Source organism: Acidobacteriota bacterium, from assembly GCA_009838525.1.
Lineage (GTDB): Bacteria > Acidobacteriota > Vicinamibacteria > Vicinamibacterales > UBA8438 > VXRJ01.
On sequence record VXRJ01000032.1, the window covers coordinates 56,179 to 113,849 of the forward strand.

At 66.6% G+C, this 57,671-nt stretch carries 45 protein-coding genes and 1 pseudogene (2 of these 46 only partly in view); 18 read left to right on the plus strand and 28 right to left on the minus strand.

The window, feature by feature from the left end; genetic code table 11:
* From F4Y45_13630 to F4Y45_13645, 4 genes are all read right to left on the minus strand, one after another.
* On the minus strand, positions 1-865 hold the 5' portion of the coding sequence (locus tag F4Y45_13630) for an ankyrin repeat domain-containing protein (GenBank protein ID MXY25542.1). 521 nt of this gene lie to the left of the window's left edge; 865 of the gene's 1,386 nt are visible here — the first part of the coding sequence; its start codon is at positions 863-865; its stop codon lies off the left edge, out of view.
* 11 nt (positions 866-876) lie between these two features.
* Positions 877-2,217: a DUF1552 domain-containing protein gene (locus F4Y45_13635; GenBank protein MXY25543.1), complete on the minus strand. Its 1,341-nt coding sequence runs from the start codon at positions 2,215-2,217 to the stop codon at positions 877-879.
* A 23-nt stretch (positions 2,218-2,240) separates the two neighbouring features.
* Positions 2,241-4,757, minus strand: coding sequence for a DUF1592 domain-containing protein (locus tag F4Y45_13640; GenBank protein ID MXY25544.1), 2,517 nt, complete (start codon positions 4,755-4,757; stop codon positions 2,241-2,243).
* A 65-nt stretch (positions 4,758-4,822) separates the two neighbouring features.
* Positions 4,823-5,830: a hypothetical protein gene (locus F4Y45_13645; protein ID MXY25545.1), complete on the minus strand. Its 1,008-nt coding sequence runs from the start codon at positions 5,828-5,830 to the stop codon at positions 4,823-4,825.
* Between the two features lie 200 nt (positions 5,831-6,030).
* Here F4Y45_13645 and F4Y45_13650 point away from each other — a divergent pair, with 200 nt between their 5' ends.
* Positions 6,031-6,372, plus strand: a complete 342-nt coding sequence (locus tag F4Y45_13650) for a hypothetical protein (protein ID MXY25546.1) — start codon at positions 6,031-6,033, stop codon at positions 6,370-6,372.
* 48 nt (positions 6,373-6,420) lie between these two features.
* Here F4Y45_13650 and F4Y45_13655 read toward each other — a convergent pair whose 3' ends face one another.
* Genes F4Y45_13655 through F4Y45_13675 form a run of 5 tightly spaced genes read right to left on the minus strand, consistent with a single transcriptional unit; the run spans position 6,421 to position 11,688 of the window.
* Positions 6,421-7,626 carry a hypothetical protein gene (locus F4Y45_13655; GenBank protein MXY25547.1) on the minus strand — a complete coding sequence of 402 codons (1,206 nt, stop codon included), beginning with the start codon at positions 7,624-7,626 and terminating at the stop codon, positions 6,421-6,423.
* A complete protein-coding gene (locus tag F4Y45_13660; protein ID MXY25548.1) occupies positions 7,623-8,327 on the minus strand; it encodes an ABC transporter ATP-binding protein in 705 nt (234 codons plus the stop codon). Before F4Y45_13660 ends, F4Y45_13655 begins: the two co-directional genes overlap by 4 nt.
* 33 nt (positions 8,328-8,360) lie before the next feature.
* The gene (locus F4Y45_13665; GenBank protein ID MXY25549.1) at positions 8,361-9,632 is read right to left on the minus strand and encodes an ABC transporter permease; all 1,272 of its coding nucleotides are present in this window, start codon (positions 9,630-9,632) and stop codon (positions 8,361-8,363) included.
* Positions 9,633-9,637: 5 nt separating this feature from the next.
* The gene (locus tag F4Y45_13670) at positions 9,638-10,906 is read right to left on the minus strand and encodes an ABC transporter permease (GenBank protein ID MXY25550.1); all 1,269 of its coding nucleotides are present in this window, start codon (positions 10,904-10,906) and stop codon (positions 9,638-9,640) included.
* A gap of 11 nt (positions 10,907-10,917) precedes the next feature.
* Entirely contained in the window at positions 10,918-11,688 is a 771-nt protein-coding gene (locus F4Y45_13675; protein MXY25551.1) for an outer membrane lipoprotein-sorting protein, read from the minus strand.
* A gap of 34 nt (positions 11,689-11,722) precedes the next feature.
* On the opposite strand from F4Y45_13675, the gene F4Y45_13680 reads away from it, so the two are divergent.
* Positions 11,723-11,956 (plus strand): hypothetical protein, encoded by a 234-nt coding sequence (locus F4Y45_13680; GenBank protein ID MXY25552.1) that lies wholly within the window; start codon positions 11,723-11,725, stop codon positions 11,954-11,956.
* 21 nt (positions 11,957-11,977) lie between these two features.
* Positions 11,978-12,877 (plus strand): peroxiredoxin family protein, encoded by a 900-nt coding sequence (locus tag F4Y45_13685; protein ID MXY25553.1) that lies wholly within the window; start codon positions 11,978-11,980, stop codon positions 12,875-12,877.
* Positions 12,878-12,896: 19 nt separating this feature from the next.
* Here the strand turns inward: F4Y45_13685 and F4Y45_13690 are convergent, their stop codons facing one another.
* The 4 genes and pseudogenes from F4Y45_13690 to F4Y45_13705 all read right to left on the minus strand — a co-directional run bounded on the left by F4Y45_13690 (position 12,897) and on the right by F4Y45_13705 (position 17,692).
* On the minus strand, positions 12,897-15,254 hold the full coding sequence (locus F4Y45_13690; GenBank protein ID MXY25554.1) for a carbohydrate binding family 9 domain-containing protein: 2,358 nt from the start codon (positions 15,252-15,254) through the stop codon (positions 12,897-12,899).
* Positions 15,255-15,314: 60 nt separating this feature from the next.
* On the minus strand, positions 15,315-16,013 hold the full coding sequence (locus tag F4Y45_13695; protein MXY25555.1) for a hypothetical protein: 699 nt from the start codon (positions 16,011-16,013) through the stop codon (positions 15,315-15,317).
* Complete coding sequence (locus tag F4Y45_13700) at positions 16,010-16,924, minus strand: PEGA domain-containing protein (GenBank protein ID MXY25556.1); 915 nt, start codon at positions 16,922-16,924, stop codon at positions 16,010-16,012. The genes F4Y45_13695 and F4Y45_13700 overlap by 4 nt, the downstream gene beginning before the upstream one ends.
* A gap of 624 nt (positions 16,925-17,548) precedes the next feature.
* A pseudogene (locus tag F4Y45_13705) lies at positions 17,549-17,692 on the minus strand (cold-shock protein).
* 257 nt (positions 17,693-17,949) lie between these two features.
* Between F4Y45_13705 and F4Y45_13710 the strand changes: the two are divergent.
* The 5 genes from F4Y45_13710 (at position 17,950) to F4Y45_13730 (ending at position 24,198) form a co-directional block, all read left to right on the plus strand.
* Complete coding sequence (locus F4Y45_13710) at positions 17,950-19,182, plus strand: sulfatase-like hydrolase/transferase (protein MXY25557.1); 1,233 nt, start codon at positions 17,950-17,952, stop codon at positions 19,180-19,182.
* A 79-nt stretch (positions 19,183-19,261) separates the two neighbouring features.
* Positions 19,262-21,319 carry a hypothetical protein gene (locus F4Y45_13715; GenBank protein MXY25558.1) on the plus strand — a complete coding sequence of 686 codons (2,058 nt, stop codon included), beginning with the start codon at positions 19,262-19,264 and terminating at the stop codon, positions 21,317-21,319.
* A 187-nt stretch (positions 21,320-21,506) separates the two neighbouring features.
* On the plus strand, positions 21,507-22,511 hold the full coding sequence (locus F4Y45_13720; protein MXY25559.1) for an amidohydrolase family protein: 1,005 nt from the start codon (positions 21,507-21,509) through the stop codon (positions 22,509-22,511).
* 4 nt (positions 22,512-22,515) lie between these two features.
* Positions 22,516-23,814 (plus strand): NCS2 family permease, encoded by a 1,299-nt coding sequence (locus F4Y45_13725; GenBank protein ID MXY25560.1) that lies wholly within the window; start codon positions 22,516-22,518, stop codon positions 23,812-23,814.
* A gap of 66 nt (positions 23,815-23,880) precedes the next feature.
* Positions 23,881-24,198 (plus strand): NHLP leader peptide family natural product precursor, encoded by a 318-nt coding sequence (locus F4Y45_13730; GenBank protein MXY25561.1) that lies wholly within the window; start codon positions 23,881-23,883, stop codon positions 24,196-24,198.
* Positions 24,199-24,311: 113 nt separating this feature from the next.
* On the opposite strand, the gene F4Y45_13735 is transcribed toward F4Y45_13730, so the two are convergent.
* The 6 genes from F4Y45_13735 to F4Y45_13760 are packed head-to-tail and all read right to left on the minus strand — an operon-like array spanning position 24,312 to position 34,842.
* Positions 24,312-25,430, minus strand: a complete 1,119-nt coding sequence (locus F4Y45_13735) for a hypothetical protein (protein ID MXY25562.1) — start codon at positions 25,428-25,430, stop codon at positions 24,312-24,314.
* A gap of 9 nt (positions 25,431-25,439) precedes the next feature.
* Complete coding sequence (locus tag F4Y45_13740; GenBank protein MXY25563.1) at positions 25,440-27,788, minus strand: TOMM precursor leader peptide-binding protein; 2,349 nt, start codon at positions 27,786-27,788, stop codon at positions 25,440-25,442.
* A complete protein-coding gene (locus F4Y45_13745) occupies positions 27,778-29,085 on the minus strand; it encodes a hypothetical protein (GenBank protein MXY25564.1) in 1,308 nt (435 codons plus the stop codon). Before F4Y45_13745 ends, F4Y45_13740 begins: the two co-directional genes overlap by 11 nt.
* Before the next feature lie 4 nt (positions 29,086-29,089).
* Complete coding sequence (locus F4Y45_13750) at positions 29,090-32,035, minus strand: ATP-binding cassette domain-containing protein (protein MXY25565.1); 2,946 nt, start codon at positions 32,033-32,035, stop codon at positions 29,090-29,092.
* A complete protein-coding gene (locus F4Y45_13755) occupies positions 32,035-34,245 on the minus strand; it encodes an ATP-binding cassette domain-containing protein (GenBank protein ID MXY25566.1) in 2,211 nt (736 codons plus the stop codon). The genes F4Y45_13750 and F4Y45_13755 overlap by 1 nt, the downstream gene beginning before the upstream one ends.
* Before the next feature lie 39 nt (positions 34,246-34,284).
* On the minus strand, positions 34,285-34,842 hold the full coding sequence (locus F4Y45_13760) for a hypothetical protein (protein ID MXY25567.1): 558 nt from the start codon (positions 34,840-34,842) through the stop codon (positions 34,285-34,287).
* Positions 34,843-35,260: 418 nt separating this feature from the next.
* Here F4Y45_13760 and F4Y45_13765 point away from each other — a divergent pair, with 418 nt between their 5' ends.
* On the plus strand, positions 35,261-36,469 hold the full coding sequence (locus F4Y45_13765) for a tryptophan 7-halogenase (GenBank protein ID MXY25568.1): 1,209 nt from the start codon (positions 35,261-35,263) through the stop codon (positions 36,467-36,469).
* Positions 36,470-36,521: 52 nt separating this feature from the next.
* On the opposite strand, the gene F4Y45_13770 is transcribed toward F4Y45_13765, so the two are convergent.
* Entirely contained in the window at positions 36,522-38,162 is a 1,641-nt protein-coding gene (locus F4Y45_13770; protein ID MXY25569.1) for a PQQ-dependent dehydrogenase, methanol/ethanol family, read from the minus strand.
* A gap of 16 nt (positions 38,163-38,178) precedes the next feature.
* Here F4Y45_13770 and F4Y45_13775 point away from each other — a divergent pair, with 16 nt between their 5' ends.
* Complete coding sequence (locus tag F4Y45_13775) at positions 38,179-39,231, plus strand: hypothetical protein (protein MXY25570.1); 1,053 nt, start codon at positions 38,179-38,181, stop codon at positions 39,229-39,231.
* A 69-nt stretch (positions 39,232-39,300) separates the two neighbouring features.
* On the opposite strand, the gene F4Y45_13780 is transcribed toward F4Y45_13775, so the two are convergent.
* On the minus strand, positions 39,301-40,860 hold the full coding sequence (locus F4Y45_13780) for an amidohydrolase family protein (GenBank protein ID MXY25571.1): 1,560 nt from the start codon (positions 40,858-40,860) through the stop codon (positions 39,301-39,303).
* On the opposite strand from F4Y45_13780, the gene galE reads away from it, so the two are divergent.
* Positions 40,750-41,730, plus strand: coding sequence for a UDP-glucose 4-epimerase GalE (galE, locus tag F4Y45_13785; protein MXY25572.1), 981 nt, complete (start codon positions 40,750-40,752; stop codon positions 41,728-41,730). The two genes, F4Y45_13780 and galE, sit on opposite strands and share 111 nt — an antisense overlap.
* Before the next feature lie 17 nt (positions 41,731-41,747).
* Here the strand turns inward: galE and F4Y45_13790 are convergent, their stop codons facing one another.
* From F4Y45_13790 to F4Y45_13805, 4 genes are all read right to left on the minus strand, one after another.
* Positions 41,748-42,887 (minus strand): amidase, encoded by a 1,140-nt coding sequence (locus F4Y45_13790; GenBank protein ID MXY25573.1) that lies wholly within the window; start codon positions 42,885-42,887, stop codon positions 41,748-41,750.
* Between the two features lie 5 nt (positions 42,888-42,892).
* A complete protein-coding gene (locus F4Y45_13795) occupies positions 42,893-44,566 on the minus strand; it encodes a PQQ-dependent dehydrogenase, methanol/ethanol family (protein ID MXY25574.1) in 1,674 nt (557 codons plus the stop codon).
* Positions 44,566-45,384 carry a c-type cytochrome gene (locus tag F4Y45_13800; protein MXY25575.1) on the minus strand — a complete coding sequence of 273 codons (819 nt, stop codon included), beginning with the start codon at positions 45,382-45,384 and terminating at the stop codon, positions 44,566-44,568. The genes F4Y45_13795 and F4Y45_13800 overlap by 1 nt, the downstream gene beginning before the upstream one ends.
* Before the next feature lie 128 nt (positions 45,385-45,512).
* Positions 45,513-46,193: a nuclease gene (locus tag F4Y45_13805; protein MXY25576.1), complete on the minus strand. Its 681-nt coding sequence runs from the start codon at positions 46,191-46,193 to the stop codon at positions 45,513-45,515.
* Positions 46,194-46,516: 323 nt separating this feature from the next.
* On the opposite strand from F4Y45_13805, the gene F4Y45_13810 reads away from it, so the two are divergent.
* Positions 46,517-48,196 (plus strand): hypothetical protein, encoded by a 1,680-nt coding sequence (locus F4Y45_13810; protein ID MXY25577.1) that lies wholly within the window; start codon positions 46,517-46,519, stop codon positions 48,194-48,196.
* Between the two features lie 5 nt (positions 48,197-48,201).
* A complete protein-coding gene (locus F4Y45_13815) occupies positions 48,202-48,981 on the plus strand; it encodes a hypothetical protein (protein ID MXY25578.1) in 780 nt (259 codons plus the stop codon).
* 14 nt (positions 48,982-48,995) lie between these two features.
* On the opposite strand, the gene F4Y45_13820 is transcribed toward F4Y45_13815, so the two are convergent.
* From F4Y45_13820 to F4Y45_13830, 3 genes are read right to left on the minus strand one after another with little or no spacing between them, the layout of a single operon-like run.
* Positions 48,996-51,098 (minus strand): hypothetical protein, encoded by a 2,103-nt coding sequence (locus tag F4Y45_13820; protein ID MXY25579.1) that lies wholly within the window; start codon positions 51,096-51,098, stop codon positions 48,996-48,998.
* Positions 51,092-51,811 carry a hypothetical protein gene (locus F4Y45_13825; GenBank protein ID MXY25580.1) on the minus strand — a complete coding sequence of 240 codons (720 nt, stop codon included), beginning with the start codon at positions 51,809-51,811 and terminating at the stop codon, positions 51,092-51,094. The genes F4Y45_13820 and F4Y45_13825 overlap by 7 nt, the downstream gene beginning before the upstream one ends.
* Before the next feature lie 21 nt (positions 51,812-51,832).
* The gene (locus F4Y45_13830; GenBank protein MXY25581.1) at positions 51,833-53,032 is read right to left on the minus strand and encodes an aminotransferase class V-fold PLP-dependent enzyme; all 1,200 of its coding nucleotides are present in this window, start codon (positions 53,030-53,032) and stop codon (positions 51,833-51,835) included.
* 262 nt (positions 53,033-53,294) lie between these two features.
* On the opposite strand from F4Y45_13830, the gene F4Y45_13835 reads away from it, so the two are divergent.
* From F4Y45_13835 to F4Y45_13855, 5 genes are all read left to right on the plus strand, one after another.
* Positions 53,295-53,603, plus strand: coding sequence for a hypothetical protein (locus F4Y45_13835; GenBank protein MXY25582.1), 309 nt, complete (start codon positions 53,295-53,297; stop codon positions 53,601-53,603).
* Positions 53,604-53,623: 20 nt separating this feature from the next.
* Positions 53,624-53,995 (plus strand): hypothetical protein, encoded by a 372-nt coding sequence (locus F4Y45_13840; protein MXY25583.1) that lies wholly within the window; start codon positions 53,624-53,626, stop codon positions 53,993-53,995.
* Positions 53,996-54,044: 49 nt separating this feature from the next.
* Positions 54,045-56,990: an FAD-binding protein gene (locus F4Y45_13845; protein ID MXY25584.1), complete on the plus strand. Its 2,946-nt coding sequence runs from the start codon at positions 54,045-54,047 to the stop codon at positions 56,988-56,990.
* 65 nt (positions 56,991-57,055) lie between these two features.
* Positions 57,056-57,304 carry a zinc ribbon domain-containing protein gene (locus tag F4Y45_13850; GenBank protein ID MXY25585.1) on the plus strand — a complete coding sequence of 83 codons (249 nt, stop codon included), beginning with the start codon at positions 57,056-57,058 and terminating at the stop codon, positions 57,302-57,304.
* Between the two features lie 82 nt (positions 57,305-57,386).
* Positions 57,387-57,671, plus strand: the 5' end (the start) of a protein-coding gene (locus tag F4Y45_13855; GenBank protein MXY25586.1) for a hypothetical protein. It continues 591 nt past the right edge of the window; the window shows 285 of its 876 coding nt (coding positions 1-285); it begins with the start codon at positions 57,387-57,389; its stop codon lies beyond the right edge, outside the window.

Consider the following 57,671-nt stretch of genomic DNA (forward strand, 5'->3'; position numbering starts at 1 on the left):
ATTCGTGCAGCGCCGCGAAGCCGGCCGCCGCGGCGCCAGGATCCGCCCCGCGCTCGAGCAGGAATGCCAGCAGCTCGTTGTGCCCGCCGTGCGCGGCCAGGGTTACCGCGCTCACCCCCCACGCGTCGGCGTCGTCCACGTCGGCCCCGGCGTCCACCAGGAGACGAGCCGACTCCAGGTCGCCGGCCCGCACCGCGAACAGCAGCGCCGTGTTGCCGCCGTGCGGAATCTCCTTGTTGTTGCGGCTGTGCGGCGGCACGCCCATCCACTGCGACCAGACGTCGGAGACGGCGTGGAGATCGGCGCCATGCGCGATCAGGGTCTCGACGACGGCCGGATGTCGTTGCGCGGCCGCCCACATGAGCGCTGTCTGGCCGCGGGTCCCTCGCCGTTCCAGGTCGGCGCCGGCCCCGGCGAGCCGATCGACGACGTCCGCGGCGCCCGCGCGGGCAGCCACCATCACCGGAGTCTCGCCCGCGAGCAACGCAAGGTTGGGGTCGGCGCCCGCCGCCAGCAGCAGATCGGTCACTCGGGGGTTGCGATTCTCCCCCGCCGCCCAGAGCGGCGTCGCGCCCAGATCGTTCGCGCCGTTCGGATCCGCCCCCGCCTCGAGCAACAGTTGCGCGGCGTCGTAGCTGTCGGAATGAACGGCCCAGAGCAGCGCGGTCGATCCATCTGCCTCCGCCGCGTCGGCGTCCACCCCCGCCTGAAGCAACGTACCGACCGCGCCGGCGTCGCCCTGCTTCGCCGCGGCAATCAGGGCCGCGGCGTCGGAACGGGCCGCATCGTCGTTCGGCTGGGCGGACGCAGGACCGGCGGAAACGCACGCGACGACGGCCGCGATCCACCCCGCGCGGATCCGCATCGCGCCGCTCCCTACAGATCGGCCAGCGTGTCGAGCGGCAGTTTGCCGGTGCTGCCCCCGATTCGGTCGACCGGGACATCCATCTTGTCCATCAGCGTCACCAGCAGGTTCGCCAGCGACGGCTCCTTGGCGTAACGAATGTGGCGACCGGTCGGCAGGCGCCCGGCGCCGCCGCCGACCAGCATGATCGGCAGGTTGTCGCCTGCGTGGCGCGTGCTGTTGGAGATGCCCGACCCGTACATGATGGTCACGTGGTCGAGCAGCGACCCGTCGCCGTCCGGGGTCGCCCGCAGCTTCGCGAGATATTTCGAGAGCAACTCCGTGTGGTACCGGTTGATCTTCGACATGTGTTCGATGATCTCCGGCACGTTGTTGTGGTGCGAGAGCGGATGGTGCGCCTCCGGCACGCCAATCTGCGGATACGGGCGCGCACTCTGCTCCTTGCCGATCATGAACGAGACGACCCGGGTCAGATCGGACTGGAACGCGAGGAGTTGCAAGTCGAGCATCAGCTCCAGGTGGTCCTCGAAAACCGGCGGCGCTCCCTGCGGCTGCCGTATTTCGGGCAGTTCCAGGTCGCTCTGCTCCTCCGCGCGCTGGATCCGCCGCTCGACGTCGCGGACTGATTCCGTGTAGTCGTCCAGCTTGGTGCGGTCCGAGGCGCCCAGCTCGCGCTTCAGATCGGCCAGCTTCCCGTTCACGGCGTCGAGCAGGCTCTTGTGCTGCCGCAGCCGCGCGGCGCGCGCCTCGCGGTCGGTGCTGCCGCTGTCGCCGAACAGCGTCTCGAACACCGCGCGCGGGTTCCATTCCATCGGCAGCGGCTGCGTCGGGCTGCGCCATGAAAGCGTGTGCGTGTAGACGCAACTCAGGTTGCCGGTGCAGGCGCCCGCGTTGTTCGGCCGGTCCATCGCCACCTCGAGTGAGGCGACCTGCGTCTCCCTGGCGTAGTGCCGGGCAAGCAGCTGATCCATCGAGACGTCGGCGATGATCTCCGTTTCGTTCGTACCGCCACGGGTCGTCCCCGTCAGGAACGACCCGGACGCCCCGGCGTGGATGTAGTTCCAGTTGGCGTGCAGGCCGGACAGCACGATCATCTGGTCGCGGTAAGGTGCGAGAGGCTCCAGGATCGGCGTGAGCCGGAATCCGGTCCCCTCCTCCGCCGGGGTCCAGTACTCCATCGCCATGCCGTTCGGGACGTAGAACGCCTGGAAACGGTGCGGCGCCTTCGTGGCCGCGCGCGCGGCGCGCGAGACGGCGGTGGGAGCCATCGCGTCGAGGAACGGCAGCGCGAGCGTCGCGCCGAGCCCCCGAAGCACGGTCCGCCGCGGCAACGACTTCTGGATCAGGGTCATGGTTGACTCTCCGCTGGGAGCTCCTAGTTTACCGCGTCCGTCGAGACCGCCGAAGGGAGCCCGCGCATCCTGAACTGCGGGCTCCGGACGATCCCCGACACGATCGCCGACCAACGATACTCCGACTCCGCCGCCTCCCGCACGATCGCACGCACGGCCGGCCGATCGTAGTATTCCAGGCGCCGGCCCATTGCGTAGGACAACAGCTTCTCGGTCACCGTCAGCGGGAAACGATCCGGCTCGTCGAGCAGCAGCGCGCGGAGGCCGGCGAGGCCAGCTACGGGATCGCCGCCCGCCGTCATTCCCGTCGCGTCGATCGGCAGCCCCTGCTCGTCCGTCGTGCGCCAGCCGCCAATCACGTCGAAGTGCTCCAGGGCAAACCCGAGCGGATCGATCACCGAATGGCAACTCGCGCAGACCGGGTTTCGCCGGTGCTCCGCCAGGCGTTCCCGGATCGATGCCGGAGCCGCGCCCGGTTCGTCCTCCAGGTCGGTGTCCACGCCGGGCGGCGGCGGCGGCACCGGCGTTCCGAAGATGTTGTCGACGAGCCACTTCCCGCGCAGCACGGGCGACGTGCGGTCGGGGTACGACGTTGTCGCGAGTAGCGCGCCGGCCGCCAGCAGCCCGCCCCGCCGTTCCGGGTCGGTCAGCGCGACGCGACGGAACCGGTTGCCGTAGATGCCCGGAATCCCGTAGTGCAGGGCCAGACGCTCGTTCACGAACGTGTAGTCGGCGTCCAGCAGGTCCGTGACGCTTCGATCCTCGACGATCGTGCTCGCCACGAACCGCTCCACCTCTTCCCGGAATGCCTCGAGCAGCGTCTCGTCGTAGTGCGGGTACTGAACCGGGTCGACCACCACCTCGCCCACGCGCCGCAGATTGAGCCACTGCGCCGCGAAGTCGTCGACCAGCGCCTCGACGGCGCGTGGGTCGTTCAGCATCCGGCGCACCTGCTGGTCGAGCACGGCCGGATCGGACAGGCGCCCCGCCTCGGCCAGCTCCAGCAGCATGTCGTCCGGCAGGCTGCTCCAGAGGAAGAACGACAGCCGTGACGCCAGATCCAGGTCCGACAGGGCGTAGGCGGTCCCGCCATCGGCGGAGTCGACCGGATCGCGGTAAACGCGCAGCAGGAACTCCGGATCGATCAGCACCCGTTCGAGGGCGAACTGCACACCGTGCCTGAAGCTCTCCCCTTCGGTCCGTCCCTCGTCGAAGAAAACGAGCAGGGACTCGATGTCGGCGTCGGTCACCGGGCGCCGGAAGGCACGGCGGGCGATGGGGCGAAGGATCTCCGCCGCGCAGGCACGCTCCTCGGTCTCCAGCGCCGGCTGACAGACGAAGATAGCGCGGCGGCTGGGAGTATCCGACGCCTCCCCCGTCGTCTCGTAGGGACCGCCGATCTCGACCGCGGCGACTGCCGCATAGCCCATGTAGATCTGGTCGTTCGTCAGCACGCGGCCCCGCTGCAGCGGCTGCGGGATTCCCTCCGGTTCCCACAGTTGCCGGACGAACGACACGCCGACGGTATGCGGCCCGGCCGTCACCGGCATCCGGACTTCCAGGTGGGCATCACCGTCGCGCTGCATGAACGCTTCCCATTCGGGGTCGGCGGCAAAGCCCGGTTCGCCATCGCCAGCGTAACTCGCCGCGGCCGGCTGCCCCGGTACGTTACCTCCCACCGTGAAGCGCTGAACGAGCCGGCCGTCGAGGCGGACATCCAGCCACTGCGGCCAGCCCATCCCCATCAGGTAGTCCTGGTACTGCCGCCGCAGATCGATCCGCACGGCGTACTCGCCGTCGACCGGGAAGTGGTACTCGATCGCCCGGCCGCCGCGCGATCCGAGCGGCAGGTCATTCCCCTGACGACCGTCCTGCACAATGTGAAGCGAGATTTCAAACGTTTCCGAACCCGGCGTTACCGGCGGCAGACCGACCGCCAGGCGGGTCACCTGCCGCGCCACCGAGAGATACCGCTCGATGTGCGCGGTGGTCAGGCCGAGGACGTCGGCGAAATTGTCGAAGCTGCCATCGGCTGTCTCATCGCCCGGCAGAAGCGATTCGACATCGACGTCGAGCGCGAAGAGATCGCGAATCGCGTTGCGGTACTCCGTCCGATTCAAACGGTGGACGGCGCCGACCCGGCCCGGATTGGGGTCGGCCGTCCAGGCGCGGTCCAGTTCGGATTCCAGCCAGCCCGCCACCGTCCGGTAGGTCGGCCGGTCCGGGCGCGGCCGGCCCGGAGGAGGCATCGATCCGGCCCGTAGCCGCAACGCGACCTTCTCCCAGACTTCGGCGTTCGCCGCGACATCGTGCGGGTCCAGCTCGTCGAGGGCGAGCTCCGCGGTCCGGAGGCGGCCGTTGTGGCACGCGACACAGTAGCGGCGGAAGAGCCGCTGCGCCTCATCGGCATCCGCCCCGGCCGGTCCCGCGTTCTGGAGCGCCGGGGCCGGTTCCGCCGCCCGTCCAGTGCCGGACGCCGCCGCCACGACGGCGATGCCAACCGCCGCGGCGGCGATCCAGGCGCCCGCGGTGCTTTGCATGGACAGCTTCCCGGTGTCCGCGTCTTGTCCGGTCGTTCCCCGTTCCCGGCCCGTTTGCTACGCGCCTACTGCCCGCCGGTCTCCGCCGCCTCGCGGTCCTCGGCGCGTCCGGCGCTCAGGCTGTTCTCAAGGCCGTAGTTGCCTTCGTGGCACGCGTACTCGTAAAGCTGGTACGACTCGTCGCGGTTGAGCGGCATCGCCACCTTCCAGGTGTCCGTGTAGATGGCCGGATCGCTTACCGTCACCTCGTACTCGATGGTGTCCTGATCCACGAACGTGAACCGCTCCTCGATGCGCAGATCCTCGGTCTGCGGCAGGCCGCGCGCGCCGCGCGTCGCGATGTTCGTCGCGACCGTGCTTTGCGAGTTGTAATTGCCGACCTCGACCACCAGCGTGTTGCCTTCCCAGCGGCCTCGCGACTCGCCGTTCCACAAACGGATCTTCCCGGAGATGCCCGGCCGTCCGTCGATCGGGATGATCCGCGCCTCGTGGATCATCTCGTAGAGGATGACGACGAAGCCGGGCGACTGCATGATGCGGTAGCCGGCGCCGTAGCCGGGCGGGAAGATGCCGCCGGGTACGCCGCGCGTGATGCACCGCTCCCACGGCGTGTGGTTCATGTAGGAGTCGGTCAGGTGGTTCAGGTTGTAGTCCCGCGTGGCGCGCGCATGGTCGCGGACCGGGATCCGCCCGCTCGGCGGGTCCACAACCATCGAAGTGCGGCGCGCGTTGCGCGGTGCGCTGCTCGGGCCGTCTCCCCAGGGGCCCTGCGGCGGACGGCGGCGATCTTCCTCCGTTTCGGGAGCCGCCGGCGCGCGCTGGGGCTGATTCGCGCCACCGAACCAGGCGGCAAGCGGGGCCAGCCGCTCGATATCGATGTCATCCGGCGCCTCGAACGGCGTCGGATCGAAGTTCGTCCAGACTCCCTGGATGTCGGGCTGGCCGTCGGACGTGCGGGGCGGCGTCCAGTCGGAGCCGTTGCCCGACTGCGCCAGCGCGACGCCCGGCAGCGCAACAGCGAACGCTAGTGCAACTGCGGCCGTAAACGTGGGGGCGTGAATTCGGTGCCGCATCTGTCCCTCCCTCATCAAGCGGGCCGGCGCGCGGACACACCACCGCCGACTGCAACAGGTCATGATCGCCCGGACGCCCGCCAAAGGCAAGTACCAAGTAGCCAGGAAGCGCCACCTCCCTACATCCGGCGCCGTGGCGCCGGGACGTTGCCGCGAAAACGGCACGCTTCTTGCTCTACTTTGCGTTCCAATGCGGCGTTGTGAGTGAACGCGCGCCGACCTATACTGCGGAGGTAACGGTGGACGTGAAGACCGTTGAAGAAAGACTGAGTGTCGTCGAGCACAAGGTGGTGGAGAACGCGAACCGGATCGACGGGCTGCGCGAAGCGATCGCCGAACTGGGGGACCGCATGGACCATCGGTTCGACGCGATGGAACAGCGTTTCGATCGTCGATGCGAGTCGATGGAGCAGCGTTTCGACCGTCGATGCGAGTCGATGGAGCAGCGTTTCGACCGTCGATTCCTCTGGTTGACCGGCACGCTTGCCGCCACGATGCTTGCCGTCGTGAGCGTCCTCTCGGCCGCCTTGCTCGGCGGTTGACGTTCGAAGCCCCCTGCGACAGCAAGTCCTGAAGCGCCCTGAGAGTTCCTAGAAGAACCAGGTGAGTGACAGGTAGCCGGTCACCCCCACGAGTCCGTATTCGGATGCAAGCAACTGATCTTCCGGGGCGTCGGTGGCCCCGCGGCCGACGTAGACGCCGCCGGCGAACGTGGTGTTGTTGCTGGCGGAGTACGAGAAGCCGGGCGCGATGATGACGCTCCGGTCGTTCAGGTTCCAGAGGGCCAGACCGGAGAGGCTCAGCAGCGGGTGGGCCTCCCAGGTGAGTGTCATCGCCATCTCGTCGCGACCGAAGACCTGATACTCCCCGCGCGCGAACTCATCCGACTCGAAAATCGGCTCGAACCGGTCCGGCGTGGCGGCGGCGCGGCCGTCCCGCTGGTATTCCATGACGATGCCCAGATTCCGCCCCGACACTACCCAGTTGCGGTCGATGCCCAGCGTGCCCCGACCCACCACCGTACCGTCGTAGTCGCGCACGACGCCCTCCGCCCGCACCGCCCACGCGCCGAGGCCGCCGGCCAGCCCCACGGCGCCCGCCAAGTCGCCGTACAACGTGCCTCCCCAACCGGACAGCTCCCAGTTGAGCACCGTGGTGAGCCCGCGCGCCAGGAGGGTGACTTCCTCGCCCGCAAGCGTCCGGGTGGGCCGGAACACCACGTCTATCTCGCTGAGCGGCCCCGGGTACATCCGCAGGCGTGCCGCATCTACCCCGCCTCGGAAGACGCGGAACGGATCGGTCGGGCTGAACGGAACGAAGGGATCGGCCGGCGTCAGAAACAGCGTCGTGCCCCAGGAGACGGCCTGGCGCCCGACGCTCAGCTCCACCGTGCTGCTCGGACTCCATGACACGTTGAGGCGATCGAACCGGTGCAGCCAATGGACCCGCTCGGTCGGGTCGCCTGTGACGGTCCTCTGGAGATCGAACCACTCCCCGCCGCCGGGCACTCCCGACAGACCACCCAATCCCAGGCTGGCTTCCCCCGCGGACTGACGGAACGTGGCGGCGTGTTCGTAGGCCACCTCCAGGTCGAAGGGGCCCACCGAGGGCTCCACCGTCAGGCGTAACCGGTTGAAGTTGCTGACGGCAGCGTCCGCGAGGATTGTCGAACTGCTGAAGAGCGGGACGGTCTGAAGGTAGCCGGAAAGCCAGTTCGTCTGCGCGTCAGCCGGGCCGGGCGACACCGTGAGCGCGACGACGGTCAGGGCCGCGGCCCGCACCGGTCGCACGATCACGTTCGGGTCTCGTCCGAGGCGATCTGCCCGTCCACCATCCGGACCAGACGCCGTGACCGCTCCATGACGTGATCGTCATGTGTCGCGAATACGAACGTCACGCCCAGTTCGCGGTTCAGCTCGGCCATCATGTCGAGGAGCGCCTCGCTCGAATGCGAGTCGAGATTCGCCGTCGGCTCGTCCGCCAGCACGAGCGCCGGCTTGCCCGCCACCGCTCGGACCACGGCAACCCGCTGCTGCTGGCCGCCCGAGAGCTTGCCGGGTCGCCGGTCCTCCAGGCCCTCCAGCCCGGTCCGGGTGAACAGCTCGCGCACCCTCGCATGGCGCTGTTCGGCGTCGATGCCCTGCAACAGCATGGGGAACTCGGCGTTCTCAAGGGCCGTAAGCACCGGCAGCAGGTTGTAGGCCTGAAAGATGAAGCCGACCTGTTCGAGCCGCAGCCGCGCGAGTTGCTGGTTCGACATTCCGCCTATGTCCTGCCCCGCCACCCAGACCTGGCCCCTGCTCGGCCGGGTCAGGCCGCCGATCAGGTTGAGCAGCGTCGTCTTCCCCGAGCCGGACGGCCCGGCCAGCGCCGTGAACTCTCCCCGCTCCACGCGCAGGTCTACACCCCGAACCGCCTGCACCTCTTCCGCTTCCTGGGTGAAGATCTTCCAGACCCCCTCGGTCCGGACGGCGGTGTTGTTGTCGGTGTCAGTCATGGATCCCCTTGAAGGCGGTTGGGCGCACCAGCGCTATCGGTCGAACTTCATCGCCTCCGTCACGTCGACGTGCGCCGCCCGTAGCGCCGGGTAGATGGACGCGCCGGCCCCCAGCACCAGCATGAACAGGACAATCTGTCCCATGCGCCACGGAAAGAACAGCGGCATGATCATCGGATCGATCACGACACCGGAAAACGTCATCTCTTCGCCCAACAGGGCAGAAAAATCGAAACCGTCGCCCAGGAACCACCACGTAAGAAAACACCCGAGCGCGACACCGGCAAGGCCGCTTACGGCGGTCAGGGTCAAACCCTCGATCAGGACGATCGACCCGGTCTGGCCCGGCGTCAGCCCGAGCGCCTGGAGGACCCCGAACTCGCGATGCCGGTGCAGCACCGACATCAGCACCGTGTTGATGACACCAAGCGCGATAATGACGAATAGAACCCCAAAGACCAGGTAGTTGCCGAAGTCATCGATCGCGATGGCCGCCGCAAGCGCGGGATTCGACTCGCGCCATCCCATCACCTGCGCCTCGCCTCGCGCCACCGGCCCGGCCAGCGCCGCCTCCAGCCGCGCGGCGACGTCCCCGACCCGGCTGCTGTCGGTCAGCACGAGGCCGACGTTCGTGACGTCGTGTCCGGAACCGAGCCACTCGCCCGCCGTTCCAATCGGCATGTGGACGAGCACCTGATCCACCTCCGGCACGCCGCTGCGGAATATGCCCACGACGCGGAGCAACTGCGCCGAGATCTCGTGGTGCGCATCCTGCGCCTGCACGACCATGCGCGAACCGAGTTCCAGCTCCAGACTGTTCGCGAGACCCACCCCGATGTACGCGGCAAGGCGATCATCCGGCTCCAGGTAGCGGCCCTCGGCCACCTGATTGTCGACCATTCCGAATGTCGCCTCCGCCACCGGATCGACCGCGAAGATCTGCGCGGGCCGGGCCCCGGCGGCGGAGCTGGCAAGGCCCCGGATGGTGAGCTTGGAGGAACGCGCCGCAACGAGGGGGGCGATCTCGGCGGTGACGAGCGCCGCCTCGGCCACCTGCCTGACGCCACTGGGCAGGCGGTCCTCGAGCCGGCGGGTGACGCGGAACTCCGGCCGCTGAACCGTCACATGCCCCGTGCTCATCCGGACGCCGGCTTCGATCCACGCTTCGTGGGCGCCATCGCCGAGCGCGAACGAAAAACTCAGCAGCCCGCCGCCCACCACCATTGCCAGCATCGTCAACACCGTCCGCCGTAGGTGCCGGCGCAGGTTGCGCAACGCGAACATGGTCAACACGCCCAGATGCATCGTCGTCAGAGTCCCGAGAGCGTGTCGGCGGGCGGCGTCCGCGCAGCGCGGATCGCCGGATAGAACGCCGCGACCATCGCCGTCAGAATGAGCGCCCCCGCGGCATAGATAGTCACCGGCAGGTTGTACTCGACCCTAAGGTCGATCTCCAGCAACGCCCCCATCAACGTCACGTCGTCGAAGAAGAACCCGAGTCCGGGTGGCGCATTGTGCCACCAGAACAACAGGGGCATCGTGATCGCGAGGCCGACCGCGAGACTGAAGAAACCGATGGCCAAGGCCTCCCAGAGCACGGCGCCCACCACGGCGCGCGGCGTCGCGCCGAGCGCCAGCATCACCGCAAACTCGCGCCGCCGCTCGAACGTTGCCATCAACATCGTATTCGCCACGCCGAAAATCGCGATCGAAAAGACGATCACCAGGATGATCCAGTAGAAGCTCTCTCCCAGAGCGACGTACTCCACCATCGCCGGGTTGAGCTCGGTCCAGGAAATGACGGCGAGGGACCGACCACCAGTATCGACAGCTTCGAGGCTGCGGCCCAGACGCTCGGCCGTCGCATCGGCGAGACGGAAGTCCGACGTGGCGGCGATCACCTCGTGGATCCGATCGGGCTCGAGCACGACCAGTTCCTGCAGGTCGCTCAGCACGAATACGGCAGTCGAGGCATCGAATTCCACCAGTCCGGAGCGAAAAATGCCGGATACCGTGAAGAGATCGTTCGCCATCGACCCGTCGGCCCCGGACGCCACGACCACCAGCTCGTCGCCGACGCCGACGTCGAGCTGAAGCGCCATCTCGTCGCCGATTACCAGCTCGCTCGCACCGGCGGCGGGCAGCACGCCGTCCACCAGGGAATCGAGGAACCGTGTGAGCGTCACCTCGCGTTCCGGATCGACGCCGAAGAAGGCGCCCGCCGTGGTGGCGTCGCCGGAGCTGACCAGCCCGCCCGCATAGACGCGGGGCGCCGCCGCGATGACCGCTTCGTCCGCGTCAATAGCACGGAGCAGCGCTTCCACGTCCACGCCGTCACGCCCGCCGATGGTGTCGAACAGCCTGCGGTCGGGACGGAACTCCGCGTCCTGAATCTCGAGCTGCCCGCTGATCAGGGAGGTCCCGCTCTCCACCATCTGCGTCTGAATGCCCTGCGTCCATCCGACGATCAGGACGCAGGCCATGAAGCCGACAGCGAGGCCGAGCGCGGTCAGAAGGGTCCGTTTCCGGTTCCGGCCGAGATTGCGCCAACCGATGCGCCGCCAGGGGGACTGGGGCATCTGCCGCCTGGCTAGCGTCCGCGCTGCAGCGTCCGGAGGGAGAAGAAAGACTCCTCGAGATCAACGTCGAACTCCAGCTCCTCGTAGCGGAAACTGGTCCGTTCGTCCGGCTTGTCAGCGGGCTGCATGTCCATCACCCCGGGCACCAGGCGTCCGCCCATCTCCGTGAATGCGCTGTATTCCATGGTGCGGGCGAGATCCCCGCCCTCGTCGTAGAAGCGCGTCCACAGCGGCATGTAGTCGTCCTGACGAACGCGGTACTCGATGTGGCCCCAGACGACCGGGGCCTCCGGCTTCGGCGTCAGGCGGAAATCCCACACCGACACGCCTTCGTCGGCCCCGTCGAACGTGATTTCGATGTCGTAGTCCTCGATCAGTCGGCTGTCCTTGACGAGGTCGTCATTGGTGAAGTGCGACCCCATCCACGCGCCGCCCATCATCGACGCCGGCACCTTGATGGTCCGATCCACCTTCGGCAGGTAGTTCCAGATGTCGTCCACGGCCTTCAGCGTGGCGGTTCCCGCCTCCCGGGGCGGCGTGCGCAGGCGGACGAGGGAGAAGTCGGTGCCGAGCGACCAGATCTCCATCGTCATCTCGCGCTCCCAGTTCTCGGTGACCACCTGCATGGTGGCAACGCCGCGGCTCGAGTCGCCCCGCATCATCCGGTCGACCCGGTCCATGATCTCGAGGGGATCGGTCTGCGCGGCAACGGGTGCGGCAAGGGTCATCGACGCGACCGCCATCGCGACGAGGACGGCGCGCGAACGTGAAGCTCGAAGCATCGCTACCTCCAGCCGTCGATGGTATCATCCGCGCATGACACGCTTGCTCTTCGCGGGATTCCTCGTCGGGACCGTAGCCGTCATCCTCTCCGGGGCGGCGGCAGCGCAGACCCTCGAACCGATCGACGTCTCCGCGCTGGGACCGCAGGTCGGAGAGGCGGTTCCCGACTTCGCGCTGCCGGATCAGACCGGGACGATCCGCACGCTCGACTCCATCATGGGCGAACGGGGCGCGATGATCGTTTTTCACCGTTCCGCCGACTGGTGACCGTACTGCAAAGCGCAGCTCGTGGAGCTGCATGACCGTCTCGATGACCTGCGAGCCCAGGGTCTCGGCGTCGCCGCCATCAGCTACGACTCGGTAGAGGTTCTCGCCGCGTTCGCGGAACGGCGTGGCATCACGTCCGAACTGCCGCTCCTGTCGGACGATGACTCCGCGGCAATCCGCGACTTCGGCATCTACAACCACGTTGCCGAAGCGGGCGTCGGCCCGAACGCGGAGGAGGCGGACGTCAAGGCGGCGGTGGAACAGTACGTCTCCGTGTTCGGCGCGAACCCGATGATCATCGGAACACCGTTCCCGGGGACGTTCATCGTGGACCGGCAGGGACGCGTCACCTCCCGCTTCTTTGAGGAGTTCTACCGCGAGCGGAACACCGCGGCGAACATCATGCTGAAGCTGGGAACACCGATCTCGGGGATCGCGGGCAGCTCGGGCGAGACGGCGCATCTGGAGATCGAAGCGTCGCAGAGCAACCCCGACATCACCGTCGGCAGCCGCTTCCACTTGGCCCTGGACATCACGCCGAAGCCGGAAATGCACGTCTACGCGCCCGGCGCGGAAGAGCTGGGCTACCGGGTCATCAACCTCGCGCTCGAGACGCCGCCGTTCCTTCGCCTGCTGCCGTCCGAGTACCCGGCATCGGAGATCTACCACTTCAAGCCGCTCGACGAACGGGTGCCGGTCTACATGCGGCCGTTCCGCCTGATTCAGGAGATCGTGGTGGAGGGTGATCCGGAGTCGACCGCGGCGCTGGCCGAACTCGACGCGGTCACGTTGACCGGGCGCCTCGACTACCAGGCGTGCGACGACGAGATCTGCTTCAACCCAGCGTCGATTCCGCTGACCTGGACGATCACGGTCGCGCCGCTCGACCGCCAGCGCGCGTTGCCCGCGGACGGGCAGTAGCTGCGGGCGACGGGCGTCGTCAGAACCGGAACAGCCGGTTCATCTTTATGACGAAGCCACGGTTCCGCAGGTCGGAGTAGCGGATCGGGCGGAGCGGATCGGTTTCCCGGTCCTCCGTGTAGACGACGAACAGCTCGCTGCCGGGCGAGTATTCCCACCGCAGCCGCAGGTTGCTGCTGATGGTGTTGCTGTTCGAGTTGTATTGAATCAGGCCGCTGAAGAACATGCGCGGCGTGAACGTGTAGTTCACCCGCGTGACGACCAGGTTGGTGTTGAAAGTCCCGGCCGCGGTGTCGATCCAGTTGAACGAGATGGTCGGCTCCAACGAGAGTCGCTGCGTCAGCTCGGCGCGTCCCCGGCGGAACTGGACGGAGACAATGTCGCCGTTGAAGTACTCGCCCGCCAGCACGGAAAAGCTGCCGTTCAGGCGACGCTGGGCACCCGGCGAATACGACAGCTCGACGTCGCTGAACTTGTAGGCGCCGGGCGCGAAGGCCGCCCCCGCCGCGGGCTCGAACGTCCGGGCCAGGAACTCGTAGTTCTCCGCCAGCGAGATGCCGAATCGATCGCTGTTCTCCAGCTCGACGGCAAACGCTAGCTGCGCCTGCCGGGTCTCGACCACGCCGGTGCTGGCCGATTCGATGTAGTCGCGGCTCGCCTCCAGGCGGAACTGCCGGATCGACTCGATGCCGCGGGGGCGCGGGCTGTAGCGCAGGGTGCCGTAGCTGCGCCGGAAGTCGTCGCGCCGCAGGAAGCCCACTTCCGGCTTGAAGTTGTCCTCAACCGCCAGGTGCTCCACCTGCATGCCGAAGAGGTCGCCGGAGTAGTCGAACCGCCCCTGCCAGCTTCCGTCGCGTCCCCGGGCGCCCGGAGTCTTCGTCCGCGCGCCGTACGCCAGGAAATTGACGTTCTCGTAGAAGGAGAAGTTGGCATCAATCCCGTAGGCCTGGCTCGACCCGTCCCCTTCCAGCGCGACCGACCGGTTTGTGAAGATGGCGCCGACGCTGCTGCGTCGCAGGATGTCGCGCTTCAGCCGAACCACGGTGAAGTTCGTCGCCGCGACGCTCTGACCCACGGAGTCGGCCTGCATGTTGATGGCGCCGACGTCGAACGCGCCGACCTTTCCGGTTACCCGCCCGCCGCCCACGATTGGGACGATCGATCCGCCCTGCAGACCGATGCGGCGGCTGTAGAAGATGGTCGGCGCGTTGCCGCCACCGAAGAACCCGCCGCCCTGGCGCCGCAGCGCGCCGCCGAACCCGCCGCCGAAGGCGCCGCGCGCGAAGTCGAAGATGCCGCGTCCTTCCAGAAAAAACTCGCGTTTCTCGGGGAAGAACAGATTGAAACGAGTCAGGTTGACCTGTTGTTCGTCCACCTCGACCTGGGCAAAATCGGTGTTGAATGTGAAATCCGCCGTCAGGTTCTGCGTCAAGCCGTACTTGACGTCGAGTCCGGCATCACCCGATCCCTGGTTTGTGAACGGGTCGGCCGCAGTCAGATCGGTCGCGACGCCGCCGATTGCATACGGTTTGATCTCCAGGTTCTTGCTGCCGCTCGGCGCGTCGATCCCGACCAGCGTCGCCGCCGCGGAGATGCGGAAGATCCCTCCCGGGCCGTTGCCCGCCGAGATCGGCACCTGCGTGATGTACGCCCACTCGTTCTTGCGCCGCACGTTACGGCGGAGCTGTATGCCCCAGACCTGCGACGGACCGGGCCGGTAGCGGAGCGACCGGAACGGGATCTCCATCTCCACCGTCCACCCACCGTCAAACCGTCCGGTGCGCACGTCCCACACCGGGTTCCAGTCACTGTTCGGGTTGCCTTCGTTGGTGATCGCGAAGTCGGCGAGGGCGCCAAGCGGGTTCGTGTAGAACGCGACCGCATTACGACGGTCGTAGAACGTATCGAGGATCACGGCGAACGTGTCGTTTTGGCGGAGCTGTCGCGTGTCGCGCCGCAGCTCGTTCGCCACCCATTCGCTCTCCGGCGCCGAATCCCAGATGCGGCCGGCTACGTAGAGATTGGAGTCATCGAAGGTGATCCAGGCCTCGGTCCGCTCCGTCGCGGGCGCCCCCTCGTCCGGCGCCTGCTGCAGGAACCCCGTAATCGCCGGAAGGGTCTCGTACATGGCCTCGTCGAGGACACCGTCGAGTCGGGGCGGCTCGTCGACACGGACGGCGCGGATTGTCGCCCGGCCCTCCGCGTCGCGATTGATCACCGCCGGTTCGACCGGGGGCGGCGGACCGTCGATGACGAACTCGAACAGTGTCTCGCCCGGGGCGGAAGACGCCCCTTCCTGCGCCTGCGCCTGCTCCTGCGCCGCCGCCGGGGCGACGGCAAGGGAGAGGAGCAAACCAATCCAGGACGGGGTCCGCATCCGCCCTGTACCAGACGCCTTCCGGAGCGGCCCTGTTTAGCTCCCGCCCGCGGGTTCAAGCTAGGGCGGGCCGAATTGCACGCCGATGCTCGCCGTAAAGCCACTCAGCCGGCCGTTGGCTTCACCGGCCGCGCCGATGAAACGGTACCCGGCGCCGCCGCCCACGCGGAGCCAGTCCTTCAGGTTCAGGTGAACCGTGGCCTGCGGTTCGGCCACGAAGAACTCCTGCCGGTAATGGCGGCGGCCGAACCAGGGGATGCCGAACCACCCGTCGTCATGACCGCCGCCCCATCCGGGCCACCAACCGTGACGGACGTGGTGTGCGCCGCGACCGTCGAAGGGAAACGCGGTGCCGCCGAACAGGGCGACGCCATCGGTCAGGGTGGCGGTTCCGGCTCCCAGCAACCCGCTGACGCTGAAGTCCACGAGACCGTCCGGATTCGCGAACCATTCGACGAGGCCGCCGCCGTACCACATCTCCAGCCCGTCGCGCGTGCCGGGCAGCCAATAGCCGGCGCCGCCGATGAACAGCCGGCGATCCGTCACCAGGCCCCCGCGCACGCCGAGCAGCCCCGCGGATATGCCGTCCACTTCCGTGAACTTGTAGTCGGGAGCGACGACGAAGCCGCTCCGGATCTTCTCGATCTCGAGACCGCCGGTGACGGGCTGGACGGCCGGCTCCTGCGCCGCCGCGGGCACCGCCGCGACTCCGGCGAGGAACAGTGCAATCGCTCCCGCGCCCCGCCAACGCGCCTTCATGACTCCCTCCCGTCGGAATCGGCGCGCGGCAGGCTCACGTTGACGACCGTGTCCTCACCCGGCACGATCTCCACGTCGACGGCGTAGGGATGATGACCGTCGCGACTCACCTCGAGCCGGTGCGCGCCGACGCCCAGGTCGAGCATCAGCTCACCCACCGCCTCGTGCCCCATCCACCGCTCTCCGTCGACGACAATCGTCGCGTCGGCCGGCTGCACGCGCACGACCAGGGTGCCGAACCCGGCCGGGTCGGCAACCGCGACTCCGGGACCGGCGGGCGGCGCCGTGGACGGCGGGCCGGCCGTAGAAGACGGTGCGGCCGGCGGCGGTGGCGGCGGTTCCGGACGCGTCGGCGCCGGAGCGCCGGCCGCGAGCGGCATCATCTCGTGTCGCACCCGATAGGTCTCACCTGGCGCCAGGTATAGCGTTCGCTGGATACTCTCGTGTCCGTCCAGGTAGAGCTCGATCTCGTGATCGCCCGGTGGCAGCCGCAGCCGCTGAAAAAAGCCGTCGAAGCTGTCGACGAGGCCGACATAGTAGCCGTCGACGTACACCTCCGTCTCCGGCGGAACCACCTGAAGCCGGACGGCGCTGCTCGCGCCATAGCCGCCGTACTGGTAGTACGGGTAGCGCCAGGCGCGATAGCCGTACGGCCCGTAGAACGGACGCCAGAACGGATCGTAGTAGCCGTAGTAATACGGCCCGTAGAAACCGGCGCCGACCCAGACACGGCGCCCCGGCGGACGGGCCACGCGCACGGGCGGACGCGCGGCTGGCCGAGGCACGGCGCGTTGCGTCCGCTGCACCGCACGGTCACGCTGGACTTCGGCCGTTGCCGGAGCCGCCGCGATAGGCGCGGCCATCGCGGCCACCGCCAGCATGGTGACGGTTATCTGTCGAGTTGTCTGCATCAGGTCCTCCGCGTGGCAGGCGCTGGCTGATACGCCCTCCGACCACTTCAAGGCCTTACAGCCCGTGGTGGATGGAGCAAGACCCGTGCCGGATTCACAACGCCCCAAAAACCCCATTCTCCGGGCCTTCCCGAGCGCCACCGGGGCCGAAGGATGTCGCCACCGTGCGACAGGATTGTCCGGCGCGGAGTACACGCAGCTGTTCGCCCTAGAGCAAGTGCTAGGCTAGCGTTCCTGCAGGTCGTAGACGCGGCGGAACTCACGGCTACCGCCTCGGCCGCGTTCGACGCGGGACGTGACGATCAATTGGCTGCCTGTTCCGCCGTCCGTCCGTACTTCGTACGCCTGCTCTATCCGGAATGGGAACCGCGTCTCCAGTTCGATCTCGGCCACCAGCCGGCCCCCGTCCCAGCGGGTCCGGCGCTGCACCTGCATGTTCCCGGCGAGGCCCGCGTGCTCGCGGTCGTCCGGAATCAGCCGCACCACGCGGCCGTCGTCGTACGTGAGGCCAATCTCGTCGGCGCGCGAGACGATCGTCATGCGGCGCGGCGCGCCGAGCAGGTCTCGTATCGCCCCCTGCATCGATTCGCGCAGGCGGGCCATCTCCTGCGGGTCGGGCCGGTTGCCACCACCGCCGCCGAAGCCACCGCGACCTCGCCCAAACCCTCCGCGCCCGCCACCGAAGCCGCCGGGATCACCTCCGAAACCGCCGCCCGGGCCAAGACCACCCCGGCCGCCCTGCTGGCCATCGCCGAGCCGGCCGCTCGGGTCGTCACTCAGTTCCTGGTTCAGCACCCACTCCCCGTCGATGTTGCCCTCCTGCGCCTCGCCCACGTCCGCCGCCCCCAGCACGCCGATGAAACCGACCACCAGTACCGCCGCCGACTGTTGCCATCGCATCATCCGCTCCTCCACATCAACATCCCTAGCCACAGACTGGTCGGGCGCCGCGTTTATTTCGATTTGCCCGCCAGCCCCACCGTATAATCTCCCCGTCTCCCGTCCGCGGCCGGGCGGATGCCGTCATGAGCAAGATAATTCGCGGCGCGGCCATCGCGCTGGCTGTCTTGACGCTGGCCGGCTGCGGCGATCCGACGAATGCCTCGCGCGATGCGCTCAGCCACCCCGTAGCCCCGCCCGGACCTCCGAACCTCGTCTGGATAATCGCCGAAGCTGACACGGTAGCTCTCGAGACGTTGGCGGCCGAGGGCGCCCGCTTCACGCAGGCCTTTGCCGTGACCCCGAACCGCGGCGCCGGACGCTCGGCGATCCTCACCGGGATGCCCCCCGCGGCATTCGGCGCGCACGGGCCGGGAGGAAAGACCGCGCCACCGCCAACTGTCCGCAGCGTAGCGGAGAGGCTCCGGGCAACAGGCTACTTCACGACGTTCGCCTCGCACGACCCGGAGACCGCCGCCTTGGGCGACGCGTTCCGGCCTTCACCTCGGGACGGTGCGCCTCCGGGAGCGGACCGCGTCCCGCTCGGCTCCTGGGATCAGGTGGGCGCCGAGGCGCACTGGCGTCACCGTGACCGCCGGCAACCCTTCTTCGCGGTGCTTGATCTGACCGGCACGGGCATGCGCACGAGTGACAGCGATCAGCGGATTGCGCAGATCCTGGCGGAACTCGACGCGGACGAAGCGGCCGGCAATACCGCGGTCTTCGCCTTCACGGAACCCCGTCCGCCCGCCCGGACCGTGGACCGGACGCTGACGGCGGCCGACCTGCAGATCACGCTCGCCGTCCGCTGGCCGGGCCACATCCCGCCCGGAACTGTCCGCGACGACCCGGTGACCACCGTCGACTTTGCGCCCACCCTGCTTTCCCTCGGCGGCGCGCCGATCCCGGACCATCTGCCGGGCCGCGTGCTCCTGGGCGACTCCGAGATGGACGTGGCGCACCCGTCCAGTGCGCTCGCCGACGTGCGCCGCACGATTCGCGACTGGATGGTGTCGGCGGACCGTGCGCCCTCCGACGAAACGGCGGCCGGCCAACGTCCGACCGCGGCGCGGCCCGAGTCGTATCCCCGCGGCGGCATCTTCCACGTCGCGCCGCGGGTCAGCATCACGTGCCCGACGGAAGGTGCGGTGATCGAGTACACGACGGACAGCTTCGAACCGTTTCGCTGGAGGCTGTACACCGGTCCGTTCCGGTTCGTCGACTGGCATCTCCGTTTCCGCTGCGGCCGTCTCGGCTATCACGACAGCGAGGTCGTCAAGTACGACTTCGACGTGGAATACAACTGGTGGGACTACTGACCGCGGGGCCGGCCGCGACCCTATAATGAAGGCCGCCGCCGGGCGGCGCTCCGACCGCCCACGTCATGGAGGACAAGTGATGACCCGCAGCATCCCGGCCTTCGTCGCCATTGTCGTCGCTACGCTTCTTGTCGCCGCGCCGGCCTCGGCCGAGGTGAAGCGCGTCGTCGTCGATTCGCGCGTCGATGTAGCCGACGGCCGCGCGTACGGACTGGCCGGCCCGTACGAGGCGATCTCCGGCATGGTCTACTTCGAGGTCGATCCGTCGAACCCGGCCAATCGGATCGTGACCGACATAGACCACGCCCCCCGGAACGACCGCGGCCTGGTGGAATTCAGCTCCAACTTCTACCTGTTGAAGCCGAAGACGATCGGGCGGGGCAACGGCGCCGTCCTCTACGAGGTATCCAACCGCGGCGGCAAGGGGATGCTCGGCTACTTCAACAACGCTGCGGGCAGCCGCACGCCGGTCAGCGCCGAGGAGATGGGCGACGGGTTCCTGCTCGAGAACGGCTTCACGCTGCTGTGGCTCGGCTGGCAGTTCGACGTGCCGGTACGTGACGGGCAGATGCGGCTTCACACGGTGAACGCGGTGGACGAAGGCGGCGCACCCGTCACGGGACTGGTCCGAAGCGAGGTAATCGTCCGGGAGCGGGCGTTCGACCGCTCGCTCGCCGACCGCAGCCACATCGCGTATCCGGTGTCCGACCCGAACGATCCGGCGAACGTCATGACCGTCCGGGACGGCGTCGGCCAGACGCGGCGCGTGGTCCCGCGCGATCAGTGGCGTTTCGCCCGCGTCGATGACGGCGGCAACGTGGTCGACGATCCGACGTACGTCTGGCTCGACGGCGGCTTCGAACCGCACAAGATCTACGACATCGTCTACGTCGCCAGGGATCCGGCCCTGGTCGGCCTGGGTCCCGCCGCGCTGCGCGACATGATCGCGCGTTTGAAGTACGCCGCCACGCCCGAGTTGGGCGTCGCGGTCGACTCGATCGACCGCGCCATCGCCTGGGGCGTCTCCCAGAGCGGGCGCTTCCTGCGGACGTTCCTCTACCACGGGTTCAACGCCGACGAGACAAACCGGCGGGCGTTCGACGGGGTGATCGCGCACGTCGCCGGCGCGGGCCGCGGCAGCTTCAACCACCGCTTCGCACAACCGTCGCGCGACGGCCATCCGTTCCTCAACAAGCTCTACCCGAGCGACATCTTCCCGTTCACGGACATCACGCAGCACGACCCAGAGACCGACATGCGCGACGGCCTGCTGTCCGGCATCCAACCGGGCCACATGCCGAAGGTGTTCTATACGAACTCGTCCTACGAATACTGGGGACGCGCCGCGTCGTTGATTCACACGACGCTCGACGGCGCGGACGACGCCCCGCTGCTCGACAACGTTCGTATCTACTCGTTCGCGGGCGGGCAGCACGGCCCGGGCCGGTTCCCTCCGCAACGGACCAGCGGCCAACAGCCGAGCAACCCGAACGACTATTCATGGTTCCTTCGCCCGCTGCTGCTGGCGATGGAGCGGTGGACGGCCAAAGACGACGCCCTGCCGCCACCGAGTGTCTATCCGCGGGTCGCCGACGGCGACCTCGTCCTCCCCGGACAGCTCGGCTTCCCGGAACTGCCGGACGTAGGCCAGCCGGCCGAGCCGCATCTCGCCTACCGCGCCGTCTACGGCCCGGAGTTTCGGAACCGCGGCATCGCGTCGGTGCAACCGCCGGAGGTGCTCTCGGCGTTTCCGGTTCTGGTGCCCGCCGTCAACGACGACGGGAACGAGACGGGCGGCCTGATGATGCCGGAAGTCGCGGTGCCGCTCGCCACGTACACCGGCTGGAACCTCTTTCACGCCGATGCGGGCCCGCCCGACGTCCTGTCGAGCATGCAGGGCTCGTACATTCCGTTCCCGCGGAACCAGGCCGAGCGCGAGCGGACCAGCGACCCGCGCCCGTCCGTTGAGGAACGCTACGGCAGCCGCGCGGAGTACCTGGGGCGTGTCACCGAGGCGGCGCTCGCCCTGGTGGAGGACGGCTACCTGCTGGCCAGCGACCTGCAACCGATTCTGACGCAGGCCGCACGCCACTGGGATTACCTGATGGCGGACGGCGGCGGGGGAATCCAGCCGTAGAGGCCCAACCGTGGCGCCACGACGCGCTCCACGGGGCTGCCAGGCCGCGCTGTTCCTGGCGCTGGCACTGGCGCCGGGCCTGCAGGCTTGCGCGGCGGATCACGGACCCGCCGGCGGCGGCGACCCGGAGGCCAACACCGTCGCCGGCGCGGCCCAGGGGGCCGACCCCGCCCCGTTGACCCTCGACATGTACCGTACCGGGGGCACTCCCTGCTACGATCGGGCGACCCGGCCGCAGACGGCGGTGGTCGACACCCACATCCACTTCCGCCCCTTCGGCGGCCCCGCCGTGCCGTTTGACGAGATCGTCGGCTACCTGGAGGCGACCGGCGTGCTGTTCGCCAACGTCTACGGCATCGGGCAGGTCTTGCCCGACGGTTCGTCATGCACGTACTACCTCGACTGCCCCGGCACCCCCGTGACCCCGTCACTCCGCAACGACCTGGCGAACGCGGCGGACTATGCCGCGCACGCGCCGCACGATCGCCACTTGACGCTCTCGATGACATTCCCCGATTTGGCTGATCCGGCGTCAATCCTTCCGCAGATGGAACAGCTCGAGGCGGAGTTCCCGGGTGTCTTCCGCTGGATGGGCGAGGTGAACCTGGTGAAGCAGGCGCTCTTCGCAAACGGACACGCGCCGGTGACGGTCGAGACGATCGACGCGTGGGGGCCCTTCATGGAAGTCCTGCGAGACCGGAACATACCGCTTGGGCTGCACGCCGACCTGGGTAGCGACGACGACCCGACGCGCTACCTGCCGCTGATGGAACACGCGCTGGAGCGTTATCCTGACAATCCGATCGTCTGGATGCACATGGGACTCTCGCGGGAGCTTATGACGATGGACCCCGCGCGCCATGTCGAGCTGCTGTCGGCGATGCTCGCGCGCTACCCGCGCCTGATGCTGGATCTGTCGTGGCGCGTCCTCGACGATGGCTATTTCTCCGACCCGCAGCACCGCGACACGTATGTCCCTTTCCTGAACGCCCACGCCGATCGCATACTGTCGGGGACCGACTTTCTCGCGTCGCGCGACAAGGACTTCAACGTCTACCGGACGGAGCTGGAAGTGACGAGCCGCATCTTCCGCCACGTCGACAACCACGCATTCCGGCAGATCGCGCTCGGCGGCAACTACATCAGGCTGCTCGGCCTGCCCTACGAGCCGCCACCGGTCTGTCCCAACTGAGACCATGACAGCACTCCTTGACCGCTGGTTCGGACTCGCCTCCAACGGCACCACGGTGCGGACGGAACTGGCGGCCGGGGTCACCACCTTCCTGACGATGGCCTACATCGCCTTCGTCAACCCGCAGATTCTCTCCGACGCCGGCATGCCGTTCGACGCGGTCTTCGTCGCCACCTGTCTCTCGGCGGCGTTCGCCACTCTCCTCATGGGGCTCGCCGCCAACTACCCGATTGCGCTCGCGCCCGGCATGGGGCTGAACGCGTTCTTCACCTACGGCGTGGTGCTCGGAATGGGCCACGCCTGGGAAGTAGCACTCGGCGCGGTCTTCGTTTCGGGGCTCCTCTTCTTCCTGGTGAGCATTCTGCCGATCCGGCGCTGGATCATGGAAGCGATCCCCCGTGGAATGAAGCTGGCCATTTCGGCGGGCATCGGCCTCTTCCTGGCCCTCATCGCCCTGCAGAACGCCGGGATAATCCAGGCGAGCCCGGCGACGATGATAACGACCGGCGCACTCTTCGAACCGGAGCCGATTCTGGCATTCCTCGGCTTCAGCACGATTGTGGCGCTGGCGGGCCGCGACGTGCCCGGCGCCGTCATGATCGGCATCCTGGGCGTGAGCGCCGCCGGCATCCTGGCAGGCATCTCGGGGTTCGCCGGAATCGCCGCGGCGCCACCCGACCCAAGCCCGACATTCCTCGCTCTCGATCTCGCCGGCGCGCTCCAACTGAGCATGGTCGCGGTCATCATCACGTTCCTGATCGTCGACCTGTTCGACACCACCGGGACTCTGATCGGAGTGGGGCAACAAGCGGGTCTCCTCGATTCCCGGGGAATGTTGCCCCGCAGCCGGACCGCGCTGTTGGCGGATTCGGCCGGCACGGTCGGAGGGTCGCTGCTCGGCACGTCTCCGGTCACCAGCTACATCGAGAGTGCGGCCGGAACCGCGGCCGGTGGACGGACCGGACTGACCGCGGTGACCGTTGCTCTGCTGTTTCTGGCCTGCCTCTTCTTCGCGCCTCTGGCGCAGTCCATCCCCCCGTATGCCACCGCGCCCGCCATCCTGTACGTAGCCTGCCTGATGGCGCGCAGTCTGACGGGCATCAACTGGCACGACATCACCGAATCGGCGCCGGCCGTAGTTACCGCGATCGCCGTTCCTCTCACTTTTTCCATCGCGGACGGCATCGGCATCGGCTTCGTCACCTACGTCGCGGTCAAGGTGCTGTCGGGACGCTGGAGCGAATGCCCGTTGCCGCTGGCGGTCGTCGCGCTGGTCTTCGCCATGAAGTTCGCCTGGCTCTGAGCCGAGGCTGCCCGGACGTCGGCGCGCCTCTGGCGCGTCTCGCAGGCTTGACCGTGCAAAAAAGTCATGCTAGGATGCCGAAACTGCATGATGTGGCCCGGGTCGCCACGTCGGAAAGCAAGGAGGACTGCCATGAGAAGTGGTGATCAGATGCTGGAGCAAATCGTTGAGAAGTCGGCCCTGGACCCCGACTTCAGGCAACAGCTCCTCGCAGATCCAAAGGCTGCCATCAGCGCGGAATTGGGCATCACAATTCCCGAGTCGATGAACATCCAGGTCCATGAGAGTGATATGCAGACGGTGCATCTCGCGTTGCCACCGGATCCGCACATCACCGAGGAGCAACTCGAAGCTATCTCCGCCGGCCTTTGCTGCTGCTGGTAGGCAGAATCGCTGGCCGGACGAACCGCGGAGGCCTGCCGGCCGCTGGACGCGAAACCGGTCGGCAGGCCATTGTGCGTCTGCGACACTCGCGCCCGCAGCACCTCGCGGGCGCGTCAGGTAGGGACTGCCGCGGACAGAACCATGAACACATAGGCTTTGGCTTTCCGAAGCTGATCTCCGGAGATCACGAGCTTTATGTGGTGAATGCCACGCAGCAGTACAAAACGTCCGGACTTCCCGAAGAGGGCTGTCGGTTTCGAAACCCAGCCTGCCAGCGCCTTGAGCTTCTCCGGAACTACCAGATCCTCATGGCTCAGGGCTTCCAGGAACGGATCCCAATCGGTCAGGCCGTCTAGCCAGTAACGTGAGTCCTTGGTATATCTCTGCTTCACGATGAGCGTCAGGCCTAGCGTCGGGCCGAGACCGCTTTCCTGAACGTCAATATTCACTCCGGTCCTGACAACGTTCGCGCGGTCCTTGAAGCGTGAAATCACCGAGTCGACGGTCGGAATCCGGCCCGGCCAGCCCGTGTCTTCCAGATAGGAACACAGTTCCTCCTGGGCCTGGAAACCCATGATCGCGAGGCGGATCGAGCGGGTGCGAGACGGAAACACGCCGAACGAGTCCATGCGGGTATCTTCCGGCTGCGCCAGGTAGGCTCGCTCGACGTTCTGCCGCTCCGCGTCATTCCTCTCCCAGCCTGCGCAGGAAACGAGCGCGTCCATCACCGTGACGACATCATCCACTTGATCGCGGGCACCGAGAATCGGGCGTTCGCCGGGCCGCAGGAACATCGCCGGTAGGAAACGTCCACCGTCACGCGCCGAGCCGACGTCGTACTCCAGCATCAACTTGCGGCCGACGATGTCGCGCAAGGGCGAGTTGTCGGCATCCAGTTGGCTGAACAGCCGCGCAATCGAGCTCGCGGTACCATCCGTCCCGTCGGCCCGCGCGCGCTCCTCGAAGAACGCCGCCGCTCGGGTCCCGCTCGCCAGCGAGACGCCGAAATCCGCCTCGGGTCTGCGATCCTGCAGCGGCAGTTCAAAGCCGAATGGAAGGGCGCCCATCGTGATCGGATGTTCCCCGGCGCATTCGAGCAGGCGCCCCCATTCGGGGTCTCCGATCAGAATCGGCGAAATCCTGTCTCGAAAGTGCCCGAGCAGGTCACCCATGGTGCCCCCCTCTTCGGCGAGGCGGTCCTGCGTCAGTGTGACTGCCTGGTCAATATCCATAACGCCGACTCACGCGATTACGGGTGCTGGATTCAGATCGGCTTCATCGAGAGGGCGCTCGCGGAAACCCAGGCTGACCGGCACATCGTACAGGCGTCCTGGCGCGAATCTCGCCCAGAAATGACGCATGCCCGGCACGACGACCCGCACCACCGGCATGCCGATGTCGGGCCGTGTCTGGTCCAACACCAGGAACTCCATGCCCCGGGCCTCGACAAGCGCGCGGCAATGCTCCACGTCGTCACGCATGTCCGTCGATTCGATCACCGGAAACTGCGACGCCTCGCCGAGGGGTACGTCGGCCGCCGGAGCCAGCCAGGAGCAGTCGGCGAGTCGAGCGGTGCGCCACCACCAGAGCGCCATCGGATCGTCGATCATGGGTCGCCCGTCCCTGTTTCCGGGACGTGGCAGCCAGGAAAGGCATTGGTTCAATTCGCAAACTGCGCGCAGCGCGGCGGTACGCGGGTCGGCGTGTGCGCCGGCGCCGTAGATGATGTCCTCGGTCTTCGCGTTGGGTGTGCGCGAGAGCGCGACGAAGGTGGGAATGCCGATGTCGGACGTGACGTCGAGCATCCAGAGATCCCGCTCGAAGCGGACGTAATAGTCCGCCGCGGAAGCAAGGTACTCGTCGTCGAAGCTGGCAAGATCGACCGCAGGCACTCGTAGCCGGTTGTACCACCAGATACCGAACGCGTCGCGCTCGACGAGTTCGTAGAAACCCTGCAGGATGGCCTCTTCCACCGTATTGCCGGCGGCGCAGCCGTTGGAGTCGGCAATCAGGTCGGAGGGGCCACGCTGCTCCGGCGCCATGCTGTAGAGCATTGACGTCGGTAGATAGCGATGCCGTCCTTGCGTCAGCGACCACACCGGTGTCCAGTCGATTTGGGCGTCGGGATCGAGACGCGCCGGGACAATGTTGTACGGGTGGCCCCTGGCGTTGATGCTCTTCGCGTTGTCAAGCTGGTCGTCGCTGAAGAGCTGAGCGTCGTTGGGATGGATCGCTTCGTCTCCGCTGGCCAGTTCCGCAAACGGCTTACGGAAACGGATCTCGTCGCCATGAAAGGCGCCCGAATAGCGCTCGACCGCCTCCGAGAGCGCGCTGACTTCGGATTGAGCGCGTGTGCTGCCCTTGCCGGCGCTCTTGCTGCGCAGGCTGCGCCTGAGCGAACTCAAGCTCCGGCTTCGCATGCCGAGATTGCTTCCCGCCCAATAGACGTGAAGCCAGGAATCCGTCTCGTCGGTCGTTCGTGCAAGCCAGGTCACGACACCGCTGATCGGGCTTACCAGGTGGCGGTACTTGGCCAAGGTAGCTTCCGGCGCCACGGTGCGCACGCCACCGCTGTTGAAATGCGCTTTGGGACTCGCCTTCAGAAACAGCGGGACCGGCGGTCGATCCGGCCGATGTAACGCTTCGTCGCCGCAGGCCGGGCATTGGGGCCGGCGCATTACCCGATGGCTGGAAGTCGCGAACGTGCCGACGTTCATCGCGACCACCTGTTCGTGAAGCGGGGCCGACTCATCAAGCACCAGCCACTTGACGACCTCCGCTGCGATCAGCCCGTAGAGCGCCTCGAGAACGATCGGATCCGCTGCGAACGGCTTGAACGCAGCCTCCTCTCCGGCAACCGCGCGGAGGAAATTATGGACTTCCTGATGGCTGCGCAGGCGGTAGGCCAGGCAGTCCCAGCAGGGTCCTTGCGCATCCGCGCAAAAGATGGGGCCGAACAGGGCCTCGATGCCGCGTGGCCGCACGAGCGTCCACGGCGCTCTCGCCTCGAGCTGGCGTCGATTCACTTCCGCAAGTCGCGATTCGAGATAGTCCTCGCAGACGAATACAGTGAGCTCGGGCGCCACAGTTCCCACCCTGGCGCCGGATTCTTCCAAACGCCGGATCAACGGGCCTTCGTCACCGTCAACCGCAACACAGGATTCCGCCAACCGTTGTTCGACCCAGCGCGGCGATGCGCCAAGCGACGACCAGTAGGCCGCTCGGCGTGGGTCCATGCCGTGCTCGGCAGAGACGACGTAGCCCCTGGCAGCCAGTGAACCAAGGGCCGCAAGCACATCCGCGGCGGCATGAGCGCCCGCAAGCGCCGCCACAATCTCGTCCTGTGCGTGGCGACCGTCGACCAGCGGCAGCAGTTCGCCATACAGCTTGCCGTGCAGCAAGGTATTGAACGACTCCGCCACGAGCAGCGTCTGTTGTTCGCCGATGTCGCGGAATTGGAGGTGCGGCGCAAGCGTGGGAAGCTCGACGAGGCCCTGGTCCGCAGGAGTCGTTCTCGTCAGGATCCCGGGCCGGGGATTGGCGTCCTTCCGGGATTGCACCTCAGGTTTCCGCGCCGGATCAGCCGGCATCTTCCAGGGTCCCGACGAGACGCTCGAGAGCTTCGACACAAAACGCAGAGGTTACGGATTCAGAGCCATGCCCTATCTGGCCGACGGCGCCCCACTTCAGCGACTGGTCGCCAAACGCGAGAAGCTCCGGCCAGCTGCCATCCTCGTGTTGCGAACCCAGAATCCTCTCGATTTCGCGCTTCGCGTCGATGCGTTCAAGGCTGCCGACGTGGTAGAGGGCCGCCATTGCCTGAGCGGTCTGCAGGATGTTGCCGAATTCTCCCTCCGGGTCTCGCAAGCCAAGGATGCGATCCGCGAGGACCGGGCGCAGTCGACCAAGAGCGGGCTGCGCGCGGACCATGGCACGGGCCGTTGCGTAGTAGATAGCGATCTTGTCCGGATACCACTTGGACGAGCCATCGAGCCGGTCTTCAGTAATGGCGGATTCCAACCATCGTTGGGCATCCCTGGTCTCGGGGCGGTCGCCAAGGCAGGCGATGACGTTCGCATTGACTACGGGATCGGCCTCGATGCGGAAGCTCGCCACGACATCGGGTTCGTCTTCCGCCAGCACCCAGGTCATGAAACAACCCCTCTCGTCGCGATTCGCCAGTATTCGGGCAGCGTTCCTTCCCAACAGAATCCAGGGGTGAGTCCGGATGACAAGTGAACAGAGCGTCGTACTGTCAAGATCCTGGGGAAGATGGCGGTAGTAGCGCCAGAATCCCGGATGCTCCATCGTGTCGACAAGATACGCCCGGGTACTGGTGCAGATGGCCCGGGCTTGCGCTTCACTGCTACTTTCCAGGGCAAGTACGCAGAGAGCCGAAACAAACGGAGGCCTCTCGAAATGCCGTGGTATATCCGGGTCAGCGATATTGAACCGGATGCAATGCCAGGCCCCGCGCTCGTCGATGTTCGATTCGATGAAGGCGAGCCCTCGGCGGATGCTCTCTCGGCCTGCCCTCGCCACTGCCTCGGGGGTAAGGGAACTCAACCGGGGAACCGCCCGTTTCGGGGCGGGGGGCCGAAGCGGCGGAGCCGGATCGTGCATCGTCCTCTTGAGAAACTCGAGTGAGGCTGCACCGGTCCTCGCCGCTTCCCGTTCTTCCGCGCTGAACCTGCTTCGCGGCGGAAGCACCAGATGCGTCGCGAAATCGGTTTCTTCGTGCACGTGGATTTCATGGCGGTCGTCGAGCGGCGAGCCAAGTTCCTGCTCTATCGCATCCCTGGGATTCGCGAGCAGGCGCGCGCGAAACCCGCTGTCTTTCCCGGCTCTCGCGAGAAGGCGTTCTGTCGCGTTGACGGGTTCCTTCATGGGCTCAGGCTACTTGCCTCTTGACCAGCTCCTTGAACACCCCGTCAACCTCCATAAGTTCCTCGAAAGTACCGCTTTGCACGACCTTTCCGGCCTGCATCACGTAGATGCGGTCAGCCTGTTCCAGCGTCGACAGTCGATGGGCGATGACGATCCGGGTGGAGGTCAGGAGGGCCAGGTTCTGCATGACCTCGGCCTGGCTCTCGTTGTCGAGCCAGTTGGTTGCCTCGTCAAGCAGCATGATTCGCGGGGTGCCGATGAGAGCGCGGGCAATCGTGACGCGCTGACTCTCCCCGCCTGACACGACGGATCCGCTGGCGCCAACCATCGTCATCATGCCCATGGGCATGGCCTTGATTTCGCGTTCGATGCCAGCCGTCCGGGCCGATTGCCACACCTCCTCGGTAGTTGTTCCCTCGTGGTGCGCGACGATGTTGTCCCAGAGATCCTGGGGGTGGAGTCGCACCGACTGTGGAACCGCCCCGATCTTTCGGCGCACCTGCTTCAGGTTCAGGTGCTTCAAGTCACGGCCGTCGTAGTACACCGCACCGGCGGATGGCCGGTCGATTCCAAGTGCCAGGCGGAACAGGGTGCTCTTGCCGGCACCGGACTCGCCGGCGATCGCGACGAACTCGCCGGGACGGGCCCGAATCGTGACGTCGTCGAGAATCAACGGGCCGTCGGAATCGTAGCGGAAGGAAATATGGTCGAACAGAATCTCGCCGCCCAGACGTTCGACAGGCGCCCCTTCGACCTCGATTTCCGGCGTTGCAGCAAGTATCGGGCGCATCTGATCGAACGCCGGCAGCAAGGCGGCAACGGTGCCCAAAGACCCGCCGAGCCGGGCGATGGCGTACTGGAACGCGATGAAGACGGTGTACACGACGAGAAAATCGCCGACCGGGACGTTCCGGTCGCCCACCGTTACCACCGCGAACAACAGCACTCCACCGGCCAGAAAGGGGAGCGCGGCGCCGAGTGCCCGCGAATGTCCTTCGAGCGCGCCGAGTTCGAGCTCTGCGCGCTTCTGCTCACGATAGTCCCGTGCCCAGATGGCGAAAGCCGATCCCTCCGCGTTTTCGACGCGCAGCTTGGCGATACCCTCCACGATCTGGAACAGCCGGCCGGCGACGCGACGTGATGCGTTGATCATCCGCCCGGAAGGTGACATCTGGCGTAGCCCAATGGCTACGGTAATCAGCAGCGAAGCCAGGCTGAAAAGCAGAGCGATGACCCCGAGCGCGGCATCGTAGAAGAAGATGACGGCGAAAACGGGAAGTAGAAAAATGACCGAGAGCGCGCTGTCGACGACGACTCCCTGCAGGCCATCGCGCATATTCTGGAACGTCATTCCGGACATGGCGAGATCGCCGGCTGAATGGCGGTGCAGAATCCCTGACGGAAGGCGCATGAGGCGGTCCCAGAAGGCAGCTTCGACACGTGACGCCGAGCGCCCCTCGAGCCGCATCATCGCCGTGTTCTGCAGCAGGTGCAGCAACGCGCCGAGCAAGCCGAACGCCGCTAACGTCACGGCCACTGCGTAGAGCACTCCGGCGCTGCCGCCCGCTACGATGTGGTTCGCAACGAATCCCAGGGCGAGCGCCGGCAGCAGTTTGATCAGGCCGCCCGGAATGCCGGCAATTACCAGCCGCACGATATCCCCGGCCGATCCATGCAGGGCGATTCGCAGCAGGTCCGCCAGCTTCACGTTCTCCGAAGGCAACGGCGGATAGAACATCCACGCATCCTGCTGCAACGCTCCGGCGCGATCCGCGGTCATCCGCACGCTGCGCTTGCTGGCCGGGTCCACCTCGCGGTAGCGCCCGAACATCCCTGGCAGCAGGGCCACGGGCCGGCCGTCGACGGCGCGAAAGGCCAGCAGTGCGTTGCTGTCGCCGCGCCACCAGTTGCCCTCGGCCCTGAATCGCACGCGCCTGGCGCGTACGCCTGACGCATCGAGAATGTCAACGAGGCCGACTGGAGCATCGGAAGGTACCGAGCGCGACGGAATCCGGAAGTCGATTCCCTGATGCCGGCCGACGATTCTCAAGGCATCGGCAAGAGCCGTGTCCTCCAAATCGGCATCCCGTTCGATCGGCAGGTCGTAGATGTTGAACAGCCGCCGCCGGGCGGTCTTCTCGGCCGTGCGGTGGCTGGTCGTGCGCTCGCGGTCGAGACTCGCCTCGTCGACCACGGCCAATCGGCGGTTCAGGCGCTCCAGGGCGAAAGCAACGACGTGAAAGAAGGCAAGTGCCGGCAGCAAGGCGCCTTCCCGCGCCAGCGCTTCAGTTGACTTGGCCGACACCGTCGACTCGTCGAACAGCGTGAGCCAGCTTGTCCGCGTCAGTGGTATCACTGCGGCGCGCGGGCCGCTTGCCTCGTCGAGTTCCGCCTGGTCGAGCATGTCCATGAACAGGCTTGCCCCGAGGGACGGTTCCGATACCCAGACGACACCGCGCCGCGCGGATAGCGTGCCAGGACCCAGAGTGCGGGTCATACCGGGTTCGGCCAGCGTCGTCGGTCGCGGAGAACGACTTACGAATCGAGCAAGTGCATCAGTAATGTCGGTCAGCCAGGTATCGGTGTGTTCCGCCAGTTCTGCCGGATCAACCTTGGACAGCCGGGATGCCGGCAGGCGTTTCAGAAGCGTGCCTGGCGACCCTTTGGCAATCACCCGGAGCGAGGTGTCTTTGTCGTTGTTGTCTTGTTCGTCCGGTGCGACGCCCGGCAGCAGCCAGCCGGACTCGCGGCGCAGCAGATGCTGCGGGGCTGCCTGCTCGACCCCGTCCTTGAATTCGATCAAGAACAGATCGACGGTGCCCTGATCAATGAACCAGGCGCTATCCGCATCGTCGAGATCCACGGGGAGGTTGCCGGCGCAGGGCACGGATGTGCCGGATCGGGCCGCGAGTTCGGCTATCGACGTGTACCGCGTACTGGTGTCCTGCATCAGCCTGACTTGACCAGCTTGAAATACGTACCATCCTCGTCCGCAATCAACTCGTCGTGCGTGCCCCGCTGCACTTCCACACCCTTGTCGAGCACGATGATCTCGTCACAATCCCGCACGGTGCTCAGCCTGTGAGCCACGATCAGGCAGGTGACGCCGCGACGCCGCAAGGCGTCATCGACATATTCCTCCGTTGCGGCATCGAGAGCGCTTGTCGCCTCGTCCAGAACGAGCACTGTCGGATTACCCACCAACGCGCGAGCGATTTCCAGCCGTTGACGCTGTCCGCCGCTGAAATTCGATCCGCCTTCCTGCACGAGAGTGGAATACCCCTGCGGCCTGAGGAGAATGTCGTCATGGATGCACGCATCGCGCGCCGCGGCGATGATGACTTCATCCGGAACGGCCCGGTTCCACATGGTGATGTTGTCGCGTACGGACGCGGAAAAGAGCACGACCTCCTGATCCACCATGGAGATGGACCGCCGCAGCACTTCGTCGGGAATCTCGTCGCGCGGATGCTCATCCAGCAGGATATCGCCCGACCAGGGCCGATAGATGCCGGAAACCAGATGCGCCAGTGTCGACTTGCCGGAACCGCTGGGACCGACCACCGCAACCCGCTGCCCCGGCTTGATCACGAGGTTGAAGTCCTTGATCAAGGGAGGCCGGCTCTTGTTGAAGCCAAAGGTGACGCCTCGCAATTCGAGCTGGCCGGCAAGCTGGAGCCGTCCGTTGAAGGTGGGAATCGACTCGGACTCCGAACTTCGGCGGCTGAAGACGGGATCTTCAGCGGTCCTGGAAACGTCTTCGAGTCGCTGTAAATCGGTTTCGAGCGCCTGGCGTTTGTCGACGAACTCCAGGAAGCGTCCGACAGGCGCCAGAAACAGCTCCGCCAGGATGTAGAACCCGACCAGAGCCCCCAGCGTCATGTCTCCGGCGATGACCATGCTTGCCCCGACGGCAAGAATCGACGCGCTGCGAAGTACGCTGATCAGGCCCGGAAGCGCAGCATTGACATGGCCGAGTTGCGAGTAGAGCTGGCGCGCGTGCAGTTCGCGCGCCTGCTGACCGCTCCAACGCGAATAGAACCGGTCGTCCGATCCGGTCATGCGCAGGTTGTCCGCATGACTCAACATCTGCATGCCGACGCCAATCAGCAATCCCTGTTCGCGCCGCATCGCCTGGCTTCGAACCGCCCGGGGTGAGTGGAGGAAGTAGGCGAGCACTCCGTGCACGACGGCCAGCAGGAGCACGATCAGCGTCAGCGTGACGTCGTAGGCCAACATCGCGACGAGTAGCACGACGCTCATCGCCATATCGACAATGAGCACAAGAAACTGGTCCGTCAGATTCTTCGCGATTCTGTCGATGGAAGAGACCCGATCGGTCAAGTCGCCGACCAGCCTGTGGGCAAAGAACTCCACCGGCAGGCGAAGCAGCCGCGACAACCCCCGGTCGTAGCCAATCACCGAAATTCGAATTGCGAGCCGCTGCAGGAATCGGTGCTTGAGCAGGGACAGGACGTATACGAGGATGCCGCCGCCGAGCAAGGCAGCCACCAATCCGCCCCAGGGCCCCTGGCCATCCAGAACATCATCCACGAAGACACTGAGGGTTACGGGAACGACGAGTGCCAGCAACGTCAGCATGAATGTGCAGGCAATCGTGCCGGTCAGAACACTCCATTCTCCGGCAAGCAGGGCGCTCAACTGCGCCAGCAGGCCGGCCTGCTCACCACCGGGCTTGAAATCGGGTCCGCGCTTGAATCGCAGCGCGATTCCGCTGAAGCCCTTGGTGAACTCCGCGGCGGATAGCCTCCGCCGCCCCGTGGCCGGATCATTGAGATAGAAGAACCGGCTATCAAGCCCTTCGACTACGACGAAGTGACTGAATTGCCAGAATACGATCAGCGGCAACTGCAGCTTCCGGAGTTGATGGGCTCGTACGCTGAGTCCGCTGCATTCGAGACCATAGTGCCGGGCGGCGCGCACAATACTCGCCGCGCTACTGCCGTCCCGGCTCACCTCGCACTTGTCGCGTAATTCGGTGAGCGACACCCAGCGCCCGAAGTAGCCCAGTACGCTTCCGAGGCAGGCGGCGCCACATTCTGTCGCGTGCATCTGCAACAGAATCGGCGTGGTTACCCTTTGCGTCGAGGGCTCCGGCGCGGCCTTTCGGCTTGCCCGACTGAAGATGCCCAACAGCATCCGTGGTGAAACCCTGCGTAGCACCGAGAGCACGGGCTGCTAGGACCGCGCCATTCCCAAGAATGCGGCCGGAGACTGCCTGCCGAGTTCGATGACGACCCGGCATTCCCTGCCCGCAAGGTCAGCCAGGTCGATGCCTTCCTCGAGGGCGATACCGACGCGGTGCACGGACACCGGCGCCGCAGGCTCGAACTCCGCCAGTTCCTCGAACAAACGAACAGCGGCAATCGCCACGACCTCCCCGCCCCGTGTATCGGCTTCTCCGTCCGCCGTGGTCAGCTCGATCTCCGCTGGCATGCCGGTCTCGATGCGCGGGACGACGGTGCCCTCGATCCAGACGAGCACCTGCACGGACCGGCGCCCCCCGCTCGGGTCGCCGGCGGTGTCGATGAGCAAACCGTCGACCGCAATACTCCGGGCCACGCTGCCGAAGACGAGCCACGCCGCGAGGACGAACAGGAACAGCGCAACGGCGACGACAAGCAGACGCTCCCGCGGCGTGGAAATCGTCAGCAGCCGGTCGAGTTGTTCACGCTCTTCCTTCGCTTCGGCGACAGTATCGTGAAATGAGTTGAATGGATTGTTGAACACGGCCATTCAGGCTGCCCGCGAAAACGGGACAACTTCATGAACGGGGACTGTCACGGAATTATATGCAGTCTCGCCGAGGAAGGGTCAAGTTCCGAACGGCCCGGAAGGATCGCCTCGGGTGCTCGGCTCGAGTCAGCCGCGGGTGGCTGCCGCCAAGGAACTGGAGCTCGATTCCGGGCCAGTGCGCATCCAGCGATCGCCCTGCGCATGAACGGTCATGCCCTCGATGCCGGACGCCTTCTCGTCGCCCGGACACGCGCCAGCGCCTTCTTCGGATTGTGCTAACTTGTTGTGCACGCGGCGCCGCGAAGTTCCTTAAGACGGGGTCATCGGCCGACGCCCATGGAAGCCAGGTGCGGTGATACAACCAGGTGGCAAGAGTTTACGGAAGATAGCGGTTGTTGGGCGAGGAACCGCCGGGTGCATGGCGGCGGCAAGCGTAACACGCCTTCATCCGGACCCCGACCACGAGCTACACCACATATATGACTCGCGCATTCCGGTAATCGGAGTGGGTGAAGGCAGTTGGCCAAGCCTCGTTCAGCAATTGCAGGAACTGACGAAACTTCCCCATGAAGCCGTTCAGCAACGCGTGCAAGGCACGCGCAAGTACGGTGTGGCGTTTGAAGGGTGGGGGCAGCGCAACCGGGACTTCACACACTACTTCACGCCGCAACAGGTGTCCTACGCCTACCACCTGTCTGCCGATTCAATGGCGGACTTGCTGAACGAAAGCGCCCGCGCGCGCCATATCGACGCGAGAGTTCTCAGTATCACCAGGGTGGAGGGTGGCGCTCAGGTCGAATTCGAAGGCCTGACGCCGGAACGCTACGACCTGGTCTTCGATGCCCGTGGGTTCCCGGCGGAACTTCACCCGGACCGGCACATCGACATCTCCTTCATCCCCACGAATACAGCCGTCATCCGCCGCTGTCCGGCGATCGTCCAGGAAAAAGAGGATATGCCGGTTCTGCAACCCACCTATACGCGTGCGGTTGCGCGTCCGCACGGCTGGATATTCGTCATTCCGCTTACCGTACACACGTCCTATGGGTATATCTTCAACCGCAATGTATCGAGCCTTGACGAAGTTGAATCGGACTTTGACGCCTTCCTCGAATCCGATGGCGTATCGGAATTTGAGCAACGCGCCGTCATTTCGTTTCCGAATTTCGTCCATCGTCATATTTATGATGGCGCAATAGCCCGGATCGGCAATGCAGCGGCCTTCATGGAACCCCTCGAGGCAACGGCGATCGTATCGGCGCAGTTGCAGATTGGGATGGTTCTCCACATACGCCTTAACCGTGCGATAGAGAATCTTGAGCGCGACGCTCCGGTGGTCAATCGATTCCTGGTCAACAACATGCTCTGCTACGGCCTGTTCGTCGGTTGGCACTATTCCTGTGGCTCGAAGTACGAGAGCAGGTTCTGGCGTCACGCTCGTGACCACGCCTGGCCGCAGCACCGGGAGGCAGCGGACCCCGAGGTGGTGGGTTGCGCCGCGCTCCGGAGATTCGACGAAATGATCGAACTGATGAACCAGTCCGTCATCGACAAGGCGGACTGGAACCGGATGTGCGCGGTCCCGCTCACCAGCTATTGCCAGGTGTCCCAGGGCCTTGGTTGCTAGCAGCCCGTGGTCCTGGACCCGGGGGAGGAAACCGGCTGGCCGGAGCGGCGAGCTACTCCGGCAGCGCGAACGAGAAGACGGCGTTGCCTGCCGCGATGGCGACATGCTGCCGGCCATTGACGGCGTAGGCCATCGGGCCGGCATGGACACGGCCACCGATGTTCTTGTACCAGAGCCGCTCGCCGGTCAGAGCATCGAGCGCGAAGAAGAAACCGTCGGCGGTGCCGCCGAAGACCAGGTCGCCAGCCGTTGACATCAGGCCGGACGTTGTCCGTGAATCGACCTCGAACTCCCACTGCAGATCGCCGGTCTGCGGCGACAGGGCGCGAACGGCCCGCGTGTAGTTCTCCAGCGGCTCGGGGGACTCTCCTCCCCCGGCCCGGTAGCTCTGGCCTTCCTGGTACTCGACCGGGCGGATGAAGTATCGCGTCGCAGCGTCATACGCCATCACGTAGATCAGGCCCGTACGCGGACTGTAGGTGGGTGACCACCAGTTGGAGCCGCCAGTGATCGCCGGTGAGACGACAGTTCCTTCCCGTGACGGCTCCATCCCGGGAACCAGGATGGGCCGGCCGTTCTCGTCAAGCCCCTCCGCCCACGTCTGCCGGGCGTACGGCTTGCCGAGCAGGAATTCGCCGGTCTCACGGTCAAGCACGTAGAAGAAGGCATTGCGGTTCGGGAAGAGCATGAGCTTGCGCTCTTCGCCTTCCCATACGACGTCGGCCAGGATGGGGATCTGCGTCGCGTCCCAGTCGTGGATGTCGTGGGGGGTGAACTGGAAGTACCACTTCAGCTCGCCTGTATCGGCGTCGAGCGCCACCACCGAGTCGGAATAGAGGTTGTCGCCCTCCCGCACGGAGCCGTCGTAGTCGGGTCCCGGGTTGCCCGTTCCCCAATAGAGGAGATTCAACTCCGGGTCATAGGATCCGGTCATCCAGGTGGCTGCGCCGCCGGTTCGCCATGAATCGCCGGACCATGTGCGGTTGTCCGGGTGGTCAGGGCTGGGCGTGGTGTAGAAGCGCCATTCGCGCTCGCCGGTTTCAAGGCTGTAGGCATCAACGAGGCCCCGGATGCCGTACTCGCCACCCGCGACGCCGGTGAACACCTTGTCGCCGACGACTAGCGGCGCCGCTGTCTTGCTGTAGCCGGACGAAGCCTCGTGCACCTCGGTGTTCCACAGCACGCTGCCAGTTCGCGCGTCAAGCGCGACGATGTGCGCGTCGAGCGTGCTCATGATCACCCGATCGCCCTGCACGGCGACGCCGCGGTTGTTCCGCCCGCAGCAGAAGATCAGATCGTCCGGTAACGGATGTTCGTAGCGCCAGTACGGCCGGCCCGTCGCCGCGTCGACCGCGATGACGGTGCTGGGCGACTCGGTGATGTACATCACTCCGTCGACCACGAGTGGCGTGGTCTCAGCGCGGTCGAGCACGGCCAACTGGTAGACCCACGCGATCTCCAGATCCTCCACACTCCGCTGATCAATCTGATCCAGACGCGTGTAGCGCTGCGCCAGGTAGTTGCCCGAGTACATCAGCCAGTTGTGCGGCTCCGCGTCCGAGTTCAACAGCCGCTCCGGCGTTACCGGCGAGAACGCAGGAGCTTCGCGCTGTTCCTCCTGCGTCTGGGCGTTAACTCCGCCCGATGCGGCCAGCGCCACGACCGCCGCCAGCGCGACACCGACCGTTACCATCCAGGTTCGTGTCGTCATGATGAACCTCTTATTCGTTTGGCCCCGCACTCCGAAAGGACGGATTCTAGCAGCCGGGGAATGCGCTAGACTGCGCGGCATGCTTCGGAGAGGCGGGCGAGGCGATGCTCTTATGGCGCCAGGGATCGCTGCGGCGGTGTGTCTGGCGCTCGCCGTCCCGCTTTCCGGCCAGGGCACGTCGTCGGCGGCCGGCGAGCATCTGAATCCGGTGATCCACCGGCTCGCGGCGGGCGAGCTGGTCTTCGGCGTCAGCACCTACGACCTCTCGCTGGAGCACGCCCGATCGCTGGCGCGATCCGACATCGACTACGTCTACGTCGACATGGAACACGGACCGATGGACTTCACCGCGCTCCAGACGTTCCTGCTGGGGATGATCGACAAGCAGGCAATTGCCGAGACCGATAGTCTGCGGCCCCGCGTGGCGGCGCTCGCACGGATCGCGCCGTACGGCCGCGAAACATCGGCGTGGGCCGTCAAGCAGGCGCTCGACATCGGACTGATGGGCCTTATCTTTCCGTCCATCGACACCGCGGAGCAGGCGGAGCGCGCCGTCCGGTCGATGCGCTATCCGCAGCGTCGCGGGTCGCGGTATCCGCAGCCGCCCGGACAGCGAGGGTCGGGAGCGGCCATCGCCACCTGGTTCTGGGGCGTGTCGGGGGCGGAGTACGTGCGGCGCGCCGACCTCTGGCCACTCAACCCGGAGGGTGATCTGGTGGCGCTGATGATGATGGAATCGGCCGAGGGCGTACGCAATGCGGACGCGATCGCGGCGGTGCCCGGCGTCACGGGGTTCTACGTTGGCCCGAGCGACCTCTCCAACTCCCTGGGTCTGCCGCGCGACGCCCCGGAGGTGGAAGAGGCGATTCAGACGGTGGCGGACGTCTGCGTGGCGCGAGACATCGCCTGCGGCATCACCGCGTCGGCGGCCGACATGCCGCGGCGGATCGCGCAGGGCTTCCGGATCCTCGGAGCGGGGCGCGCGGGCGGCGGGTTGACGGCGGGGAACGCGGCGGCGGTGCGGGCCGGGCGCAGCGCCCCTCGGAACTGACTCGAATCGGGAAGGCGGAACGGCGGTGGCGGCACGCCCAGGCCCAGCCGCCGTGGACGCCGACGCGCCTCAACGCGACGTCCAGGCCGCGCTCAGGGACTCCCGATCCACCGCGGTACCGGCCAGGTAGACCGCGTCTATACGGCGCGTGCTGGTGATGTCGTCCAACGGGTTGCCGTCGAGCACGAGGAAGTCGGCGCGGGCGCCGGAGGTCAGCCGTCCGGTATCGCTCAGGCCGAGGCGGTCGGCGGACCGGCTCGTCGCCGTGACGATCGCATCCATCGGACTCAGACCGGCCGCAACCATCAGCTCCAGCTCGCGGTGCGCGGAGAAGCCGAAAACGTGATCCTGCACACCGGAGTCCGAGCCGAGGACGAGTGACGCGCCCGCTGCCTGCAGCTTGGCGAGGCTGCGTTCCATCAGGGCATAGGACTGCGCGGCGCGCTCCGCGGCAGCGGGCTCCCGGCGGCTGAACGAATCGTCCATCCGGGCCAGGACGGCGGCGCCCACCGTCTCGGCCAGCAGTGGTTCGCCTACCCAGGGCGGTGGCGCGGCATGCCGGCCCCGCTCCGAGATCCCGAGGTTCGGCATGACGAAGACATCGTTCTCGACAATCGCGTCTATCAGCGCGTCATCCATCTCCCGGTCGCGGACCAGATGCGCGAAACCATCGACGCCGGCCGCTACCAGGTCTTCCGCATCATCGTGATAGAAGACGTGCGCGATGACGTCGACACCCTGCTGATGGGCCTCGTCGATGATTGCCCGGTAATAGGCCGGCGCCAGCTTCTCGACCGTGCCGCCACGGTCGTCCACCCAGATCTTGATGAACGAAACGCCCTGCCCCGCGAGTTCCCTCACCAGGGCTCGTCCTTCGTCCTCGCTCGTCACACCGGCCGCCGATGGCCGAAGGGCGGCGGCGCCGGGACCGGCCATTGGCGCCGCCAGGCCGCGCCCCGCCGTGAAGAGCCGCGCCCCGCTGGTTCGGCCAGCCGCCTGATCGCTCTGGATTTCGCGCCAGAGATCACCGGCGTCCGTCCCCATCGAGACGATGACGCCGACGCCGTGGTAGGCGTAGCGCTGCAGGTGATCCTCAATGTTCTCGCGGGTGTAGTTAGCGCCGTCGTAGGTCAGACCGCGCTGAAATCCGACGTGGCCGTGCAGGTTGACGAGGGCCGGAATGACGGTTCGGCCGGAGAGATCGACGACGTGCGCCCCCTCGGGCGCCGTAACCGCATCGGCCGGGCCGGCGTCGATGATGACGCCTGTGTCCACCACCAGCACGCCACCGTCGACCGGCGCCGCGCCGTCGCCCGGAATCAGCCGAGCGCCGCTGTAGACGACGGCAGTCACCGCCTCGGCGTCGGCGGGCGGATTCGCCGCCGGCGCACCGCCGCACCCCCCGGCGAGCAGCAGCGCTCCGAGCACATGCAGGCAGGGTTGTGGACGCCTTCTCATGTTGCCTCCGGTTCCGGGTCTTGGGAATAATAGCGATTCCGTTCCTGCCCCACTCCTGTCATGACCGTCTTCGTCACCGGCGCCGCCGGCTACATCGGAAGCGTGGTGGCGGAGAGGTTGCTGGCAAACGGCGATGCCGTCGTCGCCTTCGACAACCTCGTCCAGGGCCATCGCGCCGCCGTACCGGATGGTGCGCAGTTCGTGGAAGGCGACCTGCGCGATCGCGCGCACCTGGCGGAGGTGCTGGCGGATGTCAGGCCCGACGCCGTCATGCACCTGGCGGCCGAGTCGCTGGTGGGCAAGTCGGCCACCGACCCCGCGGCGTTCTACGACGTGAACGTCACAGGCGGGCTGAACCTGCTCGACGCGATGCGCAGCGCCGGCGTCACACGCCTCGTCTTCTCGTCAACCGCGGCCGTGTACGGAGAACCCTCCGAGGTGCCGATCCGGGAGGACGCGCCGCTTCGGCCGGTCAACGCCTACGGCGCCTCGAAGCTCGCGTTTGAGCACGCCCTTCCGTGGTACGCCTCCGCCTACGGGCTGCAGCATTGCTCGCTCCGATACTTCAACGCCTGCGGCGCCACCGCTGCGCATGGTGAGTTTCATGTCCCGGAAACCCATCTGGTCGCAATCCTCATCGAGGTAGCGCTCGGTCTGCGCGACGAGATCCGGATCTTCGGGACCGACTACGACACGCCGGACGGCACCTGCATTCGCGACTACGTGCATGTCGCCGACATCGCCGAAGCGCATCTGTTGGCGCTGGCCCGGCTCGGCACGCTCGACACGAATGCCGCCGCCCTCAATCTCGGGAACGGCGCCGGATTCTCCAACCGCGAGGTGGTTGACGCGGCGCGGAGGATCACCGGCCACGCCATCCCAGCCGTCGATGCGCCGCGCCGGCCGGGCGATCCGGCGACGCTGGTTGCCAGCGCCGACCGTGCCCGCTCCGTCCTCGGGTGGTCGCCCCGCTACACGACGCTGGAGTCGATGATCAAGACGGCGTGGGCGTGGCGAAAGAATCGGCCACGACCGTACTGACGTGACTCAGCATTAGGCTACCGATCGACAAAGATCGCCTTCGGAACGAACGCCGTGACGACCTGGGTCAGGTCGACCGCTTCGGCGACACGGTAGTCGACGGCAATGCTCGCGAGCGAGTAGGCGCGCGCACGGTTGACGCCGTACTCCTCCACCAGGAAGTCGATGGTCGCGGCGACCGCCTTGCGCAGGGCGCGATCGAGGTCGAGGTCGATCCCCATCAGGATGTGATGCGTCGCGTTCTCGGCCCGCGGGCCGTCGATCGACCGATCCTTGTGCAGAACGAAACGGAAGTCACCGGTGAGCGACTGCTCGATGGCGGTCCCGCTCACCTCGCCGTCGCCCTGGACGGAGTGCGGATCGCCCACATAGAAGCGGGCGCCCGGATGGAAGACCGGCAAGTAGAGCGTCGTCCCGGCGGCCAGATCCTTGACGTCGAGGTTGCCGCCGAACGGACCGGGCGGGCGCGAGCCCTGAACGCCGGGGACGTCCACCCCCGGCTGCCCCACTGTCGGGGCCTCCGGCGCCACCGCCATCACCCCCATGAACGGTGCGAGGGGAATTCGGATGTTGTCGGCGAACAACGCCACCTCGGTTCCGTCCACCTCGGCGGTCCGGATGAAGTGGCGGACCGGCTCCATGTCCATCGGTTCGTCGCCAGGTGACGATCCGGGATAGTCGGGAGAAAAGACGCCGCTCGTCGCGCTCGTGTTGTTGATGCCGTACGGCACGCGGGTCTCGATCGAGAGGATCTGCACCTCGAGCATGTCGCCCGGCTCGGCATCCTCGATGTAGATAGGCCCGGTGATGACGTGCGCGCTCCGACCTTCGCGCGGGCGGTCGCCGCGGGTCAGCCAGAAGTCGATCACGTCCTGGAGAATCTCTTCCGGCGAGACGCCGAACTGGTTGAGGTAGCGTTCCGGATCCTCCGCCTGCGTCGCGCCGGCGTGGGTGAGGGTGTCAATCCGGACCGTTTCGCCCGACCGGATGGTCAGGACCGGTTCACGGTCGATCGGGAACCAGCCCCAGACGACATTCTCGGGTGTGGAAGGGACATGATGCGCCGGCTCGGCCGGCTGCGCGGCAGCCAGGCCGGGCGCGACACCAATGGCAGCGCAGAACACCAAGCCGACTAGGCCGTGGCGCACCGTCGACACGCGACCTACTCCTCGCGCAGCGCGTAGACGAACAACCCGTTGCCGGATGCCACGGCGACGTATTGCCGGCCGTCAATCGCGTAACTGATCGGGCCGTTCGCGATCATCCCGCCGAGCGACCGCATCCAGAGCAGGTCGCCGGTCCGCGCGTCGAGCGCGTGGAAGTAGCCCTCACGGTTGCCGGTGAAGAGCACGTCGGTCGCCGTCGTCAGGATACCGCTGCTCGTGACGTCGGTCATGTCGTACTTCCAGCGTTGCTCGCCGGTCGCCGGATCGATCGCGATGACCGCGCCGGTCCCCGTCGCCTCGGTCCAGGTGTTGATGTGGCCCCGCGCCAGATTCGGCAGCGCGCCGCCCGGGATTGGCGGGGCCGGCCGGCCGCCAAGAAAGACGCGACCCTCGACGTACTCCGCCTCTTCCGCCTCGAAAACCGATCCGTAACCCTCCCACGCCGACAGATAGAACAGGCCCGTTGACGGGCTGTAGGACGGCGAGTACCAGTTGGTCCCGCCCTGAACGCCCGGGTAGGTCGTCGCGCCGGGGGGCTGCGGCGTGAAGATCGGCCGGCCGTTGTCGTCGAGGCCTTCGGCCCAGTTGAGCTCGATGAACGCCTGACCGTTGATGAACTGCCCCGTCTCGCGGTTGAGGACATAGAAGAAGCCGTTCCGGTTGCCGAACAGCATCAGCTTGAGCGTGCTGCCGTCCTGGGCCGGGAAGTCGACGAGCACCGGCACCTGGACGGAGTCGTAGTCGTACGGATCGTTCGGCGTGAACTGGAAGTACCAGTCCAGTTCGCCCGTATCCGGGTCGAGTGCGACCACCGAGTCGGAGTACAGGTTGTCGCCGGGCCGCTGCGCCGGGTTCCAGTCGGGCCCCGGGTTACCGATACCCCAGTAGATGAGGTCTACGTCCGGATCGTAGGAGCCCGTGATCCAGGCCGACGCGCCGCCGTAGCGCCACGAGTCGCCGCCCCACGTCTCATGGCCCGGCTCGCCGGGGCCGGGGATCGTGTAGAACTTCCACACTTCCTCGCCGGTCTCGACGTCGTAAGCCGAGATGAAGCCGCGGATGCCGAACTCGCCCCCCGCCACGCTGACGATGACCTTGTCCTTGACGATGAGCGGCGCGAGCGTCAGCGCGTAGCCGGCCTCGGGGCGCTCGACCGCGGTCTGCCAGATCGGCTGGCCGCTGATCCTGTCGATAGCGATGAGCTGCGCGTCGATCGTCCCCATGAACAGCGTGTCGCCCAGGATCGCCACGCCCCGGTTGACCCGGCCGCAGCAGGGGCGCGACTCCGCGGAGGGCGTGTACTCGTAGCGCCAGAAGACGCGGCCATGCTCGGCATCGACCGCGTACACCGTGTTCGGCGCCTCGGTGAGGTACATCATGCCGTCCACGACGAGCGGCGTCGTCTGGAACACCTGTAGCGAGCGCGCCTGGAACACCCACTGGAGCTCGAGCCGGTCCACGTTGGCCGGCGTGATCTGATCGAGCGTCGTGTAGCGCTGGGCCTCGTAGTTCCCCGAGTAGGTGAGCCAGTTGTGCGGTTCGTCCGCCGCGTTGAGCAACCGCTCGAACGTGACGCCACCCTCCTGCGCCTCCGGCGTGGCGATGGCGAACGGCAGCGAGACGATCAGCAAGGCGGCCGTTGCGGCCAGCGCGCGGGTCGTTGCGGTCATCAGTTGATCCCCCTCAAGGTGAGCAGGAACGCCAGCACGTCGGCACGCTCCTGATCGGTCAGCGTCTCGGCATAGGACGGCATCGCCGATTCAGTCAGGATGGTGTACTCGCGCAGGTCGTCCTTCCGGAGCGACAGCAGCCGCTCGTTCTCGTCGATGATCTGCACCGAGTACGTATCCTCGTTCAGCCGCCGCCCGTTGTAGCGCGTGCCGTCGTTCGTGACGATGCGCACGGAGCGGTTGATCGGCAGCATCGCCTCGGTTGGATTCACCAGCGACGCGGCCAGCGATCCGGCCGTCCGTATCGTGGCGATCGTGCTCAAGTTGGGCGCAACCCGCGATCCGTCGCCGCCGATCCGGTGGCAACTGGCGCAGTCTCCCTTGCCGTTGTAGATCGCTGCGCCGCGTGCGGCGTCGCCGGTCATTGAACCCGCCGGATCGAAGTCGCCCATCGTCCGGAGGTAGGCGACCAAACCGGTCAGCTCGGAGGCGGTATAGTCGCCCGCCAGCATCGCGGTGTCCGGAATGCCGTTCGAGATCACGCCCATCAGCTCCTGATCGGAACTCGCGTTGCGGAACTGCCCGCTACGCAGGTTCACGCCGTCCACGACGTCGCCGTCCGGCCCGTGGCAACTGACGCAGTTCGCGCTGTACACCTGCATTCCGAAGCTGATGTCCGCCTGCAGGTACTCGCCCGCATGCGCCTCCTGCGCCGCCGCACCGGTGGCCGTCATTTCCGCCGCAGCGCCGACCGCCACGACGAATGCCAGCAGGCTGGCCGCGGCTGGGACGCGCCGTCCAAGTGTTCGTGGTTTCACGCCATCCTCCCTCGCTCGGTTTCGGTCCGGGTGCCGACCATTCTACCGCCCGCGCGCCCACGAAACCCTGCCTCTAAGCGGTGGTTCAGCTTGCGACTCCACAAAGGGGAGACGGGGCGACCGTACGGCTACTCGCAGACAACCCCGTCGCCGTCACCATCCCGCATGTACGGGTAGGCAGGATGGCCGCGTCGGACTGGCGCGATGCCATGCGCACGCGCTTCGGCACAGGAGATGCGGCCGTTGCGGTTGTCATCCCACACCGCAACAGAGAGTGGAAGTCCTGAAGCCGTCTGCAGGTCTCCGGCCTGATCTCCCCACAAACCGCGACGCGCTTCTCGCGCCTCGCGTTCGTACCGCCGGAACTCCTCGAGGTACTTGAACGGGAATCGCGTGTAAGCGTGTCCGTAGCCCTGACGGATGATCTCCGCGTTGATTAACGTTCCATCGAGCAGACGGACGTAGGCCAGCGTCCGCCCGTACCGGTCTGTGCGCTCCCAGTCGTACTCCAGGCGCACGCGCTTCCCCTCTAACGTCCGTTTCGTGAAGGCGCTCGCCTCTCGGCCGAAGAACTCGACTGGCCTGCGCGGGTCTACGGTCTCCGGAGTATCAACTCCTATGAGTCGTATTCGCCCCACGCCACGGACGATGATCGTATCGCCGTCTACTACCCGTTCGACTTCATACTCCCGTGTTGACTCCTGCGCCGCTGCTTGATTCTGCGTGGATGCCAGTTCGGCCGCGGCCGCCAGCCCAACCGCGCACCACACAGAAGCTGTACGTTGCCCCCACGAGTCGCGCCTCGTCATTGCCGACCATCCTTCCCCAGCTAGGTGTCAAGGTCAACGTTACCGTCAGACGATACCGCGTCCTGCTCGACGGACGTTCCGCGACGGATTCCCGTAGAGGCGCGTTTTCGCGCCGGCTCTCGCGGTCCCGCAGTTCGCTTGACACCGCGGCTTTGGCCTCAAGATGATTACTGCCCGGTCAAGACAACACAAGCAGGATGCGGTCACAGGAAGGCGTACAGACGATGCAGACAGCCAAACGAGCGACGTCCAACATCCGCAGCGTCTTGTGGAGGAATGGGCGGTCACCCGACAAAGATCTCCCCGAGGGCACGGATACGAGCGTGCTTGAAGACGACATGGCCACAGTTTTCCCGTCGGAGGATCAACCTGCCGTGCCTGATGCGGTTCCCCCACGAGGAGACTGGGACCATCACCCCGCCACGGAACGGCAGCTCCGGTACATCAAAGTTCTGGGTGGCGACTCGTCCGGCGTCAGTAGCAAACGGGAGGCGAGCGACCTCATCAACCGACTGCTGAGGATGAGGGGCCGTTGGCCGCTCGATCCGGAGCTGTTGGCGCAGCGGGGTGCTAGGGCCGGCGCCGAGACCAATGGAGAGTGGAGATCTGCGCACGTCAGCTTGCTCGCCAGCTTGAGGCTGGATCTCCAAGAATACGTTGACCATAGCTTGGGCAACCTCCGGGCCAAGCTGAGCGATCCACTCGGACCGGGTGGCTCTAGTCAGTCTCAGGGTCCCAACGAGATGGTCCGCAGGGCGGAAGCGGAGTTGAAGCAATTAGAGTTGTGCCGGAAGTGGAGGCAACCTCTGGGTAGTCTGACCTCACTGAGCACGGCTGACGGTTCTTCACCCATGGACCCGGAGCCAGCACACGTGGCCGCTTCGGCACCCGCGAACCCGAGCGACGACGCGAGAATTCACTGGGCGCGCTGGCTCGGCCTGATCGCCGTCTTTGCTGTCTTCGTCGTCATTGAGGCCGCTGCAAATATTGGACTACTCATGGATGCGCTGGCAGGTGGAGCGCTGGCAGCCTTCCTTCTGGCAATCCTTGTTTCTATCGTCAACGTCGGGGGATTCGGGATCAGCGCAGGGCTGTTCCTGTCGTGGCTGCGCCGCCAATTCGGCAAGACGAGGCACGGACTATACCAGGCCGCCTGGGGATCTTGGATGGCATCCGCCTTCGCATTCAACCTCGTTGCGGGCCGCCACAGAGAAGCGTATGCGCTTGTGGTCGAGCAGATCAGGCAGAATCCGACTGCCCCGGTTCCGGCTGCTCGGGATCTGCTCCCTGAGGTATCGTTCAATCCCCTCACGTGGGAATTCCAGGCGTTGCTTTTTGCACTGCTGGGAATGTTCCTCTGTGCCCTCGGGTGCGCCAAGGGATTCACCTTCATACAAGGGCAAGCGGACAACTCGCAAGCCGATGGCGGAGCTGAGAACGACGAAGACGTTGGGCAGGGCGAGTCTGCGGACGGTCACGGCGTGTCCGAAGCCCCGCCTCCCCAAGAGCGCCAACTCTTCGACGCATTCGCCTCGCTGCCGCAGCGCTACCAGAGCAGGTTAACGAGCGACCTGCGACGCGAGGTTGCCGACTGGTACAGAGCACTAGACCACGAGCGTCGCAACTTGACGACCCTGCTTGAGATGTTGAAAGACAAGCCAAACCGGCAGGCATGCGTGGACGCCGCGGAGCACGCGTTCATCGTGGCGCACAACAGCAACTACCCTGACAAGGTTGACGTCCAGAGCGTGGAAGCTCATCGCCTCGAGAAACACCCCGAACCACTCGCCGTAACGGCGTCCGATCCGCAGGTCATGGATGAGGCGGGCGCGCTGGTCACTGAGTGGAGAGAGTCTGGACAGGCCGCCTTCGACAAGCAAGTCGCAGCCGCAAACGAGAAGATCGCTGCTAGCTGGCACAACTACAAGGCACTCGTCCTCGGCAAGCCAGAGCGGCTTACCTCCAATGAGGATGCGGAGCCGCCCGCAACGCCGCGGAGTTGATCACGATGTCCGGACAGAAGCCCTGGACGGTCGTGGTCGCGGTTCTAGGCATCTTGGCGTCGCTCGGTGTCCTCGTCGGAATCGGCTACGCAGCATGGTATGCCGACGGGCTGATCGTCCGTCCTCCTGATTACTGCCCGACAGGTAGCTATCCTCAGGTTAGAGAGGGTATCGAGGTACCCGGGCACACGGCGATCCTGATTGACACGTCGGACGAGATTTCGGCGACCGATGCGGGACTGGCGTTTGAGAAGATAGTTGGCTGGACAAGGGACACGGCACCGTGGCTGCAGCGGCTCTCCATCCACGGGCTGCCGGAGTCGGCAGGCGACCGGGTCGCGCGCCGCCATGGTACTTGGTGCGTCCCAAAGCGAGGCGCCGACGCCAACATGATCTACGAGAACCCGGTCTATGTCGAAGCCCAGTTCCAACGGTTCCTGGCGACCTTGCAAGACATGTTCCGAGAACTCGTGCGTCGCGAAGAGGCCGCTCAATCCCCGATCGTGGAGACAATTGCGAACTTGATTGAGGATCATGAAGATCTGGATTCCGTCTTGCTGGTGTCGGACATGCTGCAGAACACCTCCCTTTGGAACCACTACACCAAGCAAGGCGACACGCCGGGTATCCGGTCCGAGTGTCAGAGGATTACCAGTTCGGGTCGGTTGAAGACTGTGTACGTGTACTACATCGACCGGAAGCGTCCGGGGGTTCAGGCGGCGGAATGGCCAGACCCTTGGTGGAGCCACTGTCTTGGCACCGTACAAACCGAAATGCTCAATTGACGTTCAGCTAGCGCCTACTCGCAGACGACACCGTCGCCGTCGCCATCCGTCATGAACGGATAGGCAGGATGGTCGCGACGGACCGGGGCGATGCCGTGCGCGCGCGCCTCGGCGCACGAGATGCGGCCGTTGCCATTGTCGTCCCACGGCAGGCGATCGGCAACTGGCTCGGGCGCGGCAGGAGCGCTCGTGGGCAGGGTGGATCGAGGCGACCGGGCCCTCCCGGGCCGTGACGGTTCCGCGGGCCGCCCGCTGAACGGCTGCGCGTAACCCTGACGGATGATCTCCTGGTTGACGGACGTGCCGTCCAGGAGCTCGATGTCACCAAGGAATCGCCCGTAAGCGTCCACCCCCACCGCGCTCCAGCGGACGGGCCGGTCCTCGAACGTCGCCTGGACCCAGTCTCGCGCTCGATCGCCATCGGGACGGCCTAGCTCCGGCGCGTCCAAACCGCTGAAACGGACGCGGAACCGCCGGCACGCGCTGGCGATGTCGGCCGTATCGGCGTCGATCACGCGTTCGATCCGGCCGTCGGTCCGGGACGGGGGCGTCAGGGTAGCGAAGGAACCCACGTCGTCGGGAGGATACGCGCCGCCGAACAGCGCGAACAGCAACAACGCACCCGCCGTCGCGCCGATGGCGGCGCCCGCGAGCCGGCCAACACTGGAGAACTCCGGCCCGAAAGAACCGTTAGTGCGGACGGGACGTTCGGCGCCGGCGTCGATCCGGCCGGCCACGTAATAGGTGGCCAGCGCCACGGTAACCGAGGCGACCAGCGCGACCGCGATGCCGCCAAGCGTGATCAACGGCAACAGCGGTGCGGTCCGTTGTTCCAGCGACAGCCAGTCGACCAGCGTCACCTGGTAGCCGGAATAGAAGAGCATCGTCGGCACGAGGAAGAAGCCCATCAACTGGGCTCGCCGGACGCCGAACAGCAATGGGATCAGGCCCACCGCCGTCGCGCAAATCAGAATCACGAGGCCGCCCGCACCCAGAAGCGCCAGTGTAAGCACCGCCAGGAAGGCGACGACACTCCAGTTGAGGCCGGTCTGGTCGACCGCCTGGAACCCGGCGGCGACGGTGGCGCCTGTCCACCACATGATCACCGCCGCCACGATTCCTGCGGCGATCATGAACAGGGCGATCCACCCCAGGTCGGCCGGGGAGACGATGCCGCCCAAGACTTGCTCAACCGCGATCGACGCGCCACTCCGACTCCGCCCTATCAGGTATAGCGCGGCGATTGCGAAGAGCGCCTCTGAGGTATTGAGCGACGACGTGGTTACGAGGTAGGCCCGGTCCTGTGCATCGCGATCACCGTGCCGTCCGAACCCCCGCTCCAGCAAGAGAAGCAGCGTCGCGGCGTTCGCGGCCCCCAAACCGGGCAGTACGCCAACCAGCAAGCCAGCCAGTCCGCCCCGCACGCCCGGCCAGGCGACACCCCGCGCCGACGGGTTGGCCGGCACGTCCGGCGGTGGTGGCGGTTCTCCGGCGCTGGTCGTGGCAATCGCGAACAGCAGCCCGGCGACGCCGAACAGGCCGGCCAGCGCCGGGAACAGCGCATTGACCGGCGCATCGAGGCCGCCCGCGACGAGGGGAGATCCGAACACGGCGACGCCAAGAAGCCCGCTGGCAAGAAAGACGACGAGCGACCAGCCACGACGCGAATCGCTCACGATCAGAACAAGCGACACCCCGGCCAGAACGAGGAACATCCAGGGACCGATCGCCTCCTCCGCCGCGCCGATCAGGTTGCCGAACCCCAGAAGGGCGGCAACCACGACGAGGCCGATCGCAAGCCCCAGCGCGCTGCCGGCTACGGACAGCCGCAGCGCCAGTGTCCCGCGGCCCTGCCGGACGAGTCGGTGCCCCGGCAGCAGGGCGAACGACTCGTCCCCCGGGACGCCGAGAAACAGCCCCGGCACGACATCGAAGAAGGTGTGGGATATCGCCAGCGCGCAGGTGAACGCCAGCAGGGCGGAGTATTCGATGCCTAACGACGCGCAGCTTGCGCTGCTCGCGAGCAGGAGCGCCGTCACCGTATTGACGTGAATGCCCGGCACCAGACCGGTGAGGATGCCGGTGAGCGCACCGAGCAGCGACGCGGCGATCACCATGCGTCGAGGGGGAACGCGCGCCGCACGTTGAATGACGGCGCTCCCTGGAACATCTCGACTTCCGCCGTCACCAGGAAGGGATCGTTCGACAGCAGCAGGTCGACCTCGCAGTCGGTCTGTTCGCCCTGAAACAGGATTCCCTCCACCGGCGGGCCCGCCGCGCCGGCGGGCTCACCGGCATCGGCAAGCGTCAACCGCAGATGTTCCAGGCCGGCCCGGCTCTCGAAGAACTCAGCGTCAACGGCGACGACCGGACCGATCAGCAGCGTCGCGCCGACCTGCTCCGCGGCAGCAGCAGCGGAAACGGGATCCCCGGGCAGGTCCAGCACTTCTACGTGCGGCGCCGACAGCGGACGGATCTGCGGCTGCCCGGCATACATGCCCAGGTTGCCGGTGACACGCACCGCCTCGCCACGCACGGGCTTCAGCGGCAGGCAGCCGAGCGACGGAAAGACCGGCACGTCCACGTAGAGGTCCTCCGCCGGATCGTGGGTCTCGATGATCACGATCCCCTGTCGGGTCGCTCGCACGGAGATGACCCGGCCTTCTAATCGGAACGTCGCCCCGGCGTGGCGCGGGTCCACGATGTGCGCCGCCGTCAACGCTGGCAGCAAGCCGAGCGATTCCGAGTAGACGTAGCGGCGGTTGGTAATGAAGAGGACCGTGAGCGCCACCAGCGCCGCCACGGCAACCGGGTAGCGCAGACGTGTCATCGCGCTGGCTTCACCACGGGGTTACGCCGGCGCCGGCTCGATCGGAGCAGGCTGTGCGCACGCCGCAAGATAGGTCATCGCCGCGTCGACACCGCCCGCCTGGTGCGGGATGGCGGCAAGGCCGAGACCCATCTCGATCCCGGCGAGCGTACCCATGAGGCTCAGGTCGTTGAAATCACCCAGGTGGCCGATACGGAAGACCTTGCCGGCCAGCTTCGTCAGGCCGATGCCGAGAGACATGTCGAAGCGGTCCAGCACCGTGTCAATCAGCACGTTGGCGTCGTAGGCGGCCGGCGTCATGACGGCGGTGATCGACGAGCTGTAGGCGGTCTCGTCGAGACAGAGCAAGTCGAGGCCCCAGGCGCGGACCGCGCGCCGGGTCGCTTCGGCATGGCGGTCGTGACGGGCGAAGACGTTCGGCATGCCCTCGTCATCGAGCATCCGGAGCGCTTCGCGCAAGCCGTAGAGCAGGTTCGTCGGCGGGGTGTAGGGAAAGAGTCCGTTCGCGTTGGCCCCGATGATCGGCGACCATTCCCAGTAGCTGCGTGGCAGGGTCGCGCTCTCCGCGGCGGCGCGCGCCTTTTCGCTTACCGCGTTCAGCGACAGGCCGGGCGGCAGCATCAGCCCCTTCTGCGATGCGCCGACCGTGACGTCGACGCCCCATTCGTCGTGGTGGTAGTCGATCGACGCGAGCGACGAGATGGTGTCGACCATCAGCAGGGCGGGATGCCCCACCGCGTCGATGGCGCGCCGCGCCGACGCGATGTCGCTCGTTACGCCGGTCGAGGTCTCGTTGTGGACGACGCAGACCGCCTTGATCGCCTGGCCGGTGTCGTCAGCCAGATGCGCTTCGATCGCTGCCGCGTCGACCGGATGCCGCCAGTCCCCGGGCAGGAACGTCGGCGCGAGACCGAGGCGGAGCGCTATCTCCCGCCAGAGCCTTGCGAAGTGACCGGTCTCCGCCATCAGCACGCGGTCTCCCGGCGAGAGTGCGTTCGCGAGCGCGGCCTCCCACGCGCCGGTGCCGGACGCCGGGTACAGCACCACCGGCTGGGTAGTCCCGACGACCGGACCAATCCGTTCGAGGACCTCCCCGGTCAGGTCGCGGAACGCCGGGCCACGATGATCGATGGTGGGTGCCGCCATGGCCCGCAGGACCCGATCCGGCACGTTGGTGGGGCCCGGAATCTGCAGGAAATGACGACCGCTCCGATGTGTCATGGCTCGTAATCCAGCAGTCCGTGGTGAAACCCCCGCTACATTCGAGCGGCGATGCCTCCCGGCTGAACGGTGTTGCTCCTCGGTCGAATATGGCCAAGCCAATATACTCCCTCGTCGCGCCCTGCCCGCAATCGGGTTCTATACTCCACCCGGATAGCCGACCTTGTGCGTGACCTGGAAGCGTGGATGAAGACCACCAAAGAGGCCTGCTGACGCGGTGACAGGGGGACGGCTCGTCCGGGACCGCATTTCGCGCACCGACCTGGCGCGCCTGGCCGAGGACCAGTTCGGGGATTGGATCAAGGCCGTGGTCGACGTGTCGCGTGGGATCATGGCGATCGCGGGCGATCTGCACGCCGACGATGAGGCGACACTCCTTGCCGATGGATCACGCCAGCAGGACTTGTGGGGAATCAACCTGTACCCGCTGGAGTCCGGGGAAGATTGGATCGAGTTCGATTCGATGATCAACCTGCGTCCGAGCCAGGGAAACCGTTCGCGCGGCGTCGACGACGAACGAACCCGGGGGCGCATTCGGGAGGTTGTCGAATCCCTGGTTCTGACCGACTGACCTAATGGGGCGACCCTGAGGTGACCAGGCTTCTGCACCGCGGCGCGGCCGAGAGCTGGCCACGAATGGAATTGGTCGAGCAACTCGGGAACGTCGGGACCGAAGTGGAACGCGCGATTCGAGCCCACCAGGCGGGGCGGACGGATCGCTTTGACAATGCGCTCGCGCGAGCACTGGAACTGTTCGACCTAACTGCCGCCGACCCCCGGTGGCAGGGTCACCGCTGCCAAGAGATCCTGCGGGCTAGAGAAGAAGTCTGCCGCCTCTTCTTCGATCCCAACGTCCCGTCGGATTCGGCTCGCGGACTCAGCCGGTACTTCTTCGGATTCGCGTGGGCCGCGCGCGCCCTTCACCATCGCCGGCAGTCCGGCCGTAGCGAGCCTGCGCCTTAGCAGCCCGCGACACGTCGCTTTCGCGCTTTCTATCTATACTGCGACCGGGATGGCCGACCTGCAGCGCGACCTCGCCGCGCGCCTCGACGGCGAGGTCCGGTTCGACGCCGTCTCACGCGCGCTCTACTCCACCGACGCCAGCGTCTACGAGATAGCGCCGCTCGGCGTCGCCATCGTGCGGTCGCGCGACGACATGCTGGCCGCCATCGCCTGCGCCCGCGCGCATGGCGTCTCGATTACGGCGCGCGGCGGCGGCACGTCGCAGGCGGGGCAGGCGATCGGCTCCGGTCTGCAAGTCGACACGTCCCGCCACTTCAACCGAATGCTCGAGGTGAACGTCGACGAGCGCTGGGTGCGCGTCGAGCCGGGCATCGTCCTCGACGAACTGAACGCGATGCTGGCCCCGCACCGCCTCCGCTTCGCGCCCGACATTTCGACGGCAAGCCGCGCCACTATCGGCGGGATGATCTCGAACAACTCGAGCGGTGCGCGATCCGTCCGCTACGGCAAGACCATCGACCACGTGATGGACCTCCGGGTTGCCCTTGCGGACGAATCGATCGCCCACTTCCGGCCACTGGGAGCCCCGGAACTCGACGCCGCGTGCGCGGCAACGACCCACGAAGGCGAGTGCTACCGGACCGTCCGCCGCCTCGCCGCGAGCCACGCCGCCGAGATCGAGCGGCGCTACCCGAAGATCCTCCGACGCGTCGGGGGCTACAACCTCGACGCATTTGTCCGCAACGAAGAGGGCGGGCCGGGCTCGACGTACGACACGGACCCCTTCAACCTGTCGAAGCTGATCGTCGGATCCGAAGGCACGCTCGGACTGATCGTCGAGGCGCGTCTCAACCTGGTGCCGCTCCCGAAGGCGAAAGCGGTGCTGACCATCGAGTATCGGGACCTGCTCGACGCGCTGGGCGACACGCCCGCCATCCTCGAACATGACCCGTCGGCCGTCGAAGTGATGGACCACTGCATCCTGGACCACGCGCGCGAGAATCCCGCCCTGGACGCGATGCGCCGCGCCGTGATCGGCGACGACTGCGGCGCCCTCCTCTGCGTAGAACTGTACGACGAGAGCGCACGGGCGCTCGTCCCGCGCCTGAAGCAGCTCGAAGCAGCGGTCCGCAAACTGGGCAACGCCAGCCGCACCCGGCGGGCGACGGAGCCGGCCGATCAGGCGCGCATCTGGAAGCTCCGCGAGTCGTCACTCGGGCTCTCCATGGCGATGAAGGGCGACGCGAAGAGCATTTCGTTCGTTGAGGACACCGCCGTCGCTCCGGAGCGCCTGCGCCGCTTCATCGAACGGTTCCTCGCAGTCGTGCGCAAGCATGGCACCACTGCCGGCGTCTATGCCCACGCGTCGGTCGGCTGCCTGCACGTTCGCCCGGTCGTGAACCTGAAGACAACCGACGGCGTCCGGCAATTCGAGGCGATCGCGAACGAAATCGCCGATCTCGTGCTCGAGTTCGGCGGGGCCCTCTCGGGCGAGCATGGAGACGGGCTGGTGCGCGGCCCGTTCATGGAGCGGATGTTCGGCTCCGAGCTGTACGGCGCGTTCCGGACCATCAAGCGGACGTTCGATCCGGAAGGGATCTTCAACCCCGGCAAGATCGTGGATGCGCCGCCGCTCTCCGCGAACCTGCGCTACGGCGCCGCCTACGTCACGCCCGACCCGCCCGCGGCATTCGATCACACCGGGCACGGCGGCCTCGGCCGGGCCGTCGAGATGTGCAGCGGCGTCGGCGCCTGCCGCAAGACCCTGACCGGCACGATGTGCCCCTCGTACATGGCGACGCGCGACGAGGCGCACTCGACGCGTGGACGCGCCAACGCGCTGCGCCAGGCCATGAACGGCGCCCTCGGCAACGGTGGACCCCGCGAGCTCGGCCTGGGTGATCGGGGTGTCCACGACGTGCTCGACCTCTGCCTGGAGTGCCGCGCCTGCAAGACCGAATGTCCTACGGGCGTCGACATGGCCCGGTTCAAGAGCGAGTTTCTCCACGATTACCACCGCCGCTACGGCACACCCCTTCGCGCCCGCGTTTTGGGGAAGATCCACGAACTCTCCGCCGTTGCGAGCCGGCTGGCGCCGGCGCTCAACCCCTGGCTGGGCAGCGGACTGGTCCGTGCGATGAACGAGCTGCTGTTCGGCATCGACCGGCGGCGTTCGCTCCCCGCGTGGGCGGTAACGACGTTTCGAGAAGCCTGGCCGGCGCGTACGGACGACGGCAGCGGCCACCCCGCGGGGGGCGCGCGCCGGCGCAGGGAAGTGGTCCTCTTCGCCGACACGTTCACGAACTACTTCGACCCGGACGTCGGCCTGGCCGCTGCCGACGTGCTGGAAGCCGCGGGGTTCAGCGTCCACCTCGGCCCCGATGCCTGCTGCGGGCGCCCCCTCATTTCACAGGGCCTTCTCGACGAGGCGCGCGAGCGGGCAGCGTTTGTCGTGGGCCAACTGCACCCGATCGCCGCCGCCGGCACGCCGATCGTCCTGCTGGAGCCGAGCTGCCTCTCGGCCCTGATCGACGACGCGCCCGACCTGCTGCGCGGTGAGGCGCAACGACAGGCCCGCGAGGTGGCCGCCGCCTGCGCGTTGTTCGAGGACTACCTCGAACGGGCGCTCGAGGATGGCCGAGCCGTTCTTCCCGTGCGCGCGGGCCCGGAACAAATCGTCCTCCACGGCCACTGTCACCAGAAATCACTCGGGCTGGTCGCCCCCGCCAAGGCGCTTCTCCAGCGGATTCCCGGCGCCACGGTAGCGGACCTCGACAGCGGCTGCTGCGGCATGGCGGGCTCGTTCGGCTACGCGAAGGAGCACTTCGAGATCTCCCGGCAGATCGGTGAACGCGTGCTGCTGCCGGCCGCCCGCGACCTTCCGGAGAATGCCGTGCTCGCGGCCGCCGGGACATCCTGCCGCCATCAGGTTCACGACTTCGCGCAGACCGAGGCGCTCCACCCGGCCGTCATCCTCCGCGGCCTTTTGACATAGATCTCGGGCGCCGCGCACTCCGCTTGACCCGCCCCGCGGCGCCGATCCACACTCCCGGCAGTTCCATGCCGATTTACGAGTTCCGATGCCGGGCCTGCGATCGGCAGTTCGAGGCGGTGGTTTTGCCGAAGAGCGATCCCGCCTCCTGCCCCGTCTGCGGTTCGGCCGATCTCGAGCGCCTGATCTCGCAGTTCGCGGTGAGCTCGGAAGGCACCCGCGCGACGAACCTCAAGTCGGCGAGGAAGGCGGCGGCCAAGATCCGCCGGGACAAGCAGGTCGCCGAACACGAAGCGATCCACCACCACCATCACTAGCTGGTCATCGGCCGGGGCGCAGACACCTGCAGGACGCCGCACCGCGGTCGCCAAACCCGGGAGCGTCGAAGGAGCACACACCATGCGTACCACCATCAACGTCGCTCTTGCCGTGACTGCCGGCCTGTTCGCGACCGGCCCTGCCGCCGCGCAGTCTGCGACCGACATCCACCCGCCGGACGGCCTCCGCGCCAACCGCACCTCCTACAGCGCAATCATGGACGTGATCCGCGAGTCCGGCGACCAGGGCACGGTCAGCGACGCCGACCTCGAACGGCTGCGCGGCATACAACTCGAAGACATCTGGCGATCGCTCGGCGGCTACCGCGCCAACTACGTCCGCGGATTCCGGTCCACGCAACCGGGC

What these genes read in the sequence shown, in the direction of transcription:
- F4Y45_13770 (MXY25569.1), bottom strand. Translation starts at nt 38,162, where the DNA reads ATGGTAACGGTCGGTGTCGCGCTGGCGGCGGTCGTGGCGCTGGCCGCA.
- F4Y45_13820 (MXY25579.1), bottom strand. Translation starts at nt 51,098, where the DNA reads ATGGTGATCGCCGCGTCGCTGCTCGGTGCGCTCACCGGCATCCTCACC.
- F4Y45_13715 (MXY25558.1), top strand. Translation starts at nt 19,262, where the DNA reads ATGACCCGCAGCATCCCGGCCTTCGTCGCCATTGTCGTCGCTACGCTT.
- F4Y45_13765 (MXY25568.1), top strand. Translation starts at nt 35,261, where the DNA reads ATGGCGGCGGCAAGCGTAACACGCCTTCATCCGGACCCCGACCACGAG.
- F4Y45_13805 (MXY25576.1), bottom strand. Translation starts at nt 46,193, where the DNA reads ATGACGAGGCGCGACTCGTGGGGGCAACGTACAGCTTCTGTGTGGTGC.
- F4Y45_13755 (MXY25566.1), bottom strand. Translation starts at nt 34,245, where the DNA reads ATGCTGTTGGGCATCTTCAGTCGGGCAAGCCGAAAGGCCGCGCCGGAG.
- F4Y45_13660 (MXY25548.1), bottom strand. Translation starts at nt 8,327, where the DNA reads ATGACTGACACCGACAACAACACCGCCGTCCGGACCGAGGGGGTCTGG.
- F4Y45_13695 (MXY25555.1), bottom strand. Translation starts at nt 16,013, where the DNA reads ATGAAGGCGCGTTGGCGGGGCGCGGGAGCGATTGCACTGTTCCTCGCC.
- F4Y45_13700 (MXY25556.1), bottom strand. Translation starts at nt 16,924, where the DNA reads ATGCAGACAACTCGACAGATAACCGTCACCATGCTGGCGGTGGCCGCG.
- galE (MXY25572.1), top strand. Translation starts at nt 40,750, where the DNA reads ATGACCGTCTTCGTCACCGGCGCCGCCGGCTACATCGGAAGCGTGGTG.
- F4Y45_13680 (MXY25552.1), top strand. Translation starts at nt 11,723, where the DNA reads ATGACACGCTTGCTCTTCGCGGGATTCCTCGTCGGGACCGTAGCCGTC.
- F4Y45_13750 (MXY25565.1), bottom strand. Translation starts at nt 32,035, where the DNA reads ATGCAGGACACCAGTACGCGGTACACGTCGATAGCCGAACTCGCGGCC.
- F4Y45_13710 (MXY25557.1), top strand. Translation starts at nt 17,950, where the DNA reads ATGAGCAAGATAATTCGCGGCGCGGCCATCGCGCTGGCTGTCTTGACG.
- F4Y45_13795 (MXY25574.1), bottom strand. Translation starts at nt 44,566, where the DNA reads ATGACCGCAACGACCCGCGCGCTGGCCGCAACGGCCGCCTTGCTGATC.
- F4Y45_13745 (MXY25564.1), bottom strand. Translation starts at nt 29,085, where the DNA reads ATGAAGGAACCCGTCAACGCGACAGAACGCCTTCTCGCGAGAGCCGGG.
- F4Y45_13775 (MXY25570.1), top strand. Translation starts at nt 38,179, where the DNA reads ATGATGAACCTCTTATTCGTTTGGCCCCGCACTCCGAAAGGACGGATT.
- F4Y45_13645 (MXY25545.1), bottom strand. Translation starts at nt 5,830, where the DNA reads ATGCGGCACCGAATTCACGCCCCCACGTTTACGGCCGCAGTTGCACTA.
- F4Y45_13780 (MXY25571.1), bottom strand. Translation starts at nt 40,860, where the DNA reads ATGGCCCTGGACGAGGTTGTCGAAGGCGACGACGGCATCGCCGTTTGC.
- F4Y45_13675 (MXY25551.1), bottom strand. Translation starts at nt 11,688, where the DNA reads ATGCTTCGAGCTTCACGTTCGCGCGCCGTCCTCGTCGCGATGGCGGTC.
- F4Y45_13740 (MXY25563.1), bottom strand. Translation starts at nt 27,788, where the DNA reads ATGCCGGCTGATCCGGCGCGGAAACCTGAGGTGCAATCCCGGAAGGAC.
- F4Y45_13730 (MXY25561.1), top strand. Translation starts at nt 23,881, where the DNA reads ATGCTAGGATGCCGAAACTGCATGATGTGGCCCGGGTCGCCACGTCGG.
- F4Y45_13760 (MXY25567.1), bottom strand. Translation starts at nt 34,842, where the DNA reads ATGGCCGTGTTCAACAATCCATTCAACTCATTTCACGATACTGTCGCC.
- F4Y45_13830 (MXY25581.1), bottom strand. Translation starts at nt 53,032, where the DNA reads ATGACACATCGGAGCGGTCGTCATTTCCTGCAGATTCCGGGCCCCACC.
- F4Y45_13725 (MXY25560.1), top strand. Translation starts at nt 22,516, where the DNA reads ATGACAGCACTCCTTGACCGCTGGTTCGGACTCGCCTCCAACGGCACC.
- F4Y45_13690 (MXY25554.1), bottom strand. Translation starts at nt 15,254, where the DNA reads ATGCGGACCCCGTCCTGGATTGGTTTGCTCCTCTCCCTTGCCGTCGCC.
- F4Y45_13845 (MXY25584.1), top strand. Translation starts at nt 54,045, where the DNA reads ATGGCCGACCTGCAGCGCGACCTCGCCGCGCGCCTCGACGGCGAGGTC.
- F4Y45_13640 (MXY25544.1), bottom strand. Translation starts at nt 4,757, where the DNA reads ATGCAAAGCACCGCGGGCGCCTGGATCGCCGCCGCGGCGGTTGGCATC.
- F4Y45_13670 (MXY25550.1), bottom strand. Translation starts at nt 10,906, where the DNA reads ATGCCCCAGTCCCCCTGGCGGCGCATCGGTTGGCGCAATCTCGGCCGG.
- F4Y45_13720 (MXY25559.1), top strand. Translation starts at nt 21,507, where the DNA reads ATGTACCGTACCGGGGGCACTCCCTGCTACGATCGGGCGACCCGGCCG.
- F4Y45_13815 (MXY25578.1), top strand. Translation starts at nt 48,202, where the DNA reads ATGTCCGGACAGAAGCCCTGGACGGTCGTGGTCGCGGTTCTAGGCATC.
- F4Y45_13850 (MXY25585.1), top strand. Translation starts at nt 57,056, where the DNA reads ATGCCGATTTACGAGTTCCGATGCCGGGCCTGCGATCGGCAGTTCGAG.
- F4Y45_13665 (MXY25549.1), bottom strand. Translation starts at nt 9,632, where the DNA reads ATGCATCTGGGCGTGTTGACCATGTTCGCGTTGCGCAACCTGCGCCGG.
- F4Y45_13825 (MXY25580.1), bottom strand. Translation starts at nt 51,811, where the DNA reads ATGACACGTCTGCGCTACCCGGTTGCCGTGGCGGCGCTGGTGGCGCTC.
- F4Y45_13735 (MXY25562.1), bottom strand. Translation starts at nt 25,430, where the DNA reads ATGGATATTGACCAGGCAGTCACACTGACGCAGGACCGCCTCGCCGAA.
- F4Y45_13635 (MXY25543.1), bottom strand. Translation starts at nt 2,217, where the DNA reads ATGACCCTGATCCAGAAGTCGTTGCCGCGGCGGACCGTGCTTCGGGGG.